The sequence below is a fragment of the Limnohabitans sp. genome, assembly GCF_046052825.1.
Lineage (GTDB): Bacteria > Pseudomonadota > Gammaproteobacteria > Burkholderiales > Burkholderiaceae_C > Limnohabitans.
Genome location: NZ_JAVLFP010000033.1, coordinates 1 through 56,583, shown reverse-complemented (window position 1 = coordinate 56,583; position 56,583 = coordinate 1). Strand labels below are relative to the sequence as shown.

The 56,583-nt window shown below is 55.8% G+C and carries 54 protein-coding genes and 1 tRNA gene (1 of these 55 only partly in view); 34 read left to right on the top strand and 21 right to left on the bottom strand.

What is annotated here, in order from left to right:
- The 3 genes in view from ACKWJN_RS05425 to ACKWJN_RS05415 are tightly spaced (at most 53 nt apart) and all read right to left on the bottom strand, a layout consistent with a single transcriptional unit that may run on beyond the window.
- A protein-coding gene (locus tag ACKWJN_RS05425; protein ID WP_100144768.1) for a Crp/Fnr family transcriptional regulator crosses the window boundary here: on the bottom strand, positions 1–412 show its 5' portion. The gene continues 308 nt to the left of window position 1, outside the view; 412 of the gene's 720 nt are visible here — the first part of the coding sequence; the start codon lies at positions 410–412; its stop codon lies beyond the left edge, outside the window.
- A 53-nt stretch (positions 413–465) separates the two neighbouring features.
- Positions 466–1,248: an oxepin-CoA hydrolase, alternative type gene (locus tag ACKWJN_RS05420; protein ID WP_408595234.1), complete on the bottom strand. Its 783-nt coding sequence runs from the start codon at positions 1,246–1,248 to the stop codon at positions 466–468.
- A gap of 13 nt (positions 1,249–1,261) precedes the next feature.
- Positions 1,262–2,782, bottom strand: a complete 1,521-nt coding sequence (locus ACKWJN_RS05415; protein ID WP_408595232.1) for a 3-hydroxyacyl-CoA dehydrogenase — start codon at positions 2,780–2,782, stop codon at positions 1,262–1,264.
- Between the two features lie 132 nt (positions 2,783–2,914).
- On the opposite strand from ACKWJN_RS05415, the gene ACKWJN_RS05410 reads away from it, so the two are divergent.
- On the top strand, positions 2,915–3,580 hold the full coding sequence (locus tag ACKWJN_RS05410; protein ID WP_408595230.1) for a glutathione S-transferase: 666 nt from the start codon (positions 2,915–2,917) through the stop codon (positions 3,578–3,580).
- On the opposite strand, the gene ACKWJN_RS05405 is transcribed toward ACKWJN_RS05410, so the two are convergent.
- Positions 3,577–4,749, bottom strand: a complete 1,173-nt coding sequence (locus ACKWJN_RS05405) for an MFS transporter (protein WP_408595228.1) — start codon at positions 4,747–4,749, stop codon at positions 3,577–3,579. The genes ACKWJN_RS05410 and ACKWJN_RS05405 overlap by 4 nt on opposite strands.
- Positions 4,750–4,751: 2 nt before the next feature.
- On the bottom strand, positions 4,752–5,759 hold the full coding sequence (locus tag ACKWJN_RS05400; RefSeq protein ID WP_408595226.1) for a D-2-hydroxyacid dehydrogenase family protein: 1,008 nt from the start codon (positions 5,757–5,759) through the stop codon (positions 4,752–4,754).
- Positions 5,760–5,811: 52 nt separating this feature from the next.
- Here ACKWJN_RS05400 and ACKWJN_RS05395 point away from each other — a divergent pair, with 52 nt between their 5' ends.
- Positions 5,812–6,327, top strand: coding sequence for a DUF1993 family protein (locus ACKWJN_RS05395; RefSeq protein ID WP_408595224.1), 516 nt, complete (start codon positions 5,812–5,814; stop codon positions 6,325–6,327).
- A 56-nt stretch (positions 6,328–6,383) separates the two neighbouring features.
- Here the strand turns inward: ACKWJN_RS05395 and ACKWJN_RS05390 are convergent, their stop codons facing one another.
- Complete coding sequence (locus ACKWJN_RS05390) at positions 6,384–6,632, bottom strand: hypothetical protein (protein WP_408595222.1); 249 nt, start codon at positions 6,630–6,632, stop codon at positions 6,384–6,386.
- Positions 6,633–6,644: 12 nt separating this feature from the next.
- Positions 6,645–7,319, bottom strand: coding sequence for a transcriptional repressor LexA (lexA, locus tag ACKWJN_RS05385; RefSeq protein WP_408595220.1), 675 nt, complete (start codon positions 7,317–7,319; stop codon positions 6,645–6,647).
- Positions 7,320–7,413: 94 nt separating this feature from the next.
- Between lexA and ACKWJN_RS05380 the strand changes: the two genes are divergently transcribed.
- Entirely contained in the window at positions 7,414–8,376 is a 963-nt protein-coding gene (locus ACKWJN_RS05380) for an asparaginase (protein ID WP_408595218.1), read from the top strand.
- A 30-nt stretch (positions 8,377–8,406) separates the two neighbouring features.
- Here the strand turns inward: ACKWJN_RS05380 and adk are convergent, their stop codons facing one another.
- The 6 genes from adk to ACKWJN_RS05350 all read right to left on the bottom strand — a co-directional run bounded on the left by adk (position 8,407) and on the right by ACKWJN_RS05350 (position 12,166).
- The gene (adk, locus tag ACKWJN_RS05375) at positions 8,407–9,063 is read right to left on the bottom strand and encodes an adenylate kinase (RefSeq protein ID WP_408595216.1); all 657 of its coding nucleotides are present in this window, start codon (positions 9,061–9,063) and stop codon (positions 8,407–8,409) included.
- A 73-nt stretch (positions 9,064–9,136) separates the two neighbouring features.
- Complete coding sequence (gene kdsB / locus ACKWJN_RS05370; RefSeq protein ID WP_408595214.1) at positions 9,137–9,898, bottom strand: 3-deoxy-manno-octulosonate cytidylyltransferase; 762 nt, start codon at positions 9,896–9,898, stop codon at positions 9,137–9,139.
- A complete protein-coding gene (locus tag ACKWJN_RS05365; RefSeq protein ID WP_408595212.1) occupies positions 9,899–10,081 on the bottom strand; it encodes a Trm112 family protein in 183 nt (60 codons plus the stop codon).
- Positions 10,062–11,081, bottom strand: coding sequence for a tetraacyldisaccharide 4'-kinase (gene lpxK / locus ACKWJN_RS05360; RefSeq protein WP_408595211.1), 1,020 nt, complete (start codon positions 11,079–11,081; stop codon positions 10,062–10,064). Before lpxK ends, ACKWJN_RS05365 begins: the two co-directional genes overlap by 20 nt.
- A 28-nt stretch (positions 11,082–11,109) precedes the next feature.
- Positions 11,110–11,523 (bottom strand): ExbD/TolR family protein, encoded by a 414-nt coding sequence (locus tag ACKWJN_RS05355; RefSeq protein ID WP_408595209.1) that lies wholly within the window; start codon positions 11,521–11,523, stop codon positions 11,110–11,112.
- Between the two features lie 16 nt (positions 11,524–11,539).
- Positions 11,540–12,166, bottom strand: a complete 627-nt coding sequence (locus tag ACKWJN_RS05350) for a MotA/TolQ/ExbB proton channel family protein (protein WP_408595207.1) — start codon at positions 12,164–12,166, stop codon at positions 11,540–11,542.
- A gap of 239 nt (positions 12,167–12,405) precedes the next feature.
- Between ACKWJN_RS05350 and xseA the strand changes: the two genes are divergently transcribed.
- Both xseA and ACKWJN_RS05340 read left to right on the top strand, forming a co-directional pair.
- Positions 12,406–13,701 (top strand): exodeoxyribonuclease VII large subunit, encoded by a 1,296-nt coding sequence (xseA, locus tag ACKWJN_RS05345; protein WP_408595205.1) that lies wholly within the window; start codon positions 12,406–12,408, stop codon positions 13,699–13,701.
- Positions 13,702–13,738: 37 nt separating this feature from the next.
- The gene (locus tag ACKWJN_RS05340; RefSeq protein WP_408595203.1) at positions 13,739–14,320 is read left to right on the top strand and encodes a Fe-Mn family superoxide dismutase; all 582 of its coding nucleotides are present in this window, start codon (positions 13,739–13,741) and stop codon (positions 14,318–14,320) included.
- 66 nt (positions 14,321–14,386) lie between these two features.
- On the opposite strand, the gene ACKWJN_RS05335 is transcribed toward ACKWJN_RS05340, so the two are convergent.
- Positions 14,387–14,830 (bottom strand): DUF192 domain-containing protein, encoded by a 444-nt coding sequence (locus ACKWJN_RS05335; RefSeq protein ID WP_408595201.1) that lies wholly within the window; start codon positions 14,828–14,830, stop codon positions 14,387–14,389.
- A 109-nt stretch (positions 14,831–14,939) separates the two neighbouring features.
- On the opposite strand from ACKWJN_RS05335, the gene icd reads away from it, so the two are divergent.
- From icd to rng, 12 genes are all read left to right on the top strand, one after another.
- On the top strand, positions 14,940–16,196 hold the full coding sequence (gene icd, locus ACKWJN_RS05330) for an NADP-dependent isocitrate dehydrogenase (RefSeq protein WP_408595199.1): 1,257 nt from the start codon (positions 14,940–14,942) through the stop codon (positions 16,194–16,196).
- Positions 16,197–16,276: 80 nt separating this feature from the next.
- Entirely contained in the window at positions 16,277–16,624 is a 348-nt protein-coding gene (gene clpS / locus ACKWJN_RS05325) for an ATP-dependent Clp protease adapter ClpS (RefSeq protein WP_408595198.1), read from the top strand.
- A 56-nt stretch (positions 16,625–16,680) separates the two neighbouring features.
- A complete protein-coding gene (gene clpA / locus ACKWJN_RS05320; RefSeq protein ID WP_408595196.1) occupies positions 16,681–19,014 on the top strand; it encodes an ATP-dependent Clp protease ATP-binding subunit ClpA in 2,334 nt (777 codons plus the stop codon).
- 113 nt (positions 19,015–19,127) lie between these two features.
- On the top strand, positions 19,128–19,847 hold the full coding sequence (locus ACKWJN_RS05315) for a YebC/PmpR family DNA-binding transcriptional regulator (protein WP_408595194.1): 720 nt from the start codon (positions 19,128–19,130) through the stop codon (positions 19,845–19,847).
- Complete coding sequence (gene purD / locus ACKWJN_RS05310) at positions 19,844–21,136, top strand: phosphoribosylamine--glycine ligase (protein WP_408595193.1); 1,293 nt, start codon at positions 19,844–19,846, stop codon at positions 21,134–21,136. The genes ACKWJN_RS05315 and purD overlap by 4 nt, the downstream gene beginning before the upstream one ends.
- A gap of 17 nt (positions 21,137–21,153) precedes the next feature.
- Positions 21,154–21,792: a 1-acyl-sn-glycerol-3-phosphate acyltransferase gene (locus ACKWJN_RS05305; RefSeq protein ID WP_408595191.1), complete on the top strand. Its 639-nt coding sequence runs from the start codon at positions 21,154–21,156 to the stop codon at positions 21,790–21,792.
- 3 nt (positions 21,793–21,795) lie between these two features.
- Positions 21,796–22,713 carry an oxygen-dependent coproporphyrinogen oxidase gene (hemF, locus tag ACKWJN_RS05300; RefSeq protein ID WP_408595190.1) on the top strand — a complete coding sequence of 306 codons (918 nt, stop codon included), beginning with the start codon at positions 21,796–21,798 and terminating at the stop codon, positions 22,711–22,713.
- Complete coding sequence (gene nadD / locus ACKWJN_RS05295; protein ID WP_408595188.1) at positions 22,710–23,336, top strand: nicotinate (nicotinamide) nucleotide adenylyltransferase; 627 nt, start codon at positions 22,710–22,712, stop codon at positions 23,334–23,336. The genes hemF and nadD overlap by 4 nt, the downstream gene beginning before the upstream one ends.
- On the top strand, positions 23,317–23,967 hold the full coding sequence (gene rsfS / locus ACKWJN_RS05290; protein ID WP_408595186.1) for a ribosome silencing factor: 651 nt from the start codon (positions 23,317–23,319) through the stop codon (positions 23,965–23,967). Before nadD ends, rsfS begins: the two co-directional genes overlap by 20 nt.
- Positions 23,964–24,431, top strand: coding sequence for a 23S rRNA (pseudouridine(1915)-N(3))-methyltransferase RlmH (gene rlmH / locus ACKWJN_RS05285; protein ID WP_408595185.1), 468 nt, complete (start codon positions 23,964–23,966; stop codon positions 24,429–24,431). Before rsfS ends, rlmH begins: the two co-directional genes overlap by 4 nt.
- Positions 24,432–24,435: 4 nt before the next feature.
- Complete coding sequence (locus tag ACKWJN_RS05280; RefSeq protein WP_408595183.1) at positions 24,436–25,044, top strand: Maf family protein; 609 nt, start codon at positions 24,436–24,438, stop codon at positions 25,042–25,044.
- Between the two features lie 15 nt (positions 25,045–25,059).
- Entirely contained in the window at positions 25,060–26,550 is a 1,491-nt protein-coding gene (rng, locus tag ACKWJN_RS05275; RefSeq protein WP_408595182.1) for a ribonuclease G, read from the top strand.
- Here rng and msbA read toward each other — a convergent pair.
- Complete coding sequence (gene msbA, locus ACKWJN_RS05270) at positions 26,542–28,329, bottom strand: lipid A export permease/ATP-binding protein MsbA (protein ID WP_408595180.1); 1,788 nt, start codon at positions 28,327–28,329, stop codon at positions 26,542–26,544. The two genes, rng and msbA, sit on opposite strands and share 9 nt — an antisense overlap.
- Positions 28,330–28,414: 85 nt before the next feature.
- Between msbA and tolB the strand changes: the two genes are divergently transcribed.
- From tolB to ACKWJN_RS05210, 12 genes are all read left to right on the top strand, one after another.
- A complete protein-coding gene (gene tolB, locus ACKWJN_RS05265; RefSeq protein WP_408595178.1) occupies positions 28,415–29,707 on the top strand; it encodes a Tol-Pal system beta propeller repeat protein TolB in 1,293 nt (430 codons plus the stop codon).
- Positions 29,708–29,733: 26 nt separating this feature from the next.
- Positions 29,734–30,261: a peptidoglycan-associated lipoprotein Pal gene (gene pal, locus ACKWJN_RS05260; RefSeq protein ID WP_408595177.1), complete on the top strand. Its 528-nt coding sequence runs from the start codon at positions 29,734–29,736 to the stop codon at positions 30,259–30,261.
- Positions 30,258–31,001: a tol-pal system protein YbgF gene (gene ybgF, locus ACKWJN_RS05255; RefSeq protein WP_408595175.1), complete on the top strand. Its 744-nt coding sequence runs from the start codon at positions 30,258–30,260 to the stop codon at positions 30,999–31,001. Before pal ends, ybgF begins: the two co-directional genes overlap by 4 nt.
- Positions 30,998–32,110, top strand: coding sequence for a YeeE/YedE family protein (locus ACKWJN_RS05250; protein ID WP_408595173.1), 1,113 nt, complete (start codon positions 30,998–31,000; stop codon positions 32,108–32,110). The genes ybgF and ACKWJN_RS05250 overlap by 4 nt, the downstream gene beginning before the upstream one ends.
- Positions 32,107–32,886, top strand: a complete 780-nt coding sequence (locus ACKWJN_RS05245) for a ThiF family adenylyltransferase (protein ID WP_408595171.1) — start codon at positions 32,107–32,109, stop codon at positions 32,884–32,886. Before ACKWJN_RS05250 ends, ACKWJN_RS05245 begins: the two co-directional genes overlap by 4 nt.
- Positions 32,887–32,937: 51 nt before the next feature.
- Positions 32,938–33,013: transfer RNA gene (locus ACKWJN_RS05240), tRNA-Lys, on the top strand.
- A gap of 174 nt (positions 33,014–33,187) precedes the next feature.
- The gene (locus ACKWJN_RS05235; RefSeq protein ID WP_408595169.1) at positions 33,188–33,430 is read left to right on the top strand and encodes a hypothetical protein; all 243 of its coding nucleotides are present in this window, start codon (positions 33,188–33,190) and stop codon (positions 33,428–33,430) included.
- Positions 33,431–33,774: 344 nt separating this feature from the next.
- A complete protein-coding gene (locus ACKWJN_RS05230; protein ID WP_408595167.1) occupies positions 33,775–34,884 on the top strand; it encodes an efflux RND transporter periplasmic adaptor subunit in 1,110 nt (369 codons plus the stop codon).
- Positions 34,885–34,896: 12 nt separating this feature from the next.
- Positions 34,897–38,052 (top strand): efflux RND transporter permease subunit, encoded by a 3,156-nt coding sequence (locus tag ACKWJN_RS05225; protein WP_408595165.1) that lies wholly within the window; start codon positions 34,897–34,899, stop codon positions 38,050–38,052.
- Positions 38,045–39,460, top strand: a complete 1,416-nt coding sequence (locus tag ACKWJN_RS05220) for an efflux transporter outer membrane subunit (protein WP_408595163.1) — start codon at positions 38,045–38,047, stop codon at positions 39,458–39,460. The genes ACKWJN_RS05225 and ACKWJN_RS05220 overlap by 8 nt, the downstream gene beginning before the upstream one ends.
- Positions 39,461–39,464: 4 nt before the next feature.
- Entirely contained in the window at positions 39,465–39,977 is a 513-nt protein-coding gene (locus tag ACKWJN_RS05215) for a hypothetical protein (protein ID WP_408595161.1), read from the top strand.
- On the top strand, positions 39,971–40,771 hold the full coding sequence (locus ACKWJN_RS05210) for a hypothetical protein (RefSeq protein WP_408595159.1): 801 nt from the start codon (positions 39,971–39,973) through the stop codon (positions 40,769–40,771). Before ACKWJN_RS05215 ends, ACKWJN_RS05210 begins: the two co-directional genes overlap by 7 nt.
- Here ACKWJN_RS05210 and ACKWJN_RS05205 read toward each other — a convergent pair.
- From ACKWJN_RS05205 to dapC, 5 genes are read right to left on the bottom strand one after another with little or no spacing between them, the layout of a single operon-like run.
- On the bottom strand, positions 40,765–42,798 hold the full coding sequence (locus tag ACKWJN_RS05205; protein ID WP_408595157.1) for an ABC-F family ATP-binding cassette domain-containing protein: 2,034 nt from the start codon (positions 42,796–42,798) through the stop codon (positions 40,765–40,767). The genes ACKWJN_RS05210 and ACKWJN_RS05205 overlap by 7 nt on opposite strands.
- Positions 42,795–43,703, bottom strand: coding sequence for a 50S ribosomal protein L3 N(5)-glutamine methyltransferase (prmB, locus tag ACKWJN_RS05200; protein ID WP_408595156.1), 909 nt, complete (start codon positions 43,701–43,703; stop codon positions 42,795–42,797). Before prmB ends, ACKWJN_RS05205 begins: the two co-directional genes overlap by 4 nt.
- On the bottom strand, positions 43,703–44,872 hold the full coding sequence (gene dapE, locus ACKWJN_RS05195) for a succinyl-diaminopimelate desuccinylase (RefSeq protein ID WP_408595154.1): 1,170 nt from the start codon (positions 44,870–44,872) through the stop codon (positions 43,703–43,705). Before dapE ends, prmB begins: the two co-directional genes overlap by 1 nt.
- A 25-nt stretch (positions 44,873–44,897) precedes the next feature.
- Complete coding sequence (gene dapD / locus ACKWJN_RS05190; RefSeq protein ID WP_408595152.1) at positions 44,898–45,734, bottom strand: 2,3,4,5-tetrahydropyridine-2,6-dicarboxylate N-succinyltransferase; 837 nt, start codon at positions 45,732–45,734, stop codon at positions 44,898–44,900.
- Between the two features lie 12 nt (positions 45,735–45,746).
- Positions 45,747–46,970, bottom strand: a complete 1,224-nt coding sequence (dapC, locus tag ACKWJN_RS05185; RefSeq protein WP_408595150.1) for a succinyldiaminopimelate transaminase — start codon at positions 46,968–46,970, stop codon at positions 45,747–45,749.
- On the opposite strand from dapC, the gene ACKWJN_RS05180 reads away from it, so the two are divergent.
- The 5 genes from ACKWJN_RS05180 to ACKWJN_RS05160 are packed head-to-tail and all read left to right on the top strand — an operon-like array spanning position 46,969 to position 54,936.
- Complete coding sequence (locus tag ACKWJN_RS05180) at positions 46,969–47,358, top strand: Hpt domain-containing protein (RefSeq protein WP_408595148.1); 390 nt, start codon at positions 46,969–46,971, stop codon at positions 47,356–47,358. The two genes, dapC and ACKWJN_RS05180, sit on opposite strands and share 2 nt — an antisense overlap.
- 28 nt (positions 47,359–47,386) lie before the next feature.
- Positions 47,387–50,902 carry a chromosome segregation protein SMC gene (smc, locus tag ACKWJN_RS05175; protein WP_408595146.1) on the top strand — a complete coding sequence of 1,172 codons (3,516 nt, stop codon included), beginning with the start codon at positions 47,387–47,389 and terminating at the stop codon, positions 50,900–50,902.
- Between the two features lie 14 nt (positions 50,903–50,916).
- Positions 50,917–52,221: a cell division protein ZipA C-terminal FtsZ-binding domain-containing protein gene (locus tag ACKWJN_RS05170; protein WP_408595144.1), complete on the top strand. Its 1,305-nt coding sequence runs from the start codon at positions 50,917–50,919 to the stop codon at positions 52,219–52,221.
- A 15-nt stretch (positions 52,222–52,236) separates the two neighbouring features.
- The gene (gene ligA / locus ACKWJN_RS05165; protein WP_408595143.1) at positions 52,237–54,372 is read left to right on the top strand and encodes an NAD-dependent DNA ligase LigA; all 2,136 of its coding nucleotides are present in this window, start codon (positions 52,237–52,239) and stop codon (positions 54,370–54,372) included.
- 27 nt (positions 54,373–54,399) lie between these two features.
- The gene (locus ACKWJN_RS05160) at positions 54,400–54,936 is read left to right on the top strand and encodes a peptide deformylase (RefSeq protein ID WP_408595141.1); all 537 of its coding nucleotides are present in this window, start codon (positions 54,400–54,402) and stop codon (positions 54,934–54,936) included.
- Between the two features lie 45 nt (positions 54,937–54,981).
- Here ACKWJN_RS05160 and ACKWJN_RS05155 read toward each other — a convergent pair.
- The coding region (locus ACKWJN_RS05155; protein ID WP_408595139.1) for an HD domain-containing protein at positions 54,982–56,583 on the bottom strand (1,602 nt) is incomplete at its 5' end.

Sequence of the window (56,583 nt, the reverse complement as noted above, 5' to 3'; positions counted from 1 at the left end):
GGGCTTGCAAGCGCAACATCGCTTCGTAAAACTCGACATGCTGTGTCAAGATTTTTTGGAAATCGGCTTTGGCGACGCACAAGATCGTGGTGTCCCCATGCGCGTAAACGTCGTGTGTGCGGCGATCCCCATCCAGAATGGCCACATCGCCAAACCAAATTCCTGGCTCCACGTACGTGAAGGTGATTTGTTTGCCTGAGAGTGAGGTTGAACTCACACGCACTGCACCTTTGGCGCATGCCATCCATTCTTCGGGCGCATCGCCTCGCGCTGCGATCAAGTCGCCGTCTTTGCATCGTTTGACATAAGCGCATCGAAGAATATCGTGTCTGAGTGAAGGAGAGAGTGATGAGAACCAGCGCCCAGCGTTGATTGACTCGCGTTCTTCGATATTAAGAATGGGATCGTCCATAAACTGTCTTTTGTGTGACCTGTGGTTGATAAATTGTCGCCCGTGCGACCTGTTCAAGATTTATAGCGAGGGTTTTCTTTGTTCAAGAAAGCTGTGATGCCAATCCCTGCGTTGGCGTGATGCAAGTTCTTCACAAAGTGATCACGTTCTTGTCGCAAGTGGGTGGTCAAGTTGTGTGTTGACGCTTCATTGAGCAACTCTTTGATGCTGCTCATCGCATTGGGGGCACGGTCGTTGATGCGCTCAGACAGCCTGAGCGCGTGATCAAGTGCTTGACCACTGTCGACCACTTGGTTGACGACACCCAAGGCATGCAAGCGTTCTGCACCGATACGTTCTCCTAGCAACAGCAATTCGCTTGCCAATTGCCGTGGCAGTGCTTGAGCTAGGCTCCAGCTGCCTCCACCGTCAGGCGAAAGGGCAATGCTGCTGTAGGCCATGACAAAAACACTGTTTCGCGCTGCGACCACCAAGTCACACATCATTGCCAAAGAAAAACCTGCGCCTGCAGCAGCGCCTTCGACAGCGGCAATCACGGGCTTGGGAAAGGTCCGAATGGCTTCGATCCAACTGTGCAAACCTTCAATGCTTTGGGCCTGAATCTCGGGTTCTTTGTCGCGGTTGCCTTGCAAGCGACGTAAATTTCCGCCTGCGCAAAAGTTGGCACCCTCACCTGTGATGATGACGCTGCGAATTTCCGGGTTGGATTCGGCGACGTTCAGGGCTTCTATGCCCGCAGCATACATTTCCGGACCCAAGGCATTGCGTAGTGTGGGGTCGGACAAGGTCAGGATCAGTGTTTGACCTTGGCTTGTGCTTTTGAGTTGTGCTGTCATCGCGGTGTGATGTTCAAGATTCGACGTGACTCAGGCTCAGTCCAATCGCCCCCCGGCGACGCAACCAAGGACTGGGGCGATAACGTGGGTCGCCATACACGGTCTGAACATTGAACAGTATTTCTAAAATTTCTGTAGGCCCAAATTTGTCGCCCATCATCAAGGGACCCATGGGGTATCCAAGTCCCAAGGTCACGGCTGTTTCAAGGTCATTTGGGGTACAGACGCCTTGTTGGCAGATGTCGCACGCAATGTTGACGATGGTGGCCACAACGCGTTGGGTCACAAAACCACCGCTGTCTCGGATCACGCTCACGGGTTTGCCGTCTTTCGCGAACAAGGCATGGGCAGCATCCCGCATGTCAGATCGGGTGGCAGGGTTGGTCGCCAGAACACGACGTTTGGTGAGCTTGTCGTCAATGAAGAAGTCAATACCAATGGTTCGAGCCGGGTCCAACCGCTCAACAACGGCCACTGTGGTGACGTCAAAACCTAAAGGGGCAACGATAGACAAGGCTTGTGAAGAAGGGGAGGCGCCCGTCTCAATCTTGGCGCCCAAGTCCTTCAGTAATTGCAGCAACTCCGCGCGACGAACTGCGCGCGTAGAGACCCAAACCGGGGGCATGTTGTCGACCACAGGGACGGGCGGTTCTGGCGCCACTTGAGCCACACCGTCGATGTATTTGTAAAACCCTTCGCCGACTTTTTTCCCTACGATGCCACCCGCCAGACGTTGGGCTGTGATGACGCTGGGGCGGTATCGCGGCTCTTCGTAATACTGCTGATAGATCGACTCCATGACGGGGTGAGACACATCGAGAGCTGTCAAATCCATCAGTTCGAAGGGGCCTAGTTTGAAGCCGACTTGGTCTTTCAAGATGCGGTCAATGCTGGCAAAGTCAGCGATGCCTTCTGAGACGATGCGCAGGGCTTCGGTGCCATAGCCACGTCCGGCATGGTTCACGATGAAGCCCGGCGTGTCCTGAGCTTGCACAGCTTGGTGCCCCATTTGGTTGGCATATTGCGAGAGGTCTTGGCAAATTTTAGGATTGGTTTTGATCCCCGCAATCACTTCGACCACCTTCATCAAAGGCACGGGGTTGAAGAAGTGGTAGCCCGCAAATTGCTCTGGTCGCTTCAAAGCTGAGGCGATGGCAGTGACGGACAAAGACGAGGTGTTGGTGACCAACACGGTGGAGGGCTGCACCAAGGCTTCGAGTTCCGCGAAGAAGGACTTTTTGATGTCCAAGCGCTCAACGATTGCTTCAATGACCAAGTCACAGTCGGCCAGGTCGTTGATTTGAGTCGCAACTTCAAGGGACAGCTTGTACTGAGCGACTTGTTCCGAGGTCAGCCTTTGTTTATCGGCCAATTTGTCCCATTGCGCGCCAACTGAGGAGATCGCTTTGCTGACGGCCTCGGGTTGCATGTCAAACAGTTTGACAAGGCTTCCTGCCTGCGTCGCTATTTGAGCAATGCCTCGTCCCATGGCGCCAGCGCCGACGACGCCTACTTTTTTATAAATCGGATTCATGGTTTGTATTATCGCCGAGCAAGTCGATCTGCCAGCGGGCTTGTTTGGCGTGTGACCATGGATTTTTTAAGTTTCCACGCCAAGTGTCTGTGACAGAATATTCTTTTCAACTTGCCAAAATGGGGACTCGCCATGACGCTCAAACTCTGTGGTTTTGCTGTCAGCAACTACTACAACAAACTGAAAATTCAATTGCTTGAAAAACAAGTTGAATTTGATGAAGAGCTGGTGTGGGTCAATCCTGTCGACCCATCGGTCTATGCCCGTTCTCCCATGGGAAAGGTTCCTTTTTTAGAGACCCCCCAAGGGTGTTTGAGTGAGTCTGCCGTATGTGCTGAGTACATCGAACAAACCTACGCGCAAGCTCCCTTGTTGCCCAGTGATGCGTTTGCCGCTGCGAAAGTGCGTGAGCTGATTGTGTATTTGGAAACGCACATCGAGTTGGTTGCGCGTGAACTTTACGGACAAGCTTTCTTTGGCGGACAAACCTCTGAGGCGGCTCAAGCTCGGGTGCGCAAACAACTGGCTAAGGGCATAGAGGGGTTTTCTAAGCTGGCCAAATTCGCACCCTATGTTGCAGGGGACCATTTCACTTTGGCCGATTGCGCAGCCATTGTTCATTTGCCTGTTGTGTCGATGGCCACAAAAATCGTGCTGGGAGAGGACATGCTGGCAGCACTTCCTGTCAAAGCCTATGGCAAACAAATGGCTGAACGCTCGTCCGTTCAGAAGGTCAATGCGGATCGCAAGGCCAATGCTGATCAGATGGCCGCGCGATACGCCAAGCCATCGGCTTAGATGGAGCGCGATACATCGAGTGGACGTGCAAGACGCGCTGCTTGCAGGCTCAACCCCAAGGCCAACAAAACACCCATCCAACCAAACCAATGCAGTTCATTCATCGCCCCGTGGCTGATCAACCAGCCTCCAGCGGCTGAACCAATGGCTTGCCCTAAATAAATGGCGGATGTGTTGAGCGCAGCAGAACCTGATGCCAAGGCAGGGGCGAGTTGTATCAGGCGCGCTTGCTGTGCTGAGTTGCAGGCAAACATGCCCAAGCCCCAGGGAATCAAGATCATGGCGGCGAGCCAAAAATTGCTGCCAAGGGACCACAGCAACAAGCTCACAGACATCATGATCAAGCAAAGGTTCACCGCCTTGGCGGCGCCCCAGCGGTCAATATGGCGTGACATCAACATATTGCCCATCAAGCCAAAGGCGCCAAAAATTGCAAAGAGCAGGCTCAACTCATGCGGACTGGTGTCAAGCGTTTGCTTGAAATAGGGGGCAAAGTAGGCTGTCAGAACAAACTGGCCTGAAGCACTGAGCACGGTTACACCGACGGTCATCATCAATGGCCAAGAGCCCCATGTTTTGCGCCATGCAGACAAGGACATCACGGGCGGGGACAGGCCTTTGGGAAGCACCAACCACACCCATGCGGCGCTGAAACAAGCCAACAGCGACAACACGCTGAAGACAACGCGCCAACCAAAGACCTCTCCAATCCACGCCGCAGCGGGCATCCCTAGCACGGAGGCCGTGGACCAGCCCAAAAATACAAAGGTGATGGCCCGACCTCGTTCAGCAGGGCTGGTCAACAGACCGATGCAAGCCGCTGCTTGGGGGGTGAAGATGGCCGGGGCAATCATGGCCATCACACGAAGCCACAGGACACCTTCGAAACTAGGCATCAACACGCACAGCGCATGGGCAAATCCGTACCAAAGCATGATCCAACCCAACAATTGGCGTCGGTCATATTTTCCAAGGATGGAAGCAAAGACAGGAGCGCTCAGGCATATCAGCACAGATCCCGCCGTGATCAGCCCGCCAGCTTGAGCCACTGAAATTTGTAAATCACGGCTGATGTCGTTCAGAGAACCAGGCACCATGAGGACGCCAAAGCCAATGACGAAGTTCCCGAACAGGAAGCACCACAAAACTGCCGGTGTGGCCAGGTTCATGTTCAGCGTCGAACTTGAAGAGCGCCTGGATTGACGATGTTGGTGGGGGTGCCTTTGATGAAGTTCACCACGTTGTCAAATGCTGTGCCGAAATACAACTCATAGCTGTCTTGTTCCACATAGCCGATGTGTGGCGTACAAATACAGTTTTCAAGGCGAAGCAGGGCGTGACCTTGCAAAATGGGTTCGCTTTCGAACACATCGATCGCAGCCATCCCTGGACGTCCGCGGTTCAATCCCCCCAGCAACGCATCGGGTTCGATCAACTCAGCCCTTGAGGTGTTGACCAGCAAGGCCGTGGTCTTCATCCGTTGCAAATCAGCTGCCGTCACGATGCCACGCGTGGCATCATTGAGACGCAGGTGCAGGCTGACAATGTCGGATTCAGCAAAAAATTCTTCGCGTGACGCCGCCACATTCAGGCCATCCTTGAGTCCGCGTTCACGAGAAGCTTCGCTGCCCCAAAGCAAAACACGCATACCAAAAGCTTTGCCATAACCGGCTAAAAGTTGGCCAATTTTCCCGTAGCCCCAAATACCCAATGTTTTACCCCGGAGCACCTGACCCAAGCCAAAGTTGGTGGGCATTGAGCCGGATTTGAGGCCAGACTGCTGCCAAGCGCCATGTTTCAAATGGCTCATGTATTGAGGAATGCGGCGCATGGCGGCCATGATCAAGGCCCAAGTCAGCTCCGCAGGAGCAATCGGTGACCCGAAGCCTTCTGCCACCACGATACCTCGCTCAGTACATGCAGCGACATCCACATGGCTGCCCACCTTGCCTGTTTGAGAAATGAGCTTGAGATTGGGCAGCTTTTCGATCAACTGGCGGGTGATTTGAGTTCGCTCCCGAATCAACACCAAAATTTCAGCATCTTTGAGGCGAACTGAAAGTTGCCCAATGCCTTTGATGGTATTGGTGTAAACCTTTGCTTGGTAGGCTTCTAATTTGGAGGCGCAGTGGAGTTTTCGGACGACATCTTGGTAGTCGTCTAGGATCACGATGTTCATAATGCAATTGTGCCTTGTCAGTCGATGAGGCAATTGTCGCTTGGAGTACGCCATGTCCATTTCTATGTCTTCGGCATCTTTGCCCATCTTTCAGACCATGTTGACCAACTTGAGTCATTTGCTCGCCAAAGCGCAAACGCATGCCGAGGCTAAAAAGTTTGACCCATCTGTGTTGACCCAATACCGATTGGCCCCTGATATGCTGCCATTCACCCGTCAAGTTCTGATTGCTTGTGATGCGGCCAAATTGTGTGTTGCGAGGTTGTCTGACCTAGAGGCTCCAAAGTTTGAAGACACAGAAACCAACTTGGTGGAGTTGATGTCTCGCATTCAGAAAATCCTCGATTGGCTCAAGACAGTGCCAGCATCTGCTTTGGACGGAACAGAGCTCAAAAGCATCACATTTCCCGTCGGCAAGGACAAAACTCGCACCATGACCGGGGAGGACTATCTGAAGCACTGGGCACTTCCCAATGTGTTCTTCCATGTGACCACTGCCTATGCCATCTTGCGTCACAACGGTGTAGACATTGGCAAAGCAGATTACTTGCTCGGTTCGAACCCTTGATCCCGGACTGACAAGGGCATCAGGCAGATGCACCTCTCAGTCCGATCTTGTCTACCTTAAGGGTTGTTTTCCAGCCCAGCGAGTCGATCAAGTTCAGCGCAAACATCGGCCATTCGACCAGAGATGACCATACGTCCTGCCTGATGCTTACTTTGTTGAGCCTCCATGACCCGCGCCACGCGAAGCGGTCGGCTTGGTTTTGCCACAGGAGGTGCACTTTGCAGTGCCTGGGCGGGCAAAAATCCACGTAGGGTGTTTTGCAATGGATTGATCAGGCGGTATGCGCCAAAAAGTGCAAGGTTCATAAGAATCTTTCTTCACATCAAGATGGTGTTGCGAATCAGGCCTACTGCGAGGCCTTCAATTTCAAAGGGTTCACCGGGTTCGACCACTATCGTTTGGTAGTCGGGGTTTTCGGCTTCTAGTTCAATGCGGGTGGGTGTACGACGAAATCTTTTGACAGTGACTTCATCTCCCAAGCGGGCAACCACGATTTGCCCGTTTCTTGCATCGCGGGTCGATTGAACGGCCAACAAATCACCATCCATGATGCCGGCATCACGCATGGACATGCCTCTGACACGAAGCAGATAGTCTGGTTTGTGTTGGAACAGGCTGCTTTCGACGTAATAGGTTTGGTCTACATGTTCTTGAGCCAGGATGGGCGAGCCTGCTGCGACGCGCCCAACCAAAGGCAGGGCCAATTGAGCCAAGCTTTGAAGGGGAAGTGTGAACTGCTGGGCCATGGAGCTCTGCATGGCGCGTAGGTTTTGCCCCTTCAGTCGAATGCCTCGTGAGGTGCCACTGACCAACTCGATCACGCCTTTTCTGGCCAAGGCTTGTAGATGTTCTTCGGCAGCATTGGCAGATTTGAAACCCAACTCGTTGGCGATTTCTGCACGCGTTGGGGGCGAGCCCGTGTTCGCAATGGCCGATTGAATCAGCTCCAGTATTTGCTGTTGGCGTGGTGTGAGTTTCGGCATGTCGTTCATCGTTCTAACTCCTGCACAATGTGGTTTGAATGAATGGGGCTGTTCGCACATCCAGTAACTGTATTTTTAACCAGCTTTTTGCGTTTGGCAAGTGATGATTCAAAAAAATACTCAAAAAATCGTGATTTTGGCCACAGGGGGCACCATCGCAGGTGTGGCTCAGGATCCGACGGCACCTGAAAATTACCAATCTGGCCAGTTGGCTGTGGTCGATTTGATGCACACCATTGATACCGAAGCGCATGAAGTTGTGACTGAACAGGTGTCACAGATCGACAGCAAAGACATGGATGAAGGTTTGTGGCGGAAATTGGCCCAAAGATGTGCGTATTGGTTGGCACAAGACTGCGTTCAAGGTTTGGTGGTGACGCATGGAACGGACACGCTTGAGGAAACTGCTTTCTTTTTGAATGCCGTCTTACCAGATGACAAGCCAGTGGTGCTGACATGTGCCATGAGGGCGGCAAACGCACCAGACAGTGACGGTGTCCAAAATCTGCAAAGCGCCTTCGATTTGGTCGCAAACGCATCTGCGACTGGCGTGTTGGTGGTCTGTGCAGGCGAGGTTCATGCTGCACATGAAATACAAAAGACACACAGCCAACGACTGAATCCCTTTACCTCTGGCGAGGCAGGACCAATAGGCTTGATGAGAGATGGCGTCTTTGAAAGGTTGCGCGAACCGTCCAAACTCAACTGTCTTGAGAGGGTGCCATCGCTGTCTACCGTCTTAGCGTGTGAGCCTTGGCCCCATGTGGAACTGGTGATGAGCCACGCTTCGACCAATGGGGGCTTGGTTCTTGCCATGTTGGCAAACAAGCCGCCTGATGGTTGGGTGGTTGCGGGAACTGGAAACGGCACTTTGCATCGAAGCTTGCAACATGCTCTTGAGAATGCCCAAGCCTTAGGTGCAGTGGTGATGAGAACTTCACGCTGTGCCCAAGGAGGTGTGCAGTCTCGTTCAGATGATGTGTTTCAACATGCCGGCTTGATGACGGCGGTTCAAGCCCGGGTGCGCTTGATGCTGGAATTGATCTACCAAAGAAAAGGCCGCTGATCTGCGGCCTTGTTTGGCTTTTCAGCAGCCTTAGCTGGCTAAAGCAGTGAATGCCCGGTCTTTGATTTCATCGACCGTTCCGATGCCCGCAATGGCGCGGTAATGGGGGGCCGCAGCATCGCCAGTTTTGGCCCAATTGGCGTAGTAATCTACCAAGGGGCGGGTTTGCGCGCTGTAGACGTCGAGCCGTTTTTTCACGGTTTCCTCTTTGTCATCATCACGTTGGATCAAGGGCTCTCCGGTGACATCGTCATGGCCTTCAACTTTGGGGGGGTTGAACTTGACGTGATAGGTGCGACCACTTGACACGTGTGCCCGTCGACCACTCATGCGTTCGATGATGGCATCAAACGGGACGTCAATCTCTAACACGTAATCTAATTTCACCCCCGCAGCTTTCATCGCGTCTGCTTGGGGGATGGTGCGTGGAAAACCGTCGAACAAAAAACCTTTGGCGCAATCATCTTGTGTGATGCGCTCTTTGACCAAGCCGATGATGATGTCATCACTCACCAAGCCACCAGCATCCATGACTTTCTTGGCTTCTAAACCAAGAGGAGTTCCAGCTTTGACAGCAGCACGCAACATGTCACCCGTAGAAATTTGGGGAATCCCATATTTTTGGCAAATGAAGGTGGCTTGCGTTCCCTTGCCAGCCCCTGGGGCGCCTAACAAAATCAGTCTCATGCTTTTTGTTCCTCGAATGTGATGACCCGGTTCTTTTGTTGGCGAGGATAGCATGCGATCCCCTTTCAAAGTCTTACGACTTACGCTCAAAGATGGCGCGAACTCTGTCTAAATCTTCTGGGGTGTCGACCCCTGGCCCGGGTGAGGTGGTTGTGACATGCACAGCGATTCGGTGGCCGTGCCATATGGCACGTAGTTGCTCCAGGGATTCGGTGATTTCAATGGGCGCCTGACTCATTTTTGGGAACGCTCTCAAAAAACCAACCCGATAGGCATACAAGCCCACGTGACGCAGAGGATGGGGTTGAGGCAGCTGGGTGATTCCATCAGCAAAGCCATCTCTCCACCAAGAGATTGGCGCTCTGCTGAAGTAAAGCGCAGTGCTTTGAGCATCCAACACGACCTTCACCACATTGGGATTTTGAAAGTCCTCGATGTTGTCGAGGGGGTGCGCCAATGTGCTCATGCTGCAATCCGAACGTTGTTGTAGCAAGGTGGCTGCCGCGTCAATCGCAGAAGGATCAATCAGAGGCTCATCCCCTTGGACATTCACCACGATGGCCCCATCATCTAGCCCTAACAGCGAGCAAGCCTCTGCCAAGCGGTCGCTACCGGAAGGATGATCGCTTCGGGTCAGGATGACTTCAATGTCATGGTGTTTGCATGCTTGAACGATACGCTCGTCATCTGCGGCCACGACCACCCGATTGGCTTTTGAACGCAACGCTTGTTGCGCGACTCTCACCACCATTGGCAATCCTGCGATATCAGCCAAAGGTTTGTCTGGCAGACGCGACGATGCCATGCGAGCAGGTATCAGCACAGAAAAAGCCATTCAGGATTCCAGCTCTTGATCGGTCATAACGCGGGCTTCATGCTCTAAAAGCACTGGAATTCCGTCGCGAACGGGATAAGCCAATCGTGCACTTCGAGAGACCAACTCTTGACGGTCGCGGTGGTAATCAAGTGGGCCTTTGGTCACTGGGCACACCAACAATTCAAGTAATTTTGAGTCCATGGTGTGATGATAGCCGTCTGTCTAGACAGGCATCCAGGGCTTCAAGCAGCTCTGCTGGCAAGGTGGTGATCAATGGAACTGCCCAAACACCAGGATGATCTGCCCAGAGTTTCACGGCATCTTTTTCAGTGCACAGCAACTCACCTAAGGACGCATCAATCGATACCCCATGCAGGTTTGCATGGTCTGGCATGGCTTGGGTATGTGTCAATGTCAAGCCAAGATCTTGCAGCATGCTAAAAAACACTTGGGGTTTGGCGATGCCCGCCAAAGCCTGGACTGGATTTGCAAATCCCATCGGAAAAGGGCGACGAGTCCCGTCTGCCCGAACTGCAAAATCAGCCAATTCCCTGAGAATTTGGAACCGTCCCGAAATAGGCGATGAGGCACTGCTCAACTCAAATCGGTCGATGCTTGAGTTCGCAGCCCGCGGCCATGGCTCACGTAAGGGACCTGCTGGCAGCATCCATCCGTTGCCGATGCCTCGTTCATCAAAAACACAAAGTTCAATGTCGCGCGCCAGTGGCAAGTGCTGTAAACCGTCGTCGCACACCAGCACCTGTGTCTTTGGGTAGTGCTCAAGCAATGACTTGCCAGCTTCGATGCGATTGGCGCCAACCCAAACAGGCACGCCACAGGCACGGGAAATCAACAAGGGTTCGTCCCCCGCATCTTCTGCCCGGCTGGTGGGGTGAACTTCGCGTAAGTCGCGCGAGACGCGGCCGTAACCTCTTGACAAGACCCCGACGCAAATCCCGCGTTCTTGGAGGTGTTGGACCAAAGCGATGACCACAGGTGTTTTTCCAACGCCCCCCACCATCACATTGCCTATGACAATCACGGGCACTTTCAATGGCTGAGGTTGAAGCGCGCCTTGCCGATAAAGCCAAAGCCGGCATGTCACCAGCCCTTCAAAGCACAGGCTGATGGGCCTGAGGGCCCAGGCTAAAAGTCCTCGGCGAATCCAAGCCCGGGTCAAAATGTGACGAAGACGACTCATGCTAGGGCTTCAATCACGCTCAGTCTGGTCACTGCCCTAGTTGGGCAGCAAACGTCAACTGACTCAATCCGTTGCGGCGAGCGGCCTCCATGACCAACATCACAGATTGGTGATGGGCTTGCGCGTCTGCGCTGATCACGACCAGGGGATGATCTAAATTTTGTGATGCTTGAGTCAATGCTTGGCTCAAGCTTTGAATGTCGCGTCCTGTCACAGGAATGGCATTGATGGTGTAGCGTCCATCGCTGTGAATCACCACCACGATGTCGTTGGGGCGGTCCTTGACGGGTGTGTCACCGGCAATTGGCAAATTCAGTTGCATTTCCGTGAACTTGCTGTAGGTGGTCGATAGCATCAAAAATATCAAGACCACCAACAACACATCAATGAACGGGATCAAGTTGATCTCCGGTTCAGGCGAGGTAGAGCGATGAAATTTCATGGTCAGCGACAGGCCATCAACGCAACTTGCCGCGCAATACCAACAAATGTCTGGCAAACCGTTCAGCATCCAACTCCAAGCTCAGAACGTAAGCGTCAACCCGCCCGCGAAAATAGCGCCAGAACATCAAGCTTGGAATGGCCACAATCAAACCAAAAGCTGTGTTGTACAAGGCCATGGAAATGCCTTGCGCAAGTTGCGCAGGATTGCCCGCACCAGGCGTTTGAGATCCGAAAATATCGATCATGCCAATGACGGTCCCCAGCAATCCCAACAAAGGTGCCGCCGATGCGATGGTCGCCAAAGCGGACAGGTACTTCTCCAAAGTGTGGGCAGCTCGGCGCCCTGCAACCTCCATGCTGTAGCGCAAATCCACGTCGTTGATGGCGGGGCTCGATTGCAGAGCGTGCAAGCCACTGGCCAAAACCTGTCCCAAGGATGAATGCTGCTCCAACTGTGCAATGACGTCCGCCTGAGGAATGCTCTGGAGCGAAGCTTGTATGGCTTGTTCTAGCAAACTGGGTGGCGCCACCAAATGTTCACGCAAACTCAAAAGTCGCTCGATGATCAAGGCCAAGGCCACCACAGAGCAAGCCAGTAAAGGCCAAATCGGCCAACCAGCCGCTTGTATGATCGAAAGCAATGCGCCACTCCGTTGAAATCACAACGCTCATTATGAACCACCGATTCATCCACATGTTCTGTGGATAACTTTGTGGGTAAGTTCTATGCCGACTCCGCACAAAACGCATCCAGGCTTGATCCGCCCACAATGTCATGATTTTAAGCAGCGAAATAACCAATGAAATCAACAGCTTGTAACGAAACTCCGATATTCTTGGCTGTCGTGCCTGTTAGGGCTACTGCTAGCTCCTTCTGTGGATGAATGTCTCCGTGTCACCTTCTGAATCTCTAGGTTTGACGCCACGGATGTGGTCCGTTGGTGCGCTTTGCCGCGCCGTTGCTGACTCTTTAGATGCGCGGTTCAATCCGGTCGCGGTGCGCGGAGAGGTTTCGGGCTTTACACGCGCATCCAGTGGGCATTGCTACTTTTCGATCAAAGACGGTCAAGGTCAATTGCGTTGCGCCATGTTCAAACGAGCAGCTCATTTGCTAGATTTCTCCCCAACGGATGGCGAGCTTGTGGAGTTGCGCGGGCGAATTGGCGTTTACGAGCCGAGGGGTGAACTGCAATTGGTCGTCGAGAGCATGCGTCGAGCGGGGCAGGGCGCATGGTTTGAGCAGTTCTTGCGCCTCAAGTCCAAGCTTGAAGCGGAGGGTTTGTTTTCTGCAGAACGTAAACGAGCTCCCCCTGATCAGCCCAGATGCATTGGCGTTGTGACCTCTTTGGGCGCCGCAGCATTGCACGATGTAGCGACAGCGCTCCAACGTCGGGTCCCTCACATCCCTGTCTTACTGGCGCCCTCCCCAGTGCAAGGCCCTGATGCAGCAAAGTCCCTCTTGCACGCCCTTGAGTCCCTGATTCGTCAACCGCAAGTGGACGTTATTTTGCTCGTCAGGGGTGGGGGTGCGATGGAAGATCTGTGGGCGTTCAACGATGAAGCTTTAGCTCGCACCATTTCGGCAAGTCCTGTTCCTGTGATCGCTGGTGTGGGCCATGAAACTGACTTCACCATCGCAGATTTTTGCGCTGACCTGCGTGCTCCAACACCTACAGCCGCCGCCGAACTGTGTGCCGTGCCCCGACAGGAATTGCTCAACCGCTTGCAATCTTGGGCTGAAGTCATGCAAACCGTCGCGGGTCGTCAGCTAGACACGCACATCCAACGCTTGGACCGTGCTCAAACACGATTAGGACGCCCCTCTCACGGCGTTTCTCAGCAGAAAATGGAGCTCTTAGGCCTGCAGCAAAGGTTTCAATCCACCTTGAAATCTCAAATACAACGTCAACAACATGCCCTGATGGGTTTGACCAGCACATTCAACCGAGGCCTGCAACAAGCCCCTGCAACTGCGCGTGAGCGCTTGCAGAGAGCCGCTTTAAGGCTTGAATTACTGGATCCCCGCTTGGTACTCCAACGCGGCTTTTCTTGGCTCAGCAACGCACAAGGCGAAGCCCTGACCTCTGTGACGCAAACCAAGCCTGGTCAAGCCTTGCAAGCAACCCTTGCCGATGGCGTGGTTGAATTGCAGGTTTTGGCGTCTCGCCAGTTTTAGTTTTTACAATTCAATTTTTTTCACCACAGAGGACCTCATGGAACACACGCTCCCCGCACTGCCTTACGCCATTGATGCATTGGCCCCCAACTACTCCCAAGAAACCTTGGAATACCACCATGGCAAGCACCACAATGCGTACGTTGTGAACCTCAACAATTTGCAAAAGGGCACTGAATTTGAAAACATGTCTCTGGAAGAGATCATCAAAAAATCCAGCGGCGGTGTTTACAACAACGCGGCTCAAATTTGGAACCACACCTTTTTCTGGAGTTGCATGAAACCCCAAGGGGGTGGCGAGCCTAGCGGAGCTTTGGCTGCTGCCATCCATGCCAAGTTTGGCAGCTATGCAGGCTTCAAAGAGGCGTTCGTCAAGAGCGCAGTGGGTAACTTTGGATCTGGTTGGACATGGTTGGTCAAAAAAGCCGATGGCTCAGTAGACATCGTGAACACGGGCGCTGCTGGCACCCCACTGACCACTGCGGATAAAGCCTTGTTGACCGTTGACGTGTGGGAGCATGCCTACTACATCGACTACCGCAACATGCGCCCCAAATTCGTCGAAACCTTCCTCGACAAGTTGGTGAACTGGAGTTTTGCCGAAAGTAACTTTGCATAAAGTTTCAAATTGAAAATCGAAAAAGCCGACTTCTGGTCGGCTTTTTTCATTGAAGGCATGTGGATTTCAAGGTTTGAAAGGGGTGCCACCCAATCGCATTCCCGCTTTGAATCCTTTTTTGGTAAACCAACCTTGGTGCATCTCGAGCACATAGCGCACTGGCTTGGTGGAGCAATGTGCATCCGTCGTTTGCGGTTTCATGTCTACCAAGTTCACAATGGTTCCATCGTCAGCCACAAAGGCAGCAGTCAGTGGGAGCAAAGTATTTTTCATCCAAAAACACTGCACGCTGGGTTGTTCAAATACAAACAACATCCCTTCGTGGGCTGGCATCTCATTGCGAAACATCAGTCCAACGCTGCGCTGATCAGGGGTTTGAGCGACCTGCGCATCAATTTGGTACATGCCCGCTTGCAGCTTGAGGCGAGGCAGGTTCGTTTGAGGCCCCTCTTGCGCAACTGCACACAGGTTGACCAAAGCCAAGAAAATCAGGGTGATACTTCGTTTCATTGAAATATTATGCGTTGAGTGACTGTCGCACACGCATAGGTTTGGTGAGGTGCGACAGAGTTGGCATCACTAGAATCAAAATGAGTCTATACCGTTCGGAGCGCTTTCAATGCCATACCAGCACATCCAAGTGCCAGCCCAAGGTCAAAAAATCACAGTCAACGCTGACAAGTCCTTGAATGTGCCTGATCAACCGATCATCCCTTTCATCGAAGGTGATGGCGTGGGGCAAGATGTCACACCCGTCATGCGCAAGGTGGTCGATGCGGCGGTGGCGCGGGCCTATGCAGGTCAACGTCAAATTCATTGGATGGAGGTCTTTGCTGGAGAGAAGTCCACGCGAATTTATGGTGAAGACGTCTGGTTGCCTGAAGAAACCACGCAGGCTCTGCGTGATTTTGTGGTGTCGATCAAAGGCCCGCTCAACACCCCTGTCGGGGGCGGGATACGTTCATTGAATGTCGCCTTGCGTCAGGCTTTGGACTTGTTTGTGTGTCTGCGCCCAGTTCAGTACTTCAAGGGCGTTCCGTCTCCATTGAAAGAGCCCGAAAAGACAAATATGGTCATCTTTAGGGAAAACTCCGAAGACATCTATGCGGGCATTGAGTACGCGGCTGAAAGTCCAGAAGCTAAAAAGTTGATTGAATTTTTAAACCATGAGATGGGCGCCACGACCATTCGTTTTCCCGATACCTCCGCGATTGGCATCAAACCTGTGTCGATTGAGGGTACCCAAAGGTTCATACGCAAAGCCATCCAATACGCCATTGACCATGACAAGCCTAGCGTCACCATCGTGCACAAAGGCAACATCATGAAGTACACAGAAGGCGGATTTCGTGACTGGGCTTTGGCTTTGGCTCAAAAAGAGTTCGATGCAAAACTCATCGATGGAGGGCCGTGGTGCCGCATCACCCACCCCAAGACAGGCAAGGGCATCATCATCAAAGACGTGATTGCCGATGCTTTTTTGCAGCAAATTCTGATGCGTCCGGCAGAATACTCTGTGGTGGCCACTTTGAACCTGAATGGCGACTACATCTCAGATGCCATCGCGGCCCAGGTCGGTGGCATTGGCATTGCCCCGGGCGCCAATTTGTCAGACACCGTGGCCTGTTTTGAAGCCACCCATGGCACCGCACCAAAGTATGCAGGCAAGGACTATGTCAATCCTGGTTCAATGATCTTGTCTGCAGAAATGATGTTGCGACATATCGGATGGACAGAAGCTTCGGACCTGATTCTTCAGGCGATGGAGTCTTCGATTGCCGCCAAGCGCGTCACCTACGACTTCGCTCGTTTGATGGATGGCGCTACACAGGTCAGCTGTTCTGGCTTTGGTCAAATCATGATTGAGCACATTTGAGCTCCCCTCAAGTCTTCAACCAGAAAAGGTCATCAATTTTGATTGCGCCTTTTCTCAGAGTGCATCGATAGAATCAATCCATGCCAAGCAAAAAACCAACGCCCAAAGTTCAATTACCCGACCGTGACGACGGTGGTTCGGTTGTTTTAGAGCGCCGGACGCAACGCACAAAGCCGCCCCAAATGTTTCAGGTCGTCATGCTCAATGATGACTTCACACCGATGGAGTTCGTGGTCATGGTTTTGCAAGAGTTTTTCTCGAAAGATCGTGAAAGTGCAACCCAAATCATGCTCAAAATTCACCTAGACGGCAAAGGTGTCTGCGGTGTTTACAGCAAAGATGTTGCGGCCACCAAGGTAGACCAAGTCATGGATGCAGCGCGAAAAGCGGGACATCCATTGCAATGCATCAGCGAGCCAGTTGAATAAATGGCTTTCGATTCCATATACAGTCAAACCACAGTTGCAAGCCAGAAGGAAACCACATGATTGCCCAAGAACTTGAAGTCAGCTTGCACATGGCCTTTGTAGAGGCCCGCCAGCAGCGCCACGAATTCATCACCGTAGAGCATCTCTTGTTGGCGCTGCTCGACAATCCCAGCGCAGCCGAAGTACTGCGGGCTTGTACAGCGAACATCGATGACCTTCGCAAGTCGCTTGCGAATTTCATCAAGGACAACACCCCCCAAGTGGCCGGAACCGAAGAAGTCGATACCCAGCCTACGCTTGGTTTTCAGCGCGTCATTCAGCGAGCGATCATGCATGTGCAGTCGACGGGCAATGGCAAAAAAGAAGTCACTGGCGCCAACGTCTTGGTGGCCATCTTTGGCGAAAAAGATTCTCACGCGGTCTATTACCTGCATCAGCAAGGTGTCACCCGCTTGGACGTGGTCAATTTCATTGCCCATGGCATCAAAAAGAGTGATCCACCTGAGCCTGTCAAAGGTTCAGATGCGCCGCAAAGCGAAGGAGATGACGGGGGGGGCATACCGGAAAAGAATGAAAAGGCGTCCCCCCTTGAGCAATTCACTCAGAACCTCAACCAAATGGCCAAGGATGGAAAGATTGATCCCTTGATTGGTCGTGAATATGAGGTCGAGCGTGCGATTCAAATTCTCTGTCGTCGTCGTAAAAACAACCCACTTTTAGTGGGGGAGGCGGGGGTCGGTAAAACTGCCATTGCCGAAGGTTTGGCTTGGCGCATCACCCAAAACGATGTGCCAGAAATTTTGGCCGAAGCTGTGGTGTACTCACTTGACATGGGCGCGCTCCTGGCGGGCACCAAGTACCGCGGCGACTTTGAGCAACGCCTCAAAGGGGTGATCAAAGCCTTGCAGGGCAAGCCACACGCTGTTTTGTTCATTGACGAAATTCACACCCTGATTGGCGCAGGTGCAGCCTCGGGCGGCACGTTGGATGCCTCCAATTTGCTCAAGCCCGCGTTGTCTAGCGGTCAACTCAAATGCATTGGTGCGACAACCTTCACGGAATACCGTGGCATTTTTGAAAAAGACGCTGCCTTGAGCCGTCGTTTCCAAAAAATCGATGTGGTCGAGCCCACCATCGAACAAACCGTCGATATCCTCAAAGGCTTGAAATCGCGCTTTGAAGAGCACCACAACGTCAAGTACGCGGTGGCCGCTTTGCAAGCGGCGGCTGAGTTGAGTGCCAAATACATCAACGACCGTCACTTGCCTGACAAAGCCATTGACGTGATTGACGAAGCTGGCGCTGCCCAGCGCATCCTGCCCGTTTCCAAGCGCAAGAAGACCATCAGCAAAGCCGAAATTGAAGACATCGTGGCAAAAATTGCCCGCATTCCGCCCGCCAACGTTTCCAATGATGACCGCGGCAAGTTACAAACACTCGAGCGTGATCTCAAGAGCGTGGTGTTTGGTCAAGACAAAGCGCTTGAAGTGCTGGCCTCTGCGGTGAAGATGGCTCGTTCTGGTTTGGGTAAAAACGACAAACCTATTGGTGCGTTCTTATTCAGCGGTCCAACAGGCGTGGGTAAAACCGAAGCAGCCAAGCAGTTGGCCTACATCATGGGCATCGACTTGATCCGGTTTGACATGTCCGAGTACATGGAGCGCCACGCGGTGAGCCGACTCATTGGTGCACCTCCCGGCTATGTGGGGTTTGATCAAGGAGGCTTACTCACCGAAGCAGTCACCAAGAAGCCTCACTGCGTGCTCTTGCTCGACGAAATCGAAAAGGCCCACCCTGACATCTTCAACGTGCTGTTGCAGGTCATGGACCATGGCACCTTGACCGACAACAATGGCCGCAAAGCCGACTTCCGCAACGTGATCTTGATCATGACCACCAACGCTGGGGCGGAGACCATGAACAAGGCCACCATCGGTTTCACCAACCCTCGTCAAGCAGGCGACGAAATGGGCGACATCAAGCGTTTGTTCACGCCTGAGTTTCGCAACCGTTTGGACGCCATCGTGGGCTTCAAAGCTTTGGATGAAAACGTCATCATGCGTGTGGTCGACAAGTTCTTGCTGCAGTTGGAAACCCAACTGGCAGAAAAGAAAGTGGATGTCACCTTCAGCGACAAGTTGCGCCAGCACTTAGCCAAGAAGGGTTTTGACCCCTTGATGGGCGCACGCCCCATGCAACGTCTGATCCAAGACACCATTCGCCGGGCCTTGGCCGATGAACTCTTGTTCGGTCGTTTGACCGAAGGTGGGCGTTTGAGCGTAGACATTGACGACAAGGAGGAGGTGTTGTTGGACATACAGCCTTTGCCCAAGAAAGAAAAGGGCGTCAAAGTTGAACCTAATTCGTCGGAAGAAACCGCAGCCAGCTGATCAAGCATTCAGAAGCAACTTAAAAGCGGCTGGCGACAGCCGCTTTTTCTTTGGTTTTCACAAAGTTGGCTCACGTAAAATCACACCCAATTTCAATCTTCAAAGGACATCACGTGGCGGGACATAGCAAATGGGCCAACATCCAGCACCGCAAGGGGCGACAAGACGAAAAGCGTGGCCGCATCTGGACCCGACTCATCCGTGAAATCATGGTGGCAGCCCGGTTGGGTGGTGCTGACCTGGACATCAATCCGCGCTTGCGACTGGCCATTGAAAAGGCCAAAGCGGCCAACATGCCTGCGGACAACATCAAGCGCAACATCGACAAAGCCACGGGCAACCTTGAGGGCGTGAACTACGAAGAGATTCGCTACGAAGGTTATGGCATTGGTGGTGCGGCCATCATTGTGGACACCATGACAGACAACAAGGTTCGCACCGTGGCCGAAGTGCGTCATGCGTTCAGCAAGCATGGTGGTAATTTGGGCACAGAAGGCTCCGTTTCTTTCCAGTTCAAGCGCTGTGGACAGTTGGTTTTTGCACCCGGAAGTCACGAAGACCAGATCATGGAAGTGGCACTCGAGGCGGGTGCTGACGACGTGGTCACGGGTGATGACGGTGCCATTGAGGTGCTGACGGCGCCTACTGAATTTGAGTTTGTACAAAAAGCGCTCGAGGCGGCGGGTCTCAAACCCGAACTGGCTGAGGTCACTTGGAGACCTGAAAACACGATTGAACTCAGTGGCGATGACGCCATCAAAATGCAAAAAATACTGGATGTGTTGGAAGACCTTGACGATGTTCAAGAGGTCTATCACAACGCCGAACTATGAAAATATTGGTCATTGGCGGCGGTGGCCGCGAACACGCACTGGCATGGAAACTTGCCCAGTCCCACAAAGTCCAATCGGTTTATGTTGCACCTGGCAATGGAGGCACGGCACGCGACAAGAGGCTTGAGAATATTGCACTCTCCGATGTGAAAGCTCTGCGCGAGTTCGCACAAGCCGAAAGCATTGAGCTGACCGTGGTTGGGCCGGAAACCCCTTTGGCGGCAGGCGTTGTCGATGAATTTCGTGCCCATGGATTGCGCATCTTTGGTCCAACTCAAGCGGCTGCTCAGCTTGAGAGCTCCAAGGCTTTCAGCAAAGCCTTCATGAAGCGTCACAACATTCCTACCGCTGAATTCGAGACTTTCACTGACCCTGCGGCGGCACATGCCTATGTCGACCTCAAAGGTGCCCCCATCGTGGTCAAAGCCGATGGGCTCGCCGCAGGTAAAGGTGTGGTGGTGGCCATGACGTTGGCGCAAGCGCATGAGGCCATTGATTTCATGTTGGTAGACAACACCCTTGGTGTGACCCACAATGCGGGCGGCGCACGTGTGGTGATTGAGGAGTTTTTGCAAGGGGAGGAGGCCAGCTTCATCGTCATGTGCGATGGCAAAAATGTACTGCCTCTGGCGACGAGTCAAGATCACAAACGCTTGTTGGATGCTGATGAAGGCCCCAACACAGGCGGGATGGGGGCTTATTCACCAGCGCCAGTCGTCACGCCAGAGGTTTACGCACGCACCATGCGTGAAATTATTTTGCCCACCATCCGTGGCATGGAAAAAGACGGTATTGTTTTTACTGGTTTTTTGTATGCGGGTTTGATGATCGATGCCCATGGCAAGCCGAAAACATTGGAATTCAACTGCCGCATGGGGGACCCAGAGACTCAACCCATCATGATGCGATTGAAAACCGATCTGGTGGATGTGTTGTTAGCAGCCACCGATCCCCAGCCTGCCACCCGATTTGATGATTTGGAACTTGAATGGGACCGTCGCAGCGCCGTTGGCGTGGTGATGGCTGCGCATGGCTATCCTCTTCATCCACGCAAAGGGGATGTCATCGCAGGCTTACCCCAAGACAACGACGAGGTTGTTGTTTTCCATGCCGCCACAGAGCTCAGCGCTGGGCACCTTCGAACCACGGGTGGCAGGGTGCTCTGTGTCACAGCGCTGGGAGGCACTTTGAAGCAGGCCCAACAATTGGCTTACGAAACGGCTCAGGGCATTCACTTTGATGGCCAACAGTACCGTCGTGACATTGGGTATCGTGCCATTTCACGCTGAAGCATTGAATTCACCACATGCCACAAGCAGCGATTGCAACTCACCCTGTGCAGTTCAAAGGCTCTCGGCTGGCCCGAGGTCTCTTGGGACTGGCTGGGTGGCGGGTCAGCTTTGAGGGCTTGCCCAGCATTCATGGCGTCATCATTGGCTACCCGCACACCAGCAATTGGGATTTCGTGGTGATGGTCTTGGTGAAATGGAGCATTGGTTTGCCCATTCAGTTTTTGGCCAAAGACAGTTTGTTTCGCATCCCTTTTTTTGGCCGTTGGTTGACGTCACTGGGGGGGCTCTCTGTCGACCGTTCTTCATCCACGGGTGTGGTGGGGCACCTGGTCGGTTTGTTCAAGCAGCACCAACAAAACAATGCGTATTTATGGCTGGCCTTGTCTCCAGAAGGAACCCGTCGGCGAACGGATGGCTGGCGCAGTGGTTTTTATCAACTGGCTTTTCAGGCCAACGTGCCTCTGTGCTTGGTGCGCATTGACTATGGGCAAAAGCATGTGGACTTCTCTCATTTCATCCGATTGGCAGGCGATGAGTCGCGTGACTATGCCGACATGGTGGGTGTCTTTGAGGGCGTGACTGGCTTTCATGCCAATCAGGCTGCTCCCATTCGGCCCATCAAATCCTCTAGCCCCGGCTCCCCGAGGACTTGAAACATGAATCCCGATTCAGACACCGTGCGTGACTACTTGGTGGCGCTTCAGGCACGCATCGTGGGTGCTGTTGCCCAAAAAGACGGCGGCACATTTGTCACCGACACTTGGCAAAAAGGCCCTGAGGACCTTCTTCAAGGCACTGGCATCACCCAGATCCTGGAAAACGGACATGTGTTCGAGCGGGCGGGTTGTGGCTTTTCACATGTCCGTGGACCGCGATTGCCTCCTTCTGCCACACAGCACCGCCCCGAACTGGCTGGCGCACCATTTCAAGCCATGGGTGTGTCTTTGGTGTTCCATCCGCGCAACCCCTACGTGCCGACCGTTCACATGAACATTCGCATGATCTCAGCAACCCCTGCCAACGGCCAGACCGTGGCATGGTTCGGTGGCGGCATGGACCTGACGCCTTACTACGGCTTCAACGAGGATGCCGTTGATTTCCACACCGTCTGTCGTGATGCCTTGAATCCTTTTGGGGTCAAACTTTATCCAAGGTTCAAGTCTTGGTGCGACGATTACTTTTGCGTTAAGCACCGCAACGAACAACGGGGCATCGGTGGAATTTTCTTTGACGACTTCTCTGAGCTGGGCTTTGAAGATAGCTTCGCGATGCTTCGCAGCGTAGGCGATGCTTTTTTATTGGCCTACATGCCGCTGGTAGAGCGGCGCGAGCACATGGTCTATGGTGAACGTGAACGCGCCCATCAGCTGTATCGCCGCGGTCGCTATGTTGAGTTCAATTTGGTGTGGGACAGAGGCACGCACTTTGGTTTGCAGTCTGGTGGGCGTACCGAGTCGATTTTGTTGTCCATGCCACCCTTGGTCAGTTGGTCTTACCAGCACTTGCCCGAACCTGGTACACCTGAGCATGCGTTGACGCATGAATTTTTGGTGCGTCGAGAGTGGTTGGCGTGACGCGTATCGGTCTGTATGGTGGGGCATTTGACCCGCCCCACCTTGCGCACGTGGCGCTTGCTCGTAGCGCTTTGGTGCAATTTCAACTGGAGCAACTGCGGGTCATCCCGACCGGCTCGGCTTGGCATAAAAATCGGCCACTGACGGCTGCGCATCATCGGTTGGCCATGGCGCATTTGGCATTTGATGACATCCACAGCGTACGGGTCGATCCGCGTGAAATGAAGCGCGATGGACCCACCTACACGATCGACACCTTGTCGGATTTGAAAGTCGAATATCCCAACGCTGTGTTCTTTTTATTCGTTGGGCAAGACCAAGCTCAGGCCTTTACCACATGGCATCGCTGGGAGGCTATTTTGGACATCGCGACCTTGGTGGTGGCCCAAAGACCCGGAGTCGGGTCAGTCGACAGCGTGTTGGACACGGCACGGTGGCACAATGGGGGACCTGCAAAAGTACAAAGCTTGGACATGTCTGCGATGGACGTCAGTGCGACCGACATTCGTTCACGCATTGCCCAAGCTGACCTTGAGCCAACCTCGCTGCCAGCCCTTGTGCTGCGATATATCAAACAACACCGCCTTTATCAAACACACACCGATGACCGAAACCTCAGCTAAAAAAGATGTTCAAAAACTCCAACGATGCATCGTGGATGCCCTGGAGGACGTGAAAGCACAAGGTCTGGCTGTTTTTGATACCGAACACCTGTCCTCCCTGTTCGAGCGTGTGATCATCGCTTCAGGTACCTCTAACCGTCAAACGAAAGCCTTGGCTGCCAGTGTGCGGGACAAGGTTCGAGAGGCGGGTTTCCCCAAACCGCGCATTGAAGGTGAAGACAATGGCGAATGGATCATTGTGGATTGTGGTGCTGCCGTGGTGCATGTCATGCAACCCAATATCCGCCAGTACTACAACCTGGAAGAAATTTGGGGCGAGAAGCCTGTGCGTCTGAAGTTTGGTGCTGCCAAGCCCGCTGCACCGGTTGTGCAGCCTCAGGTGCTTGAAAAAAAACCTGCGGCGAAAAAATCCACATCAAAAGCTGCCGCACCCAAAAAGAAGGCAAGTTCACCAACGCTCAGTCCTAAATCAGCAAGCAAGCCTGCTGCCAAGTCTGTCTCAAAACCAGCCAGCAAGCCAGCCACAAAACCGGTCACCAAAGTGGTTGGCAAGCCTGCCGCACGCAAATCCAGCGCGAAGCCCGCCGCCAAGAAAACTGCAGCCAAAAAGACATCTGTTCGCAAGGCATGAAGCTGTGGGTGGTTGCAGTCGGTCAGCGTGTGCCCGACTGGGCGCAAACGGCTTGGGATGATTACGCCAAGCGCTTTCCTCCTGAGTTAAAGGTCGAACTCAAGGCGGTTAAAACTGAGCCTCGCAGCTCCAAAACACTCGAAACGCTCTTTGCGGCAGAACGTGAACGCATCGAAGCGGCCATCCCACGTGGTTGCCGTGTCGTCGCACTCGACGAGCGCGGCGCACAATTGACCACCCTTGATTTGGCGCAAAAACTCAAGCACTGGCAGTTGGAAGCTGATGACGTGGCCTTGGTCATTGGCGGCCCTGATGGCTTGGCCCCTGAATTCAAAAAAATGGCCCACGAACGCATTCGTTTGTCAGACTTGACTTTGCCCCACGCCATGGTCCGGGTGTTGTTGGTCGAGCAGCTGTACCGAGCTTGGTCCATCAACGCCAATCACCCCTACCACCGCGAGTGATGTGATGTCTTCTCACCCTTTTGTTTATTTGGCTTCTCAAAGTCCGCGTCGCCAACAATTGCTAGAACAAATGGGCGTGGCCTTTCAGCTGCTGCTTCCCGACGGCAGCGAAGATGCGGAGGCATTGGAAGTGGTGTTACCTTTTGAAAAACCAAAGGCCTATGTCCAACGTGTCACCTCACTCAAGTTGGCCGCTGCACTGCATCGCATGAAGTCGCGTGGCTTGCCTGCTGCCCCTGTGTTGTGTGCTGACACCACGGTGGCCTTGGGGGGAACCATTTTCGGCAAGCCCGACAACGCCCGCCATGCCCAACGCATGTTGTCCGACTTGAGTGGCCAGACACATCGGGTGTTGACCGCTGTAGCCGTGGGTACTGTGCGCAAACATGCACACGTACTGAGCATGTCACATGTCCGTTTTGCTGCCTTGACCCGGCAGCAGATCAAACGTTATGTGGCCAGTGGCGAGCCGGTGGGCAAAGCCGGTGCCTATGCGGTGCAGGGCAGGGCGGCGGCTTATATCGAACACATCAGTGGCAGTTACTCTGGCATCATGGGCCTGCCGATGTATGAAACTGCGCTGTTGTTGCGCGAATTTGGTTTCAAGGTTTAACCCGAGAGTGCCACCATGCAACAGGATATTTTGATCAACTGGTCGCCTCAAGAAACACGCGTTGCTGTGGTCGAGAGTGGCGCTGTGCAAGAGCTGCATGTTGAGCGCAGCTTAGAGCGAGGGCTGGTCGGTAATGTTTATCTGGGTCGTGTGTCGCGTGTGCTGCCAGGCATGCAGTCGGCTTTCATTGACATCGGCCTAGAGCGTGCTGCGTTCTTGCATGTGGCAGACTTGATGAGCAGTGTGACCGCTCGTCATGCCGAAACCGATGGCGGCACACCCGCACCTGCGATCCCGATTGAAAAACAGGTGTTTGAAGGGCAATCCTTGATGGTGCAAGTCATCAAGGACCCTATTGGCACCAAAGGGGCGCGGCTGTCCTCACAAATCAGCATCGCCGGGCGTTTGCTCGTTTTTTTGCCACAAGACCAACACATCGGGGTATCGCAAAAAATCCCTTTGGAGCAGCGCGAGGCTTTGCGTCGGCGCTTGCTTCAATTGGCTGAGACTGCCTCTGCGCGTGGACCTACCGGTGGCTATATCTTGCGCACCAACGGAGAAGATGCGAGCGATGCTGAATTGGGTGAAGACATGGCCTACCTGCGTAAAACATGGAGCCGCATCAAAGAGGCTTCCTTGCGCCTTCCACCCACGTCATTGCTTCACCAAGATTTGAACCTTCTACAGCGTGTGTTACGTGATCTGGTGAGCGATGTCACGCAAACCATTCGCATCGATTCAAGTGAACAGTTCAAATCGCTGCAAAGTTTTGGGGCTGAGTTCATGCCGGCAGCTGCCAGCAAGTTGCAACTCTACAAGGGTGAGCGGCCGATTTTTGATTTGTTTGGGATTGATGACGAAGTGGCTCGCGCCCTGGGTCGTCGGGTCGAGTTGAAGTCTGGCGGATACCTCATCATCGACCAAACCGAAGCATTGACCACTGTTGATGTGAACACCGGCGGGTTTGTTGGGGCGCGCAATTTTGACGAAACCATTTTCAAAACCAACCTAGAGGCGGCGGGCGCCATTGCGCGCCAATTGCGCTTGCGCAATCTAGGGGGAATCATCGTGGCCGACTTCATTGACATGCAGCGGGAAGACCACCGCGATGCCGTGCTCAACGAATTTCGCAAACAATTGGCGCGTGATCGCGTGAAAACAATGGTCAGCGGTTACTCGGCCCTGGGTTTGGTTGAGATGACACGCAAACGGACCCGAGAATCGCTGGCCCACATGCTGTGCGAACCCTGCCCCGTGTGTGAAGGCAAAGGTAACGTGAAAACTGCACGCACTGTGACCTACGACATCTTGCGTGAAATTTTGCGTGAGGCTCGACAGTTCAACCCCAGGGAGTTCAGAGTCATCGCCTCACCCAGTGTCATTGATGTCTTGCAGGACGAAGAAAGCCAGCACTTGGCCGGCTTGAGTGACTTCATCGGTAAGCCTATTTCCTTGCGCAGCGAAATGGCCATGGCTCAGGAGCAGTACGACATCGTCTTACTGTGATGCAGCGCCAGAGTCACTGCCATTGACCGTGCTGTGGTACAGCGCTTTGTAGGTTCCGTTGCGCGCCAATAAATCTGAGTGATTGCCCATTTCCACAATGCGCCCATGCTGCATCACCACGATCACATCGGCATGTTCGATGGTGGACAGTCGATGCGCTATGACCAGCGATGTTCGTCCTTGCATCAGTTCTTTGAGTGCGTTCTTCACACTTTGCTCTGAGGCAGTGTCGAGCGCAGAGGTTGCTTCGTCCAAAATCAAAATGGGGGCATTTTTGTAAATCGCACGCGCAATGGCCAGGCGCTGGCGTTGACCGCCAGAGAGTTGGGTGGCATTGTGGCCAACCCAGGTGTTTTCTTGTTGTGGCAAGCCACGCACAAAATCATCTAAATTGGCTGCTGACAAAGCCTTCCACATTTGGGTCGCGTCATATTCAGCGCCCAAAGCAATGTTGTTGGCCACGGTGTCATTGAACATCACCACATCTTGGCTGACATAGGCCATGTGCTGACGCAATGCTGGCAATGACCAGTCGTTGAGCGCGACACCATCCAAAGTCACACGGCCTGAACTGGGCTCAAGAAAGCGGGGCAACAAATTGGCCAGGGTCGTTTTTCCTGAACCCGACGCACCGACCAAGGCCACGGTTTGCCCGGGTTGAATCCGTAAACTCACGCCATCAAGAGCAGGCGCGCTGGCAGATGGGTACTGCAAGCTCACATTTTCAAAATAAATGTCGCCCTTGGTTGTGTCGGCCGCATGGGTTCCCTGAGTTTCATCGGGCGTGTTGTTGAGCAACTCCAATCCACGCTCGAGTGCAGTGACCCCCCTGGTCAACATGCCGGTAATTTCCGACAAGTGTTTGATCGGCGAGATCAGCATCAGCATGCCCGTGATGAAAGCGGCAAAACTTCCCACCGTGACGTTTTGTCCTTGATCGTTGCCAGAGCTTTGTAAAAGCGCCACCGTGATCACGGCCGACAAGGCCAAAGCTGCCAGCATTTGAATCAATGGCGTCATGACCGAGTTGGCAACCACGGCTTTGAGTGCCAATTGCCTCAATTTCTGGTTGAAGGACGCAAAGCGTTGGGCTTGCGCCTTTTGAGCATTCTGTAAACGGACCATGCGAAATGCCAGTACGTTTTCCTCCACCACATAAGCCAACTCTTCTGTCGCGTCTTGGCTGGCGCGTGTCACACGGTCCAGTCGTGCCGACAGGTGCTTGACGATCCACGCCACAGGGGGAACGATGGCAAACACAATCAGCGTGAGCTTCCAGTTTAAAAATAACAAATAGCCCATTAAAGCCACCAGAGTCACCAAGTCTTTGGCAAAAGACAAGAGCGTGGTGACCAGCAATGAGGCCCCATTGTTGACCTCGTAGACCATCGTGTTGGTCAGCCCACTGGCGTGATGGGATTGAAACAGTTGTGGATCAGCTTGTAGCAGCTTCTCAAACAAACGTTGTCGAATTCGCTCCATCGATGCATTGGTCACACGGGCCAAACAATAAGCCGCAACAAAACCGGCAAATCCCCGAACAGCAAACAACAAGAGAAGAACGACTGGAATTTGCCAAAGTGCGAAAGAGCCTTGTTGGAACCCGTTGTCAAGCAAAGGCTTCATGAGCGCAGGAATCGCGGGTTCGCTGGCAGAGCCCACCACAATCCCCAGTATGGCCAGAGCCAATGTTGCCGGGTGTCCGCCAAACCAAGGTGCCACGCGGCGCAACCTCAGCCACAAAGAGGCGGTTTGAAGGGACCTAGGGTCGTTTGTCATAGGCGGCATTATCGCCACTTGTCTACCCACTAAAATCAGCTGCATCGAACCTCAACCACCCTTTGGGCGGGACCTGCACCTCACTATGAATTCTTTTCAACGCTCGATCTGGCGCACCTTATGGGCTGTGCTCTTGTACGCTGTGGCAAGTTTGTATGCAAACGCTCAGTTTCGCGTCGAAGTCTCAGGCGTTGGCCTCACGCAAGTCCCCATTGCCGTTGGATCCCTCCGCGGCGAAGAGGTCTCGCCGCAAAAGATTTCTGCCATTGTTCAAGCCGATTTAGAGCGCAGTGGTCAGTTCCGTGGCTTGGCATCTGGCAAAACTGCGGACGAGACGGAGCGACCCGATCTCGCCGCGATTCGTCAACTGGGTGCCGATGCTTTGCTCACAGGCAGCATTGGCAAAATGGCCGATGGCCGTTATGACGTTCGGGTGCGATTGTGGGACGCGGTGAAGGGGCAAGATTTAGGCGCCATGAGCTACGTCGTGGTTGCGGGTGATTTGCGCTTGGCTTCGCACCGAATTTCAGACTTCATTTACGAAAAAATCACAGGTGAACGTGGTATTTTCTCCACCCGCATTGCCTACGTCACCAAATCTTCAGGCCGCTACAACCTGTGGGTGGCGGATTCCGATGGTGACAACGCGCAATCTGCCTTGGCCAGTCCTGAGCCCATCATTTCCCCAAGTTGGTCCCCCACGGGTGGACAACTCGCGTATGTGTCCTTTGAATCACGCAAGCCCGTCATTTATGTCCATGAGGTGGCGTCCGGCAAACGTCGCGTGGTTGCCAATTTCCGGGGCTCCAACAGCGCGCCAGCTTGGTCGCCAGATGGACGCTCCATCGCTGCGACACTCAGTCGCGATGGCGGTTCACAGCTGTTCATGATCGATACCCAAGGTGGTGAGCCCCGCCGATTGACGCAGTCATCGGGCATTGACACCGAACCCGTGTTTTCGCCAGACGGCACCGCCATCTACTTTGTCAGCGATCGCGGTGGTTCACCCCAAATTTACAGAATGCCAGCCATGGGCGGTCCTGCCAACCGCGTCACATTCAACGGCACGTACAACATCTCTCCATCACTCAGCCCGGATGGACGCTGGCTGGCCTATGTCTCGCGTGTCGGTGGTGCATTCAAACTATATGTGATGGATCTCAGCACTGGCAATGCCAGTTCGATCACGGACACCACTGCCGATGAGCGTCCGAGTTTTGCACCCAACAGCCGTTTGTTGGTCTATGCCACCCAACAAGCGGGCCGTGAAGCCCTGATGACCACCACCCTTGACGGACGCATCAAAGCGCGCTTGTCAGGGCAGGGTGGTGACCTGCGAGAACCACATTGGGGTCCTTACCTCAAAGCCCAACCCTAGTTTTGTATTTCCTAACCGAGACCCCCATGAAAAAACATCTTTTACTCATTGCCCTTGTGGCGTTTTTGGCAGGTTGCGCGTCGGGCGTCAAACTCGATGACGTACCGGTTGACGATCGATCAGGATCAGGTACTGCGGCCTCAGGCAGTGCGGGGGTGGCAGGCCTCGATGCACGCGGTTTGAGCGGTATCGCAAACGGGGGGGGCGTCAAAGCCGGCCCCGCTGGCGTGGAGACCACCTTGTATTTCGATTACGACAGCTACAGCATCAAGCCAGAATTCCAAAGCATGTTGGATGCACATGCTCGATTTCTACGAGCCGATAAAAATCGCAAAGCTGCCATCGAAGGACACACCGATGAACGTGGTGGACGCGAATACAACTTGGCCTTGGGTCAAAAACGTTCCGAAGCGGTGCGCCGCGCTCTGACTGTTTTGGGTGTGCCAGACAGCCAGATTGAAGCCGTCAGTTACGGAAAAGAAAAACCCGCTTCTACTGGCACTGACGAGTCTTCATTTGCTAAAAACCGTCGTGCTGAGATCAGCTACCGATGAGCACGTCTTTGCGCTTTCAATTTCACGCGTTGGCTTGCTTGACGGCTTTGGCTGTGGGGCCTGGTGCACATGCGGCTTTGTTTGAAGATGACGAGGCACGTCGTGCCATTTTGGACTTGCGCCAACGCGTCGAGCGACAAAACGAAGTCATTCAGCAAACTCAGCGCAGCTTGTTAGAGCAGCAAAATCAGTTCGAAGCTGTACGCGCCGAGATCGCACGTCTGAGGGGCGAAAAAGAACAGCTCTCGCAAGAGTTGCGGATGCAACAAGATGCCAGCAAAGCTGCCAATCTTGCTGTACAAGAGCGTTTGCGAAAATTTGAACCGATCCAGGTGAAAGCCGATGGCGTCGAATTTTTGGCCGAGCCTGCAGAAATCAAAGCCTACGACATGGCCTTGGCCGTCTTTCGGCAAGGTGACTTCGTGAATGCCAGCTTGTTTTTTGGCGACTTTGTGAGGCACTACCCCAGCAGCGGTTACACCGCATCGGCCTTATTTTGGCTTGGCAACGCACAGTACGCCAACCGAGATTACAAAGAGTCCATTCGCAATTTTTCTGCCTTGTTGGCCAAATCGCCGGATCACCCTCGCGCGGCTGAAACCATGCTCTCGATTGCCAATTGTCAGTTGGAGCTCAAAGACCTCAAAGCAGCTCGCAAATCCCTGGAAGATGTGATGAAAATTTATCCTCAATCTGAAGCTGCCAGTGCCGCGCGCGAACGATTAGCCAAATTGAAATGAACGAACTTTCCGCCCTGAACCAGCAAATTTTGTGGGTATTTTTTGGCATCGCCTTTGCTGTGGGGGCGATCAGTCACAGGACACACTTTTGCACCATGGGTGCAATTGCCGATGTCGTCAACATGGGTGACTGGACCCGCGCCCGCCAATGGGTGTTAGCCATTGGTGTGGCCATGGTGGGATTTGCCGCCTTGGTGCAATCGGGCGCCATCGATCCGAGCAAAACGCTTTATGCGAACGGCCGCTTCATGTGGTTGTCGTGTGCACTGGGTGGCGTCATGTTTGGCTATGGCATGGTCATGGCATCGGGTTGCGGCAACAAAACCTTGGTGCGGATCGGCGCTGGCAACCTCAAGTCTTTGGTGGTTTTTTTAGTGCTGGGCTTGAGTGCGTTCGCCACGCTCAAGGGCATCACTGCGGTCTTGCGTGTCAACACAGTGGATGCCGTTGCGATGGCGATGCCTAATGGTGCAGACCTTGGTGCGTTGCTCGCAGCCACAAGCCAAGCGTCGTCCGCTCAAGCCGGGATTTGGAGTGGCTATGTACTCGGCATCATTTTGATTTTGTGGGTACTGCGGCATGCCGATTTTTGGAGCTTTGAAAATTTAACCGCTTCTTTTGGCATAGGTTCTCTCATCGTTGCCGCATGGTGGGTGAGTGGCTCGCTTGGCTTTGTTCCTGAACACCCTGACACCCTCGAGGCTGTTTATTTGGGCACCAGCTCTGGCCGCATCGAAGCCATGAGCTTTGTGGCACCCGTCGCACAAACCCTGGATTGGTTGCTTTTTTTCAGTGACAAATCCAAAGTTTTGACAGTGGGCGTGATGTCGGTGGTCGGTGTTGTGGTGGGTTCCGCTGCCTCAGCCTTGCATCAACACACGTTTCGCTGGGAAGGTTTTGCCAACGTTAGTGACTTATCACAGCACCTCGTGGGGGGCGTGTTGATGGGGGTAGGTGGTGTCACGGCCATGGGCTGCACCTTTGGGCAGGGCCTCAGTGGCATCTCCACATTGAGTCTGAATTCTTTTGTTGCGGTTGCTGCCATCGTCTGCGGTGCAGTGTTGTCGATTCACCATCAAGTGGCTCGCTTGGAGCGCAGTCTCGCGTGAACGTAGACCACGATTCAGATCGTCGCTTTTCAGGTCTTGACCGTCTTTACGGCGTGGTGGGGGCCCAACGCATCCGCGACGCACACGTGGCTGTGATTGGTATTGGGGGTGTTGGTTCTTGGGCTGTTGAGGCACTGGCGCGCAGCGGCGTAGGTCGTTTGACTTTGGTCGACTTGGACCATGTGGCCGAGTCCAATATCAACCGTCAAATTCATGCCCTCGACGACACCGTAGGACAAGCCAAAGTGCTTGCCATGCGCGACCGAATTGCGCACATCAACCCCAACTGCAACGTTCAGTGCATCGAAGAATTTGTAGAGCCCGCCAACTGGCCTGAAATTTTGGGTACGCCAATTTCTGCGGTGATCGACGCATGCGACCAAGTCAAAGCAAAAACCGCCATGGCAGCGTGGGCCTTGCAGCACAAAGCCTTGTTCATCAGCGTGGGCGCGGCTGGGGGCAAACGTTTGGCGCACGCAGTGGATATCGACGATTTGTCGCGCACGACGCACGATCCTTTGTTGGCACAACTGAGATACCGTTTGCGTCGTGAACATGGGGCACCACGCGATGGGAAAAAAATGGGCTTAGCTTGCGTTTTCAGTCGCGAAGCCGTAGCTCCTCCAGATCCCAGTTGTGCGGTCGCTGGGGACGGCAGTTTGAACTGTCATGGCTATGGCTCGGTTGTCAGCGTGACTGCCACTTTTGGTCAATGTGCAGCAGGGTGGATGATCGATCAAATTTCTTTGGGTGCTCTGGAAAAAACTAAAAAATAGCGCTATAATTTGAGGCTTCGCGACACAGTGGAAACACCGTAGTTTCGAGTTGGGACCATAGCTCAGTTGGTAGAGCAGCGGACTTTTAATCCGTTTGTCGTGGGTTCGACCCCCGCTGGTCCCACCAAGTTTGAAAGCACTTTGTACGCAAGTACAAAGTGCTTTTTCTTTTGAAATTTAAAAGCACAACCCAACCTGAGCAACTGCGTCATCATTGTGTTGCACACTCTACAAGTTATCGAGTGTGGCCGTTATGTCTGATACCTCAAAAGAGCGATAATTTTGAAAGGAGGGTATGAAGATGAATAAATCTCCATTTATTTTGGCGGCAGTTTTATCGTTATTCGGCTGCACCACCTCAAAGCCTGATGTTCCCGCCGCAAGTGCAACAGCGGTCATTATTCGATCTGCGGCCTCGGATAAGGAAATCGAAAATGAGTTGGCATTTGCTGAATCCGAATGTAAAAAAAGTGGAAAGTCAGCCATTGCAATTTCTGTCAGCTCGACAAATAAGATTAAATATATATTTGAATGTGTCAAGTGAGGCTTGTGGGTTGACGCATTGATTACGTCTACTCCTATCAATTGTTATCAGTTGATCTTGCGGGCTCACCATCAGTTCACGTTATCAGCGCATTTGCGAATTCATCAAAATAAGCAGCTGCATTAATCCATTGACATTTTTTATCAGAACATGTGAGGCAAAATCAATGCCCTCAACCAAGAAGGTTACGCATGCCAGTGTCTCGGCCCCTTTTGCGCTCAAATCACACCTTGAGTAGAAGTTTTAAGTTTTACTCCTTTTTGATTGCATTATCGTTGGTGGCTTGTGGCGCCAAAGTTGACACTCCTGTCGGGGGAGGGAATGGTGGCCCACCCCCCGCCACAGTGGGCGTCATCACGGTCACACAACAAACCGTCGCGCTTCAAACTGAATTGCCAGGTCGAGTCAGCCCCTTGCGTGTGGCGCAGGTGCGCGCCCGCGTCAATGGCGTGGTGTTGAAACGCCTGTTCCAAGAGGGCAGTGTGGTCAAAGCGGGGCAAGCCTTGTTTCAAGTCGATCCTGAACCCTACCGCGCTGTGTACGACAGCGCGCAAGCCAGTTTGGCCAAAGCACAAGCGAATCTGTGGCAAGCCAATGCACAAGCCGTTCGCTACAAACCTTTGGTCGACGCCAATGCAGTCAGTCAGCAAGAATTCACAGCGGTTCTGACAGCGCAAAAACAAGCTGAGGCGGATGTGGCGTATGCCACTGCGGCCCTTCAAAGTTCGCGCATCAACCTTGATTACGCCACGGTGACGGCGCCTATCTCTGGACGCATTGGCCAAGCCTTGGTCACCGAGGGTGCCTTGGTGAGTCAAACCGAGGCCACCCAATTGGCGCTGATCCAACAAACCGACAGCGTGTATGTGAACTTCACCCAATCGACGACAGACGTTTTGAATTTGCGCAAGGCCATCGCGGCCAAACAGATGCGCAGCGCAGCCGACGGCTCTGTTGCAGTGCGTGTGGTTCTAGAAGATGGCAGTGAGTTGCCCCGTGCTGGCAAATTGTTGTTCACCGATGTCACGGTCGATCCCACATCAGGTCAAGTGACTTTGCGCGCAGAAGTGCCCAACACCGAGGGCTTGTTGTTGCCCGGCCAGTTTGTTCGCGTGCGCTTATCCCAAGCGCAAATACCAAAGGGCATTGCGTTGCCCCAGCAGGCGGTGACACGCACGGGCCAAGGCGACACGGTGCTGGTGATTGGGCCTGACAACAAACCTGTGCCCCGGTCCGTCAAAGTCGGTGCGGCCCAAAACAACCAGTGGCTGATCTTGGAGGGTTTGTCGGTGGGTGAGCAAGTCATTGTGGATGGGTTTCAAAAAATGATGGCGCCAGGAGCGCCTGTCAAAGCCGTGCCGTGGAACGCACAAGCTCCCAATGCTGTTGCCTCGCCCGCTTCTGCGCCCGCATCACTTGCGGCCTCTGCCTCAAGTCCGTCAGCCAGCAAATAAGGGCCGACAGCCATGGCGCAGTTCTTCATCAACCGTCCCATCTTTGCATGGGTGATCTCGCTTTTCATTTTGGGGCTGGGCGGCCTGGCCATCACGCAGTTGCCAGTTTCTCAATACCCGCCGGTGGCTCCGCCGTCGATCTTGATCACGGCGGGTTATCCAGGTGCCTCGGCCCAAACACTGGAAGACAGCGTGTTCAGCGTGATCGAGCGCGAAATGAACGGCTCGCCAGGCATGATCTACATGGAGTCGGTCGCCCAAGCCAACGGCACTGGCACGATCAGCATCAGCTTTGAACCCGGCACCAACCCCGATCTCGCACAGGTCGATGTGCAAAATAGGCTCTCACGCGCAGCACCTCGATTGCCAGCAGCCGTCACCCAACAAGGCGTTCGGGTTGAAAAAACGCGCACCAATTTTTTGGTCTTCATCATGCTGTCTTCGGACACGCCTGACTTTGACATCGTGGCTTTGGGCGACTTCGCCTCTCGCAACGTGCTGCCCGAAATTCAACGCCTGCCAGGTGTGGGACAAGCCCAATTGTTTGGCACCGAGCGGGCCATGCGCATTTGGATTGATCCTGCCAAGTTGACGGGTTTCAATTTGTCGGCGGGTGACGTGAACAATGCCATTCGTGCGCAGAACGCGCAAGTGTCCTCGGGCACCATGGGTGACTTACCCAACGTCAACACCCAATCCATGTCGGCGACCGTGGTGGTGGATGGCCAACTCAACAGCGTGGAACAGTTTGCCAACATCATCTTGCGTGCCAACACCGATGGTTCGGCGGTTCGTTTGAAGGACGTAGCCCGGATTGAATTGGGCGCGCAAACCTACGCCACATCCGCGCGTTTGAATGGCAAGCCCGCCGCCGGTATCGGTGTTCAACTCTCGCCCACAGGCAACGCCATGGCGGCAGCCAAAGCCGTACGAGACCGGATGGCTGAGTTGGAGGCTTATTTTCCGAAAGGGGTTCATTGGAGCATTCCATACGACAGCTCACGCTTCGTCAAAATCTCCATCGCCCAAGTGGCTGAAACCTTGGTCGAGGCCATCGTCTTGGTGTTCTTGGTGATGTATTTGTTCTTGCAGAACTTCCGCTACACCATCATTCCCACCATTGTTGTTCCCGTGGCATTGATGGGCAGTTTTGCCACGCTGATGGCCTTGGGCTTCTCCATCAACGTGTTGACCATGTTCGGCATGGTGTTGGTGATTGGCATCGTGGTGGATGACGCCATCGTGGTGGTGGAGAACGTCGAGCGCATCATGAGCGAGGAGGGGCTAGACCCTCTGGTCGCCACCCGCAAGGCCATGGGTCAAATCTCAGGCGCCATCATCGGGGTGACCGTGGTGTTGATTGCGGTGTTTGTGCCCTTGGCCTTTTTCAAAGGTTCAGTGGGCAACATTTACCGCCAGTTTTCTGCCGTCATGGTGAGCTCCATCGCGTTCTCTGCCTTCATGGCTTTGTCGCTCACCCCAGCCTTGTGCGCCACCTTGCTCAAACCGGTGGAAGCTGGACACCACCATGCCAAGACCGGATTCTTTGGTTGGTTCAACCGAGGTTTCACGCGCACTGCCAAAAACTACGAAAGTTGGGTCGCTCGCATGCTCCAGCGGGCGGCGCGCTATTTGCTGATTTATTTGGCCATCATCGTGGCCGTGGTGGTGATGTACCAGCGTCTGCCTACGTCTTTCTTGCCCGGCGAAGACCAGGGCAATATTTTGGTCAACGTACAGTTGCCACCCGGTGCCACCCAACAACGCACCCAGGCTGTGATGGAGCAGGTCGAGGGCTTTGTCCTGAAGCAGCCCGAAGTGCAAAGCATGGTGGGCATTTTGGGATTCAGCTTTTCAGGCCAAGGGCAAAACGCAGGCCTGGCTTTTGTCACCCTCAAGGATTGGGCCGAACGTTCTGGCCCCATGCAGTCGGCGCAAGCCCTGGCAGGTCGTGCGTTTGGGGCACTCATGGGCGTACGTGATGCGTTCATCTTTCCTTTGAGTCCACCGCCCATTCCTGAGTTGGGCACGGCCTCAGGCTTTACTTTCCGCTTGCAAGACCGCGCAGGCAAAGGGCACGACGCGTTGGTCGCGGCGCGCAACCAACTGCTTGGCCTGGCATCTAAGAGCCCTGTGTTGACACAAATCCGTCCTGATGGTTTGGAAGATGCGCCGCAATTGCAAATCGACATTGACCGTGACAAAGCCAATGCTTTGGGTGTGAACTTTGATGCCATCAACACCACCCTCTCAACCGCCTTGGGTTCGGCCTACATCAACGACTTTCCGAACCAGGGCCGCTTGCAGCGGGTGGTGGTGCAAGCTGACACCTCGGCGCGTATGCAGCCCCATGAGTTGATGCGCGTGACGGTACCCAATGCGCAAGGCAAACCGGTGCCCATGTCGGCATTTGCCAGCACGCGCTGGATCAAGGGCGCCATGCAAACCGTGCGTTACAACGGTTACCCTGCCATGCGCATTGGCGGTTCGGCTGCGCCTGGTTACAGCTCTGGCGCTGCCATGGAGGAGATGGAACGACTCATGACCCAACTGCCTGAAGGTTTTGCTTTTGAGTGGACAGGGCAATCGCGCGAAGAAAAATTGGCGGGATCACAAGCCGTCATCTTGTACGGCTTTGCCGTGCTGGCCGTTTTCTTGTGTTTGGCGGCTTTGTACGAAAGCTGGTCAATCCCCCTGTCGGTGATTTTGGTGGTGCCCTTGGGGGTGTTGGGGGTGGTGCTGGCCACGTGGATGCGTGGCTATGCCAACGATGTCTACTTCCAGGTTGGATTGATCACCATCATTGGCTTGTCTGCCAAAAATGCCATTTTGATCATCGAGTTTGCCAAAGACTTGCACGCGCAGGGACACAGTTTGGTGGACGCCGCGCTGGCTGCGGCCCACATGCGTTTTCGCCCCATCTTGATGACTTCCATGGCGTTCATGTTGGGTGTTCTGCCTCTGGCCATTGCCAGCGGTGCAGGCTCTGCCAGCCAACGTGCCATCGGAACAGGCGTCATTGGTGGCAGCTTGTTGGGCACGGTTTTGGCGGTGTTTTTTGTACCCATCTTTTTCGTGGTGGTGCGCAGCATCTTCAAAGGCAGCGAACGTCAACATCGATTCGATGCGGAACATGGCCATCAAATTGGAGTCGACACGCATGACTGATCAGACCTTGAGACGCATGCCCATCCTGTGCTGGGCCACTGGTGTCATCGCCGTTTTGGGTTTGACAGCTTGTAGCTTGATTCCAAAGTACGAACGACCTGAGGCTCCCGTGCCCGCTCAATTTGCCGATGCAACCGCCCGTGCTTCTGTTGACCCACGTGCGGGAGCGGCTGATATCGCTTGGCAAGATTTTTTCAGAGACAGACGCCTGCAACGCTTGATTGAACTGGCGTTGCAAAACAACCGCGACCTGCGTGTGGCGGTGCTCAACATCGAGCAAACGCGTGCCTTACTCCAAGTCAAACGTGCCGATGAGCTGCCTACCGTCAATGCCGGTGTCACCGGTTCACGCGTCCCAAATTCATCGGCCAGCATCACCAGCACCTTCACCGCTGGCTTGAGTGTGACCTCTTACGAGGTGGACTTGTTTGGTCGCGTGCGCGCCTTGAGTCAGGCTGCACAAGCCCAGTTGTTGGCCAGCGAAGAAGCGCGCAAAACCGTGCACATTGCCCTGGTCGCCTCAGTGGCCAATGCCTACTTGAATGTGCGTGCCGATGAGGCCTTGCTGCAGATTGCCCGTGACACCGTGGCGTCACGCGAAACGTCGCTGCGACTCACGCAGCTCAAGTTCAACAACGAAGCTGCGTCGCAGCTTGAGCTGAGCTTGGCCCAATCCTTGTTGGAAGGTGCCAAAGCCAGCTTGGCACAATTCAACCGTCAGCGCGCGCAAGACAACAACGCACTGGTCTTGTTGCTCGGCCAAAGCCTGCCCGCCGATTTGCCCGAGGGCTTGCCACTGACACAACAAGCTTTGCTGCCCGACTTGCCCGCAGGCACACCCGCAGAGTTGCTGTTGCGCCGCCCCGATGTGCGTCAAGCCGAACAACTGCTGCTGGCCAACAACGCCAACATAGGTGCTGCACGCGCCGCCTTTTTTCCGCGCATCAGCTTGACGGGCAGCGCTGGTTTGGTCAGCGGTGAAATGAACAGCTTGTTCAACAATGGCAGCGCTGCGTGGTCGTTCACGCCACAAGTGTTGATGCCCATCTTTGATGCCGGTCGTAACCAAGCCAACCTAGACGCTGCCAAAGTGGGCCGAGACATCGCCGTGGTGCAGTTCGAAAAAACCATCCAAGTGGGCTTTCGTGAAGTCTCCGACGCCTTGGTTGCACGTGACACCTACAACGAACAGGTGCGTGCCCAAAGCGCACAACTTGCAGCTGAAGAAACACGCTTGCAACTCACCGACCTGCGCTACACCCAGGGTGCCTCCAACGCCTTGGAGTTGCTCGATGCCAAACGTTCGCTGTTTGCCACGCAACAAGCCACTGTGCTGGCGCAAGTCCAACAGGTGCAAAGTTTGGTCAACCTTTACAAGGTTCTGGGGGGCGGTTGGACGGCAAAATAAGGGCATGACCGAAGTCTTGTTTGCCGCTTATTTCGTCGTCTTATTGGCGACGCTGGTTTTCAAAACCCCTACCGTCAAAGGCCCTTGGCTTTTTTTGCTGCGTGCCTTTTTTCCTAACTGGAAGTTCTTTCATGCGGTGGGCCATGTGCCCCAGTTGTTCGCGCGCGCATCAACGCTCAGCCAAGCCGGTGACAGCGCGTGGTCGGATTGGGTGTTGATTTACCCACGTCGTGCCCGACGCTGGTTTCATTTGCTGCACAACCCCGACACCAACCTGGGGCTCGCCCAACAAAATCTGGTGGACCACTTTTGGGCCGATCTGTATGACTTGCCAGACGACGCAGATCCACGTGGTCTGGTGACCTATGCCATGGTGTCGCGCCTGGCGCAGCAGGTCCTGCGCGCCCAGCACCCCGACATGCACCACTACCAGTTTGAGTTGCGCATGGTATTGTCAGACCGCACCCACGTGGTCGATACCCAAGTGATGATGACCGCACCGGTGGCGCCATGCTGATCGACACGCCCATGGTGCTGGCTATTCGGGCCTTGGAAATCTTGTTTGCCTTCAGCCTGGCCATTCAGACGCTGGAGTTTTTGCGCATGGGCCCAGCCACCGCCAGCGACGGTCTGTGGTCATGGACACTGCAACGTGCCGACATTCCACAGGATTGGATGCGGCGGGCACTGGACGGTGTGTTTGCACCTGCGGTGCATCGCGTGCATCTGTGTTTGCGCTTGGCTGCTGCACTGTGGCTGGCGCTGTCTGGCAGCTCGCTGGGCTTGGTGGCGGGCCTGTTTGCCAGCAACGTCTTGGTGTTGATCCGCTGGCGAGGGGCCTTCAACGGCGGCAGCGACTTTTTGACGGTGGTGGTGTTGACGGGTTTGCTGATCGCGCAAGTGGTTGGGGTTTGGGGCGATGTGGTGTTGGGCTGGCAAGCCGGGCTGTGGTACATCACCATCCAAGCCCTCACGTCGTACTTTATGTCGGGATGGGTCAAACTGCTGCGGCGCGAATGGCGCAGTGGGGCAGCCATGACCATTTTTTTGAACGCCGCCATTCACGGACCTTTGTCACCCCGCCATCCGCTGCGCAACCGTGGCGTGGCCCTGTTGGGGGCGTGGGCCTTCATCGTCTGGGAGTGTTGCGCGCCCTTGGCCTTGCTCAGCCTCGAACTCGCCACGCTGTTTTGTGGCGTGGCTGCGGTGTTTCACTTCTTGGTGTTTTGGTTCTTTGGCCTGAACCGCTTTTTCTGGGCCTGGTTGGCGTCATTTCCCGCCATCCTCTGGTGTGCCACCCAGTTTCAGTGAACCGCGCTCTCGAGTTGCTCCATCGCCTCGGTCAGCTCTAGCCAACGCAATTCCAGTGCGGCCAACTCGTCTTCGACGGTCTTGAGGCGTTTGCCCGCTTCTGCAATCTCAGCGGGTGCCAGCGTACTGGCCAGCTTGTCGTGCAGGCTTTGCTTTTCAGCTTCCAGGGTAGCCATGGTTTTTTCAATGCCGTCCTGCTCTTTTTTCAGCGGACGTTTTTTCTCATGGATCTCTTTGCGCTGTTGGGCATCGTCTTTGCGTTGGTCGCGCGAAGCGATCGGCGCTTTGGCTTGGGATGCTTGCACTGCCGCCACCGCAGGGGCAGACACGCTGACAGAGACAGGTGCTTTCGCTGCCAAGTTGGCAGCGGCTGTGGCCTCGGCGCGCAAGCGCTTGGCTTCGTCCAGCAAGTAGCGCTGGTAGTCGTCCAAGTCGCCATCAAAGGGCGCCACACCACCGCGCGACACCATCCAGAACTCGTCGCACACGGCGCGCAACAAGGCGCGGTCGTGGCTGACCAACATCACCGTGCCTTCAAACTCGTTGAGCGCCATGCTCAAGGCCTCGCGGGTGGCCAGGTCCAAGTGGTTGGTTGGCTCGTCCATCAGCAGCAGGTTGGGGCGTTGCCACACCAGCATGCACAGCACCAAGCGGGCTTTCTCGCCACCGCTCATGCTGCCCACGGCCTGCTTGACCATGTCGCCGCTGAAATTGAATTGACCCAAAAAGCTGCGCAGGTCTTGCTCGCGGGTGGCCTGGCCCGCAATCTTGCCTTCGCTGGTGAGTTTCTTGACCAAATCAATCATGTGTTGCAGCGGCGTGTCCGCCGGGCGCAGCACATCAAGTTCCTGTTGGGCAAAGTAACCAATGTTCAGGCCTTTGCCTTCGGTGACTTCACCGCCCAGGGCCGCCAAGTCACGCGCAATGGTTTTGACCAAGGTTGATTTGCCCTGACCGTTGGCGCCCAAGATGCCAATGCGTTGTCCTGCCAGCACCGAGCGGCTGACGTTTTGCACAATCACCGTGGGTGGTGTGCCCGCTGGCGCATCGTCGGGCGCTGGGTAGCCAAAGCTCACGCCTTGCATGGACAGCATGGGGTTGGGCAAGTTGGCAGGCTCTTTGAATTCGAAGTTGAAGTCGGCATCGGCCAACAGCGGCGCAATTTTTTCCATGCGGTCAAGTGCTTTGACCCGGCTTTGCGCCTGCTTGGCTTTGCTGGCTTTGGCCTTGAAGCGCGCGATGAACTTTTGCAAGTGGGCAATCTTGTCTTGCTGTTTGGAAAACGCGTTTTGTTGCAGCTCCATTTGCTCGGCGCGCATGTCTTCAAACTTGCTGTAGTTGCCACCGTAGCGGACCAACTTGGCCGCGTCGATGTGCAAGGTCACATTGGTCACAGCATCCAAGAATTCACGGTCGTGGCTGATCACCACCATCGTGCCTTCGTAGCGCTTGAGCCAGGCTTCGAGCCACACCAAAGCATCCAAGTCCAAGTGGTTGGTGGGTTCGTCGAGCAACAGCAAATCGCTCGGGCACATCAAGGCGCGCGCCAGTTGCAAGCGCATGCGCCAGCCGCCTGAAAAACTGTTGACCGGGTTGTGCAATTCCGTGGTTTTGAAACCCAGACCCAAGATCAAGGCTTGCGCTCGCGAGGCGGCATCGTGTTCTCCGGCGTCGTACATCGCCATGTAGGCGTGTCCCATGCGGTCACCGTCGCCGGAGGCTTCGGCAGCGGCCACCTCGATGCGCGCGTCGGTGAGCACGGTGTCGCCTTCGATCACAAACTCGGTGGCGCTTTGGTCGGTCTCGGGCATGTCTTGGGCCACCTGGCCCATGCGCCACTGGCTGGGGATGTAGTACTCGCCCGCATCTTCGTGCAAGCCACCATTCAGTAAAGCAAACAGCGACGACTTGCCCGCACCGTTGCGGCCGACCAAGCCTACTTTTTCTCCGGGATTGAGGGTGACCGAGGCACTGTCGAGCAACACCTTGGCGCTGCGGCGCAAGGTGACATTTTTCAAAGTAATCATGGGGGGAGAGCGCCTTGCGTTAACGCGGTGTGTGTGAGGAGTAAGACCTGGTCGTCACCAGCACTGGTCGATAGCCACACGACATCTAAATGGGGAAAGGCTGCTTCAAAGTGATCGCGTTCGTGGCCAATTTCAAGCACCAAGACCGCGTGTTCGCTCATGTGTGCGGGCGCGTCGCGCAGCAATTGACGGATGAAATCCATACCGTCGTCGCCACCGGCCAGCGCGAGGGCGGGCTCAGCCTTGAACTCAGCGGGCAGAGTGGCCATGCTTTGGCTGTTCACATAGGGTGGGTTGCACAAAATCAAATCAAACAGTCCCTCGGCCTGACGCAGTCCATCGGACTGGGCCAGCGTCATGCGGGCTTGCAGACCATGGCGTTCGATGTTGATGTGAGCCACCTCGAGCGCGTCTTTGGACAGATCCAAGCCGACCACGGTGATGTCCGGAAACGCCAAGGCAGCCAGGATCCCTAGGCTGCCATTGCCCGTGCACAGATCAAGCACGCGGGTGGTGTGGGGATCTAACCAGGGGTCGATGCTGCCTTCAGCCAGGACCTCGGCCATGAGTGAGCGCGGCACGATGGCGCGCTCGTCAATGTAGAACGACACGCCCTGCAACCACGCTTCTTGCGTGAGGTAAGCCGCGGGTTGGCGCGAATCAATGCGTTGTTGGATCAAGGCTTGCACATCGGCGACTTGCTGAGGTGACAGCGCCACGTCGTAAGCTGGATCCCCCCAATCGATGTCCAGTGGCAACCCGAGTCGCCACAACACCAACCATGCGGCCTCATCGTCGGCGTTGGTGGTGCCTTGGCCAAAGCTGAGTTGACCTGCCGCATGGGCGACCTTTAACTGTTGCGCGCTGAGGGCCACCAGCGCACTGAGGGTGAGGGCAGACGTCATCAGGCTTGGGCGCCAGAGGCCAAGCCGTTGAGCTGCTCCAGCACGCGGCGGTAAATGTTTTTCAGAGGTTCGATGTCGGCCACGGCCACGCATTCGTCGATCTTGTGGATGGTGGCATTGCAAGGGCCCAGTTCAATCACCTGTGGGCACACCTGGGCGATGAAGCGACCATCGCTGGTGCCGCCCGTGGTGGAGAGTTCGGTCTCGATGCCGGTTTCGTCCCGGATGGCGGTTTGCACCGCGCCCACCAAGTCACCTGGTGGTGTGAGAAAGGGCAAGCCACTGATGGTCCAGCTCAATGTGTACTGCAAGCCATGTCGGTCCAGCACGGAACACAGGCGCTGCTGCAACTGCTCGGGGGTGGACTCGGTGCAAAAGCGAAAGTTGAAGTCAACCACGCAAGTGCCCGGTATCACGTTGCTCGCGCCCGTGCCTGCGTGGATGTTGCTGACTTGCCAACTGGTGGGTGGGAAGAATTCGTTGCCCCGGTCCCATTCGATCGCCACCAAATCGGCCAAGGCAGGGGCTAAAGCATGGATCGGATTTTTGGCCAGTTGCGGGTAGGCGATGTGGCCTTGCACACCTTGGACTGTGAGCTTGCAGCTCATGCTGCCCCGGCGCCCGTTTTTGATCATGTCGCCCGTGCGTTGCACCGAGGTGGGTTCGCCCACGATGCACCAATCCAACTTTTCGCCGCGGGCTTTGAGGGTTTCGCAGACCTTGACCGTGCCATCCACGGCAGGGCCCTCTTCGTCGCTGGTGAGCAAGAAGGCGATGTTGATCAAAGGCGCTGACTGCGTGGTCACAAACTCTTCACACGCCACCAGCATGGCCGCCAGCGACGTCTTCATGTCGCTGCTGCCTCTGCCGTACAGCAGGCCATCACGGTGGGTCGGGGTGAAGGGGTCGCTGGACCACTGGTCAATGGGGCCGGTGGGCACCACATCGGTGTGACCGGCGAACACCAGGGTTTTGGCGTTGGGCTGTGTGCTGCGTCGAATCGCCCACAGGTTGCTCACCCGAAAGCTCTCGGGCCCGCTGTCGAGCCGCTCACATGCAAAGCCCAGGGGCCTCAGGCGCGCTGCCATCAGATCCAAGCAACCCGCGTCCTCGGGAGTCACCGAGGGACGGGAGATCAATTGTTCAGTGAGTTGCAGCGTGCGAGACATGGGAGCGCTTTGTCAGAACAGTCGATCAGTCGCGCAACAAGTCGTTGATGCTGGTCTTGGATCGGGTTTGTGCGTCCACGCGCTTGACCACGATGGCGGCATACATGCTGTAAGGCGCGCCATTGGCGGCCGTTTTCGGCAGGTTGCCGCTGACCACGACCGAACCGCTGGCCACACGGCCATAGCTGATCTCGCCGGTGGCACGGTCGAAGATGGGGGTGCTTTGGCCGATGAACACGCCCATGCCCAGCACGGAGTTTTCTTCGATGATCACGCCTTCCACCACTTCCGAGCGCGCGCCGATGAAGCAGTTGTCTTCGATGATGGTGGGGTTGGCCTGCAAGGGCTCCAACACGCCGCCAATGCCCACGCCACCCGACAGGTGCACGTTCTTGCCGATTTGTGCGCACGAGCCCACGGTGGCCCAGGTGTCGACCATGGTGCCAGAGTCCACGTAAGCGCCGATGTTCACGTAAGAAGGCATCAAGATCGCACCCGAGGCAATGAAGCTGCCACGACGCGCCACGGCGGGCGGCACCACGCGAACACCAGCGGCTTTCATGTCTTCATCGCTGAGGTGAGAGAACTTGGTTTTCACTTTGTCGTAAAAGCCCAGCTCGCCCGCCTTGATGATTTCGTTGTCATTCAAACGAAAGCTCAACAACACAGCCTTCTTGAGCCATTGGTGGGTGGTCCATTGGCCCACGCCATCACGGGTGGCCACGCGCAGGCGACCGGCATTGAGTTCAGCAATGACGTGGTCCACTGCTTCGCGCACTTCGTGGGTGGCATTGGTGGCGTTGATGTTGGCGCGGTTGTCCCAAGCGTTGTCGATGATGTGTTGGATTTGGTGTTGAGCCATGGTTGTCTTCTCTTAGGTGGATGAAGGGTTGGTGTTTCGGATGAACGCCACGATGCGTTGCGCAGCTTCCAGGCATTCGGCGGTTTCTGCCACCAGGGCCATGCGAATTCGGCCGGCGCCGGGGTTGAAGCCCTTGGCATCGCCAATGAAGTGACCTTCGCGCGTCAAGTAGCTGCCCGGCAAAACGGTCACATTGTATTGAGCCAGCAAATCCCGTGCGAACGCCACGTCATCGCCACCTGGCACTGCGGCCCACAGATAAAAGCCTGCATCGGGCAAACGCACGTCCATCACCTGCGCCAACAAGGGCGTGACGGCCGCAAATTTGTCGCGGTACATGGCTCGGTTGACCACCACATGCGCCTCGTCGTTCCAAGCCGCCACGCTGGCGGCTTGCACCATGCCACTCATGGCACTGCCGTGGTAGGTGCGGTAGAGCAAAAACTGTTTCAAGATGGCGGCGTCGCCCGCCACAAAACCGCTGCGCATGCCTGGCACGTTGCTGCGTTTGGACAAACTGGTGAAGGCCACCAGATTTTTAAAATCGTGACGCCCCAGCTGGAGGGCGGCTTCTAGCCCGCCCAAAGGCGGCTCCTCGCGGAAGTAAATCTCGCTGTAACACTCGTCGCTGGCAATCACAAAACCGTAGCGGTCGCTCAGGGCAAACAGTTTTTCCCAGTCGGACAAGGGCATGACAGCCCCTGTGGGGTTGCCGGGCGAGCAGACAAACAGCAGTTGGGTGTGGGCCCACACGCTGTCGGGCACGCTGCCCCAGTTGACGTTGAAGTTCAGGGCCGGGTCGCTCGGCGCGTAATAAGGTGAAGCGCCCGCCAGCAAGGCTGCGCCTTCGTAGATTTGGTAAAACGGATTGGGGCAAACCACCGTGGGCGTTTGCCGTGTGGGGTCAATCACGGTTTGAGCGAAGGCAAACAGGGCTTCGCGCGAGCCATTCACCGGCAACACCTGGGTGGCAGCATTCAGGACCACACCGTAACGGCGTTGCATCCACTCGGCACAAGCTTCTCGCAAGGCCGGTAGGCCGGCGGTGGCCGGGTAAGCGGCCAAGGCTTGGGTGGCCTGGGCCAAGGCATCTAACACCAAAGGCGGCGTGGCATGGCGCGGCTCGCCGATGCCCAGGCTGATGGGCGTGAAGGCTGGGTTGGGTTGGATGGGGGCAAACAACTGTTTCAGCCGCTCAAAAGGATAGGGCTGGAGGCGAGAAAGCAAGGGATTCATGGCTGCTATTATCTCTGCCCCGCCTATGAACAACCTCACCACACCCCCTTTTATCTGGCTTGATTTGAGCGGCGCCCAAGAATTTGCCGCGGATGAAGCCCAGATGCGCGAATTGATGGCTACTTTTGAACACAGCCTGTCCCAAGAAGTGGCCAGTATTCAAAGCAACTTAGCGGCCAACAACGGTTTGAAGGTGGAGCTTTCTTTGCATGCCCTCAAGGGCTTCATGTCACTGTTTTCAGCACCCGCTTTGGCCCAAGCTGTGGCCGAGCTCTACCAACACAGCCGTGAGCAACCCTTGGACGCCACACGTGAGGGGTTTCAATCGATCCTGCCCAATTTAGAGGCACTCTTGGCCGAGGTTCGCATTTGGTCCAGCCGTTTATGATCACCCCTCTCCCTCAAGAGGTCTTTCGGTGCGTCTGAATTCCATCAAGTTATCGGGTTTCAAGTCTTTCGCGGAACCCACCAATTTCCTGTTACCCGGCCAGTTGGTCGGCGTGGTGGGCCCCAACGGTTGCGGCAAATCCAACATCATGGATGCCGTGCGCTGGGTGCTGGGCGAAAGTCGCGCCAGCGAGCTGCGTGGCGAGTCCATGCAAGACGTCATCTTCAACGGCACCACCACCCGCAAAGCGGCCAGCCGCTCCAGCGTGGAACTGGTGTTTGACAACGCCGACCACCGCGCTGGCGGCCAGTGGAGCCAGTTTGCCGAGATCGCCGTCAAGCGCGTGCTCACCCGCGATGGCACCAGCAGTTACTTCATCAACAACCAGCCAGTGCGCCGCCGCGATGTGCAAGACGTGTTCTTGGGCACCGGTTTGGGCCCACGCGCCTACGCCATCATTGGCCAGGGCACCATCAGCCGCATCATCGAATCCAAGCCCGAAGAACTGCGCTTGTTTTTGGAAGAAGCCGCAGGCGTGTCCAAATACAAAGAGCGCCGACGCGAAACCGAAAACCGCCTCAGCGACACGCGGGAAAACCTGACCCGCGTAGAAGACATCCTGCGCGAGCTCAACGCCAACCTGGAAAAACTCGAAAAACAAGCCGAGGTGGCCAACCGTTACCACGCGCTGCAAGCCGACGTGACTTTGAAGCAGCAACAGCTGTGGTTCTTGCGCCGGGCTGAAGCAGAGGCTGACCAAGTGGGCCTCAAAACCCAAGCTGACAAAGCCGTCAACGAGCTCGAGTCACGCATTGCCGATTTGCGCCACATCGAGGCTGACCTGGAAACCGTGCGCCAAGCGCATTACGCCGCGGGCGATCAAGTCAACCAAGCCCAAGGCGCCTTGTACGAAGCCAGCGCCGAAGTCGGGCGCTTGGAAGCTGAGATCCGCTTTGTGGTGGAAGGGCGCCAACGCGCTGAAGCCCGCTTGGTGCAAATCAAAGAACAAACCGCCCACTGGGCCCAGCAAAGCGAGCAAGCACAGCAAGAAATTGAGACGTTGGCTGAACACGCTTTGAACGGTGAAGAGCAAGCCATGCTCTTGGCTGCGCAGGTGGAAGAGCAAGCCATGCAACTGCCCGAGCTCGAAGAAGCGTTGCGCACCGCCCAACAACGCAGCAACGAACAGCGCGCCAGCGTGGTGCAAGTTCAGCAGCACATCCAGGTGCTGGCCGCTGACCAACGCAACATCGAAGAACAGTCGCGTGCCCTCAACGCCCGCCACGAGCGTTTGAGTGCCGACCGCAATGCCTTGGCTTCCCCCGACGAGGCCCGTTTGAGCAATTTGCAAGCGCAGTTGCAAGAAGCACAGGCCCAGGCCGATGTCACCGCAGCGCAACTGGAAGACCTACAAACCAGCGTGCCCGAGTTGGATGAGGCGCGCCGCCAAGCTCAGCAAGCTGTGAACGTTGAGCAGACCAAGCAAGCCGATATCTCGGCCCGTCTGGAAGCCCTCAAAGCCCTGCAAGAAAAAGTGCAAACTGACGACAAACTCAAGCCTTGGTTGGTCAAACACGGCTTGGACAGCTTGCAGGCGTTGTGGAGCCGCATCCACATTGACACAGGTTGGGAAAACGCCCTGGAGGCCGCTTTGCGCGAACGCATGGCCTCCCTGGAAGTCAGTCGATTGGACATGGTGCGGTCTTTCAGCAACGACGCTCCTCCCGCCAAACTGGCGTTCTACACGCCCCCATTGGCGGCGGTGCCGGAGCCTGCTGCGTCTTTGCCACGTTTGTCTGATCTGCTGCGCCTCAACGACGCGGGTCAAAAAGCGCTGCTGGTTGATTGGCTCAGTGGATGCTTCACCGCCCCCAACCTGGACGAAGCACTGGCCAAGCGCAGCAGCTTGCAACCTGGCCAGGTGATTTATGTGCCGACGGGCCACGCCATCAGCGCCCACAGCGTGAGCTTTTATGCCCAAGACAGCGCGCAATCGGGCTTGCTGGCGCGTGCGCAAGAAATTGAAAACCTCGACAAAAGCACCAAGGCCCAAGCCCTGATCAGCGACGAAGCCCGCCACGCCCTGGTGCGCGCCGAAGCCGCCTACAGCGACGCTTCGCAACGCCTGGTGAGCATTCGCAACGAAGCCTCGGCGGCGCAAACCAACGCCCACGCCTTGCAGGTCGAGACCTTGCGTTTGTCGCAACTGGCTGAACAAACCCGCGCCCGCAGCGAACAAATCAGCGGGGACTTGGGCGAAGTCGAAGCCCAATTGGCCGAGTTGCAAGAGCGCCGCGTGGACGCCGAAGCACGGTTTGAAGAACTCGACATGCAATTGGCCGACAGCCAAGAGCGCCATGCCCAGTTGGACGAAGCCGTCATCAACGCCGAACGCCGTTTGAACGACAGCCGCGAACAACAACGCAGCCTAGAACGCCAGGCCCAAGAAGCCCAATTCACGCAGCGCAGCTTGGCCACGCGCGAGGCCGAACTCAAACGCGTCATCGACACGGCCACCCAACAGGCCGCCAACGTGGCGGTGGAAGAACAACGCGTACAAGAAGACCTGACGCGCTTGACGGATGCTGCGGCTCAAGCGGGCTTGCAAAATGCATTGAACATCAAGCTTGAGCGCGAAGCCGCCTTGGGTGCCAAACGCAGCGAATACGACGACTTGACCACCAAACTGCGTGCCAGCGATGAGCGTCGTTTGCAGCTGGAGCGTGAGCTTGAGCCTTTGCGTCAACGCATCACCGACTTCCAGCTCAAAGAACAAGCGGCCCGCTTGGGGCTGGAGCAATACACCCAGCTGCTCCTCGATGCACAAGCCGATATGGCCGCTGTGGCCGCGTCCATCGAACTCAACCACGTGCGCTTGGGGGGCTTGCAAGCCGAGATCGACCGTCTGCAGCGTGAGGTGGTGGCCTTGGGGGCTGTCAACCTGGCCGCCTTGGACGAGTTGGCCACAGCCACTGAACGCAAGACCTTTTTAGACGCGCAGTCGGCCGACCTGAACGAGGCCATGAACACCCTAGAGGACGCAATCCGCAAGATCGACGGCGAAACCCGCGAACTGCTGGGCGGCACCTTCAAGATCGTCAACGAGCACTTTGGCAAGATGTTCCCCGAACTGTTTGGCGGGGGCAATGCGCGTTTGGTGATGACCGGCGAAGAAATTTTGGATTCCGGCGTGCAGGTCATGGCCCAGCCACCGGGCAAGAAAAACCAGACCATCCACTTGCTGTCGGGCGGTGAAAAAGCGCTCACAGCCATTGCGCTGGTGTTTGCTATTTTCCAGCTCAACCCGGCACCGTTTTGCTTGCTGGACGAGGTGGATGCGCCGCTGGACGACGCCAACACCGAACGCTATGCCAAGCTGGTGTCGAGCATGTCCAAAGAGACCCAGTTCCTCTTTATTTCACACAACAAGATCGCCATGGAAATGGCAGAACAACTCATCGGCGTGACCATGCAAGAGCAAGGTGTCTCTCGCATCGTGGCCGTTGACATGGAGTCGGCCGTGTCCATGGTCGAAGCCGCTTGACCTCAAAGTAACCCATGAGCAGTCTTCAAATTGGTTTAGCCATCGCCGGGGGCGTGGTGTTGGCAGGTGTGGTGGCCCACAGCACCTGGACGTCGCGCAAAAACAAACCGCGTCAGGCTGAGCCCTTGCCAGAGCCGGTCGCCCATTCTGCGCAGCATGCAGGCCCGGCGGAGCAGCCTCAAGAGCCCACCTTCGACGACAGTCTCCCCGCCGAGCAAGCGCCTCTTCAAGCCAGGTCGTCGTCACACAGTGACGATCCGGTGGCGGACATGGCGCGTGTGATGATGCAACAAGCGACCCAACATGCCCAGCGTGTGCCAGACGAAGTAGAGCTGCAACGTCTGGCGGCAGAAAAAGCCGCTGATCGTGCCGCCGATGCCCGGGTGAACGCACAGCGGGCCATGCAGCACACGGCAGACAGTCACGAGCCCGGGATGGCACCGATGATTGCCAAAGTCATGGACGACGCCTCCTCCATGGCCTTGCCGATTGAAAAACGCCCCAGTCTCGACGCGCTGATCGATGTTTTGGCTGCCGTTGAGATAGACAGCCCCATCTCCGGTGAAGCCACGTTGGCTGCATTGCCATCCAGCCGACGCGTGGGCAACAAACTCTTCACGGTAGAGGGTTTGAATGCGGAGTCTGGTTTGTGGGAGCAACCCCGTCACAACCAGCGCTACAGCGCTTTCCAGGCTGGCGTTCAATTGGCCAACCGAATGGGCGCACTCAACGAGATTGAGTTCTCAGAGTTTGTGGTCAAAACCCAAAGCTTTGCCGACGCCATCAATGGCGCCCCTGAATTTCCGGACATGCTGGAAGAGGTGGCGCGTGCGCGTGAACTCGACAGCTTTGCCAGCGCCCACGATGCGCAACTGAGCTTCACCCTCAAAGCCACCAAGGCTGCCTGGAGTCCGGGCTATGTGCAACAAAACGCCGCGCGCTTGGGCTTTGTGGCGGGCGTGATACCAGGCCGCATGGTGGTGCCCGCGCCTGCGGTGGGCTTGCCCCCTGTACTGGGTTTGATGTTTGACACCCAAGCGGCGATGGCCGAAGACCCCGCCCAGTCGGCCATTCGTGAACTCACCTTGTCGTTGGACGTGCCCCAAGTGGACCGCCAAGAAGAACCCTTCGCGCGCATGGTTCAAACTGCCCACGAGTTGGCCCGAGTGATGGATGGCACGGTGACCGACGACAACGGCCAGCGTTTGTCAGAAGCTGCCATTGGCGGCATTGCCCGAGACTTGCTGGCCTTGTACGACACCCTGGATGCGCGCGACTTGTCGGCGGGGTCGCCGCAGGCGCGACGCTTGTTCAGTTAAGCCCGCTGCGGGCCTATGACGATCAACGCCCCCGCTGCCCGAGCTGCGCAACTGCGAGCCCAGTTGCACCACCACGGCCATCTGTACTACGTGCTGGATGCACCCACGATTCCCGACGCTGAATACGACCGCCTTTTCAAAGAGTTGCAAGCCCTGGAAGCGGCTCATCCAGAGCTGATCACCCCTGACTCTCCCACACAGCGCGTGGGCGGCCAACCTTTGGATGCGTTTGTCAGCGTGCGTCATGCCATGCCCATGCTGAGCATTCGCACCGAGACCGACACCGAAGCCTCTGGGGCCGAAGCCTTTGATGCCCGCATTCGCAAAGAGCTGTCCCTCACCGAGTCGGACCCTTGGGTGGACTATGTGGCAGAACTGAAGTTTGACGGCCTGGCCATGAGCCTGCGCTATGAACACGGCGTGCTGGTGCAGGCGGCCACGCGCGGCGACGGCGAGATGGGCGAGGATGTGACGCAAAACATCCGCACCATTGGGCAAATTCCGCTCAAACTCAACAGCCCGCCGGCTGGTGATTCCTTGTTTGACGAACCCGGTCTACGCGTCCCAGAGGTGCTGGAAGTACGCGGTGAGGTCTACATGGCACGGGCCGACTTTGAGGCGCTGAACGAGCGCCAACGCGCACGCATTGCACAAGGCATGAAGGGCGAAAAAACCTTCGTCAACCCCCGCAATGCAGCGGCAGGTGCGGTGCGTCAACTGGACCCCGCCATTGCCGCTGAGCGTCCTTTGAGCTTTTTCGCCTATGGGCTGGGCGAAGTGACGCCCGAGTCCGAAGGCGGGCCACACTTTGACACCCACTACGAGCTGCTGATGGCCTTGCGTCAATGGGGCTTTCCGGTGGCCGAACAAACCAGCACGGTACAAGGTGCGGCTGGCTTGGTGGCATTTCACCAGCGCATGGGGCAAGCACGCGACGCCCTGCCGTTCGACATCGATGGGGTGGTCTACAAAGTCAACCGTCTCGACTGGCAGCGTCAACTCGGCTTTGTCACGCGCGAGCCGCGTTGGGCCGTTGCGCACAAATACCCAGCGCAAGAACAACTCACCACCGTGCAAGCCATTGAAGTGCAGGTGGGGCGTACCGGCAAGCTCACGCCCGTGGCCAAGCTGGCGCCCGTGTTTGTGGGTGGGGTCACCGTGACCAATGCCACCTTGCACAACGAGACCGAAGCCCGCCGCAAAGACGTGCGGGTGGGTGACACCGTGGTGGTGCGCCGTGCCGGCGATGTGATTCCAGAGGTGGTGTCTGTGATGGCTGAAAAGCGCTTGCATGAAGCGCAAATCTTCACCATGCCCACCACCTGCCCGGTGTGCGGCAGTGCCGCCGTGCGCGAAGAAGACGAAGCCGATCACCGCTGCACCGGTGGCTTGTTTTGCAGCGCACAGCGCAAGCAAGCCATCCTGCACTTTGCCCACCGTCGTGCCGTTGAAATAGAAGACCTGGGCGACAAGCTGGTGGAGCAACTGGTGGACGCCGGGGTGGTCAACACCTTGCCCGACCTCTACCGCTTGGGGTTCACCGCGTTGGCAAGCTTGGACCGCATGGCCGAAAAATCGGCCAACAACGTGTTGGCCAGCATTGAAAAATCCAAGCAGACCACGCTGCCGCGCTTTCTGTTTGGCTTGGGCATTCGCCATGTGGGCGAAGCCACAGCCAAAGAACTGGCGCGTCACTTTGGCAAGCTCGACGCCATCATGGACGCCACCGTCGACCAATTGTTGCAAGTCGCCGATGTCGGACCCGTCGTGGCGCAGAGCTTGCGCACCTTCTTTGACCAAGCGCACAACCGCGAAGTGGTGGAGCAATTGCGTGCCTGTGGCCTGCATTGGCAAGAAGGTGAAGCCACTGCCGGGGCCAGCCTGCCGCTGATGGGTCAGACCTTTGTCTTGACCGGTACCTTGCCAACCCTCAGCCGCGACCAAGCCAAAGAGATGCTCGAAGCTTTGGGCGCCAAAGTGGCAGGCAGCGTGAGCAAGAAAACCCACTGCGTGGTGGCGGGTGCCGAAGCAGGCAGCAAGCTGGACAAAGCGCTGGAACTGGGCATCAAGGTGCTAGACGAGGCGGGCTTGTTGGCACTGGTCAGCGAACATGCAGTACTGGCGAGTGCCGGTCAACAAACGCTGCCTTGAGTGGCCAGGTCGCACAGAGAAACACACATGGCGGTACGCACGATTTTAAAAATGGGGGATGCGCGGCTGCTGCGCGTTGCCCAACCCGTGGCTCAGTTCAACACCCCCGATCTGCATGCCTTGATCCAAGACTTGGAGGACACCATGCAGGACGCCAATGGCGCTGGCTTGGCCGCACCACAAATTGGCGTGGATCTGCAGGTGGTGATCTTTGGCTCGGGCGAGTTCAATCCGCGCTATCCCGACGCTCCTGTGGTGCCGCGCACGGTGTTGATCAACCCGTGCCTCACACCTGTGGGCGATGCGCTGGAAGATGGTTGGGAAGGCTGTTTGTCGGTCCCCGGTCTGCGGGGTGTGGTGCCTCGTTTTCAGCGTTTGCGTTACCAAGGATTTGACACCCTGGGGCAAACCATTGACCGCACCGTGGAGGGCTTTCATGCCCGCGTGGTGCAACACGAGTGCGACCACCTGATGGGCACGCTTTACCCCATGCGCGTGCGTGACTTTTCGAAGTTTGGATTCACAGAGGTCTTGTTTCCAGGACTCGACAGCGCCGACGACTGACGTGCTTGCGCTCTGACAAGCATCCCGGCTGAGAAAGCAACCCGCTCAAACCTGCTGCAGCGCGTCCAACAACTCCGTCTCAATGGCCAGCTGCGATTTGTTGTGTTGCAAGGCGGCGCCATCGATCAAAAAGGTGTCTTCCACCCGTTCACCCAAGGTGCTGACTTTGGCCAAGAACAAATTGACCTTGTGGTTGGCCAAGACCCGCGCCACGCTGTAGAGCAGGCCAGCGCGGTCGCTGGCTGAAATGCTGAGTAGCCATTTTTGGGCACGTTCGTCGGGTTGCAGCGAAACGCGGGGCGCCATTGGAAAACTCTTGACGCGACGAGACACGCGCCCCCGGCTGGGTGCTGGCAACGGGATTGCTGCATCGATGGCCTGGGCCAAGCCCGTCTCCACCATGTTGATCAGATCGCGGTAGTGTTCCTCCAACCGCGAGGCCACCACTTGGAAGGTGTCGATGGCGTAGCCATTGCTGGCTGTGTGGACCTTGGCATCCAAGATGTTGAAACCGGCTTGGTCAAAGTAGCCACAGATGCGGGCAAACAAGTCGACTTGGTCTGGGGAATAAACCATCACCTGCAGGCCTTCGCCCACAGGCGACATGCGGGCACGCACCATCACACCCACCGATTTATCTTGGGTTTTCGCCTGGGCCAAACTGCGTGACAGCTGTCGGGTGTGCCATGCAATGTCAGATGCATCGTGGCGCATGAAATAGCCCACGTCCAAGGTGTCCCAGAGCGCTTTGTGCGCCTCAAAAGGCAGTGCGTAAAGAGCCAGCATGTGGAGCGCTTCGCGTTTGCGCGCCTCCACTTCGGCGTCTGGGTCAGGTGCTCTGCCACCCAAGGCACGCAAGGTGTAGCGGTAGAGGTCTTCGAGCAGTTTGCTTTTCCAGGCGTTCCAGACTTTGGGGCTGGTGCCGCGGATGTCTGCCACCGTGAGCAAGTACAGCGCGGTGAGGTTGCGCTCGTTGCCCACACGGTTGGCAAAGCCCTGAATCACATCGGGATCGCTCAGATCTTGCTTTTGGGCGATGTGGCTCATGGTGAGGTGCTCGGACACCAAAAACTCCACCAAGTCCGCATCGTCTTTGTCGATGCGGTGGTCTTTGCAAAAGCGCCGTACTTCGGCACGCCCGAGTTGCGAGTGGTCTCCGCCGCGGCCTTTGGCAATGTCGTGAAACAAGGCACCGGCGTACAAGATCCAGGGTTTGTCCCAGCCCGCAGCGAGCTGCGAGCAAAACGGGTACTCATGGGCGTGTTCGGCCATGAAAAAGCGCCGCACGTTGCGCAGCACCATCAAGATGTGTTGGTCGACCGTGTAGACATGGAACAGGTCGTGCTGCATTTGACCCACGATGCGGCGAAACACCCACAAATAGCGCCCCAAGACCGAGGTCTGGTTCATCAAGCGCATGGCATGCGTCAGGCCCTGGGGTTGTTTCAGGATACGTAAAAAAGTTTGGCGGTTGACTGGATCGCTGCGAAACTTGCCGTTCATGATCGGACGCACGTTGTACAAAGCGCGCAGCGTGCGGGCCGACAAGCCTTTGATGCCGACCGAGCTTTCGTACAGTTCAAAGGTTTCCAAAATCGCGTGCGGGTGTCGTTGGTACAGGTCGTCACTGGCGACTTCGATCAGGCC

What these genes read in the sequence shown, in the direction of transcription:
- ACKWJN_RS05420 (WP_408595234.1), bottom strand. Translation starts at nt 1,248, where the DNA reads ATGACAGCACAACTCAAAAGCACAAGCCAAGGTCAAACACTGATCCTG.
- ACKWJN_RS05415 (WP_408595232.1), bottom strand. Translation starts at nt 2,782, where the DNA reads ATGAATCCGATTTATAAAAAAGTAGGCGTCGTCGGCGCTGGCGCCATG.
- ACKWJN_RS05410 (WP_408595230.1), top strand. Translation starts at nt 2,915, where the DNA reads ATGACGCTCAAACTCTGTGGTTTTGCTGTCAGCAACTACTACAACAAA.
- ACKWJN_RS05405 (WP_408595228.1), bottom strand. Translation starts at nt 4,749, where the DNA reads ATGAACCTGGCCACACCGGCAGTTTTGTGGTGCTTCCTGTTCGGGAAC.
- ACKWJN_RS05400 (WP_408595226.1), bottom strand. Translation starts at nt 5,759, where the DNA reads ATGAACATCGTGATCCTAGACGACTACCAAGATGTCGTCCGAAAACTC.
- ACKWJN_RS05395 (WP_408595224.1), top strand. Translation starts at nt 5,812, where the DNA reads ATGTCCATTTCTATGTCTTCGGCATCTTTGCCCATCTTTCAGACCATG.
- ACKWJN_RS05390 (WP_408595222.1), bottom strand. Translation starts at nt 6,632, where the DNA reads ATGAACCTTGCACTTTTTGGCGCATACCGCCTGATCAATCCATTGCAA.
- lexA (WP_408595220.1), bottom strand. Translation starts at nt 7,319, where the DNA reads ATGAACGACATGCCGAAACTCACACCACGCCAACAGCAAATACTGGAG.
- ACKWJN_RS05380 (WP_408595218.1), top strand. Translation starts at nt 7,414, where the DNA reads ATGATTCAAAAAAATACTCAAAAAATCGTGATTTTGGCCACAGGGGGC.
- adk (WP_408595216.1), bottom strand. Translation starts at nt 9,063, where the DNA reads ATGAGACTGATTTTGTTAGGCGCCCCAGGGGCTGGCAAGGGAACGCAA.
- kdsB (WP_408595214.1), bottom strand. Translation starts at nt 9,898, where the DNA reads ATGGCTTTTTCTGTGCTGATACCTGCTCGCATGGCATCGTCGCGTCTG.
- ACKWJN_RS05365 (WP_408595212.1), bottom strand. Translation starts at nt 10,081, where the DNA reads ATGGACTCAAAATTACTTGAATTGTTGGTGTGCCCAGTGACCAAAGGC.
- lpxK (WP_408595211.1), bottom strand. Translation starts at nt 11,081, where the DNA reads ATGAGTCGTCTTCGTCACATTTTGACCCGGGCTTGGATTCGCCGAGGA.
- ACKWJN_RS05355 (WP_408595209.1), bottom strand. Translation starts at nt 11,523, where the DNA reads ATGAAATTTCATCGCTCTACCTCGCCTGAACCGGAGATCAACTTGATC.
- xseA (WP_408595205.1), top strand. Translation starts at nt 12,406, where the DNA reads ATGAATGTCTCCGTGTCACCTTCTGAATCTCTAGGTTTGACGCCACGG.
- ACKWJN_RS05340 (WP_408595203.1), top strand. Translation starts at nt 13,739, where the DNA reads ATGGAACACACGCTCCCCGCACTGCCTTACGCCATTGATGCATTGGCC.
- ACKWJN_RS05335 (WP_408595201.1), bottom strand. Translation starts at nt 14,830, where the DNA reads ATGAAACGAAGTATCACCCTGATTTTCTTGGCTTTGGTCAACCTGTGT.
- icd (WP_408595199.1), top strand. Translation starts at nt 14,940, where the DNA reads ATGCCATACCAGCACATCCAAGTGCCAGCCCAAGGTCAAAAAATCACA.
- clpS (WP_408595198.1), top strand. Translation starts at nt 16,277, where the DNA reads ATGCCAAGCAAAAAACCAACGCCCAAAGTTCAATTACCCGACCGTGAC.
- clpA (WP_408595196.1), top strand. Translation starts at nt 16,681, where the DNA reads ATGATTGCCCAAGAACTTGAAGTCAGCTTGCACATGGCCTTTGTAGAG.
- purD (WP_408595193.1), top strand. Translation starts at nt 19,844, where the DNA reads ATGAAAATATTGGTCATTGGCGGCGGTGGCCGCGAACACGCACTGGCA.
- ACKWJN_RS05305 (WP_408595191.1), top strand. Translation starts at nt 21,154, where the DNA reads ATGCCACAAGCAGCGATTGCAACTCACCCTGTGCAGTTCAAAGGCTCT.
- hemF (WP_408595190.1), top strand. Translation starts at nt 21,796, where the DNA reads ATGAATCCCGATTCAGACACCGTGCGTGACTACTTGGTGGCGCTTCAG.
- rsfS (WP_408595186.1), top strand. Translation starts at nt 23,317, where the DNA reads ATGACCGAAACCTCAGCTAAAAAAGATGTTCAAAAACTCCAACGATGC.
- rlmH (WP_408595185.1), top strand. Translation starts at nt 23,964, where the DNA reads ATGAAGCTGTGGGTGGTTGCAGTCGGTCAGCGTGTGCCCGACTGGGCG.
- ACKWJN_RS05280 (WP_408595183.1), top strand. Translation starts at nt 24,436, where the DNA reads ATGTCTTCTCACCCTTTTGTTTATTTGGCTTCTCAAAGTCCGCGTCGC.
- rng (WP_408595182.1), top strand. Translation starts at nt 25,060, where the DNA reads ATGCAACAGGATATTTTGATCAACTGGTCGCCTCAAGAAACACGCGTT.
- msbA (WP_408595180.1), bottom strand. Translation starts at nt 28,329, where the DNA reads ATGACAAACGACCCTAGGTCCCTTCAAACCGCCTCTTTGTGGCTGAGG.
- tolB (WP_408595178.1), top strand. Translation starts at nt 28,415, where the DNA reads ATGAATTCTTTTCAACGCTCGATCTGGCGCACCTTATGGGCTGTGCTC.
- pal (WP_408595177.1), top strand. Translation starts at nt 29,734, where the DNA reads ATGAAAAAACATCTTTTACTCATTGCCCTTGTGGCGTTTTTGGCAGGT.
- ybgF (WP_408595175.1), top strand. Translation starts at nt 30,258, where the DNA reads ATGAGCACGTCTTTGCGCTTTCAATTTCACGCGTTGGCTTGCTTGACG.
- ACKWJN_RS05250 (WP_408595173.1), top strand. Translation starts at nt 30,998, where the DNA reads ATGAACGAACTTTCCGCCCTGAACCAGCAAATTTTGTGGGTATTTTTT.
- ACKWJN_RS05235 (WP_408595169.1), top strand. Translation starts at nt 33,188, where the DNA reads ATGAATAAATCTCCATTTATTTTGGCGGCAGTTTTATCGTTATTCGGC.
- ACKWJN_RS05225 (WP_408595165.1), top strand. Translation starts at nt 34,897, where the DNA reads ATGGCGCAGTTCTTCATCAACCGTCCCATCTTTGCATGGGTGATCTCG.
- ACKWJN_RS05220 (WP_408595163.1), top strand. Translation starts at nt 38,045, where the DNA reads ATGACTGATCAGACCTTGAGACGCATGCCCATCCTGTGCTGGGCCACT.
- ACKWJN_RS05215 (WP_408595161.1), top strand. Translation starts at nt 39,465, where the DNA reads ATGACCGAAGTCTTGTTTGCCGCTTATTTCGTCGTCTTATTGGCGACG.
- ACKWJN_RS05210 (WP_408595159.1), top strand. Translation starts at nt 39,971, where the DNA reads ATGCTGATCGACACGCCCATGGTGCTGGCTATTCGGGCCTTGGAAATC.
- ACKWJN_RS05205 (WP_408595157.1), bottom strand. Translation starts at nt 42,798, where the DNA reads ATGATTACTTTGAAAAATGTCACCTTGCGCCGCAGCGCCAAGGTGTTG.
- prmB (WP_408595156.1), bottom strand. Translation starts at nt 43,703, where the DNA reads ATGACGTCTGCCCTCACCCTCAGTGCGCTGGTGGCCCTCAGCGCGCAA.
- dapE (WP_408595154.1), bottom strand. Translation starts at nt 44,872, where the DNA reads ATGTCTCGCACGCTGCAACTCACTGAACAATTGATCTCCCGTCCCTCG.
- dapD (WP_408595152.1), bottom strand. Translation starts at nt 45,734, where the DNA reads ATGGCTCAACACCAAATCCAACACATCATCGACAACGCTTGGGACAAC.
- ACKWJN_RS05180 (WP_408595148.1), top strand. Translation starts at nt 46,969, where the DNA reads ATGGCTGCTATTATCTCTGCCCCGCCTATGAACAACCTCACCACACCC.
- dapC (WP_408595150.1), bottom strand. Translation starts at nt 46,970, where the DNA reads ATGAATCCCTTGCTTTCTCGCCTCCAGCCCTATCCTTTTGAGCGGCTG.
- ACKWJN_RS05170 (WP_408595144.1), top strand. Translation starts at nt 50,917, where the DNA reads ATGAGCAGTCTTCAAATTGGTTTAGCCATCGCCGGGGGCGTGGTGTTG.
- ligA (WP_408595143.1), top strand. Translation starts at nt 52,237, where the DNA reads ATGACGATCAACGCCCCCGCTGCCCGAGCTGCGCAACTGCGAGCCCAG.
- ACKWJN_RS05160 (WP_408595141.1), top strand. Translation starts at nt 54,400, where the DNA reads ATGGCGGTACGCACGATTTTAAAAATGGGGGATGCGCGGCTGCTGCGC.